The 57,384-nt window shown below is 62.2% G+C and carries 51 protein-coding genes, 1 tRNA gene and 1 pseudogene (2 of these 53 only partly in view); 30 read left to right on the top strand and 23 right to left on the bottom strand.

What is annotated here, in order from left to right; all coding sequences use genetic code 11:
* On the top strand, positions 1-452 hold the 3' portion of the coding sequence (locus NP_RS04545) for a hypothetical protein (protein WP_049939483.1). 157 nt of this gene lie to the left of the window's left edge; 452 of the gene's 609 nt are visible here — the last part of the coding sequence; its start codon lies beyond the left edge, outside the window; its stop codon occupies positions 450-452.
* An 86-nt stretch (positions 453-538) separates the two neighbouring features.
* Positions 539-2,245 (top strand): Na+/H+ antiporter NhaC family protein, encoded by a 1,707-nt coding sequence (locus NP_RS04550; RefSeq protein WP_011322639.1) that lies wholly within the window; start codon positions 539-541, stop codon positions 2,243-2,245.
* A gap of 632 nt (positions 2,246-2,877) precedes the next feature.
* Here NP_RS04550 and NP_RS04555 read toward each other — a convergent pair.
* Positions 2,878-3,309: a Rieske (2Fe-2S) protein gene (locus tag NP_RS04555; RefSeq protein WP_011322640.1), complete on the bottom strand. Its 432-nt coding sequence runs from the start codon at positions 3,307-3,309 to the stop codon at positions 2,878-2,880.
* A 164-nt stretch (positions 3,310-3,473) separates the two neighbouring features.
* Between NP_RS04555 and NP_RS04560 the strand changes: the two genes are divergently transcribed.
* A complete protein-coding gene (locus tag NP_RS04560) occupies positions 3,474-3,986 on the top strand; it encodes a hypothetical protein (protein ID WP_011322641.1) in 513 nt (170 codons plus the stop codon).
* A 10-nt stretch (positions 3,987-3,996) separates the two neighbouring features.
* Here the strand turns inward: NP_RS04560 and NP_RS04565 are convergent, their stop codons facing one another.
* The 4 genes from NP_RS04565 to ggt all read right to left on the bottom strand — a co-directional run bounded on the left by NP_RS04565 (position 3,997) and on the right by ggt (position 7,632).
* Positions 3,997-4,323, bottom strand: coding sequence for an ArsR/SmtB family transcription factor (locus NP_RS04565; protein WP_011322642.1), 327 nt, complete (start codon positions 4,321-4,323; stop codon positions 3,997-3,999).
* Positions 4,313-5,209 carry a DUF4870 domain-containing protein gene (locus NP_RS04570; protein WP_011322643.1) on the bottom strand — a complete coding sequence of 299 codons (897 nt, stop codon included), beginning with the start codon at positions 5,207-5,209 and terminating at the stop codon, positions 4,313-4,315. The genes NP_RS04565 and NP_RS04570 overlap by 11 nt, the downstream gene beginning before the upstream one ends.
* A gap of 40 nt (positions 5,210-5,249) precedes the next feature.
* Positions 5,250-5,849, bottom strand: coding sequence for a helix-turn-helix domain-containing protein (locus NP_RS04575; protein WP_011322644.1), 600 nt, complete (start codon positions 5,847-5,849; stop codon positions 5,250-5,252).
* 130 nt (positions 5,850-5,979) lie between these two features.
* The gene (gene ggt / locus NP_RS04580; RefSeq protein WP_049939485.1) at positions 5,980-7,632 is read right to left on the bottom strand and encodes a gamma-glutamyltransferase; all 1,653 of its coding nucleotides are present in this window, start codon (positions 7,630-7,632) and stop codon (positions 5,980-5,982) included.
* A gap of 119 nt (positions 7,633-7,751) precedes the next feature.
* Between ggt and NP_RS04585 the strand changes: the two genes are divergently transcribed.
* Together NP_RS04585 and NP_RS04590 are read left to right on the top strand one after the other, a co-directional pair.
* Positions 7,752-8,657: a GAF domain-containing protein gene (locus NP_RS04585; RefSeq protein ID WP_011322646.1), complete on the top strand. Its 906-nt coding sequence runs from the start codon at positions 7,752-7,754 to the stop codon at positions 8,655-8,657.
* Positions 8,654-9,304, top strand: coding sequence for a hypothetical protein (locus NP_RS04590; protein ID WP_011322647.1), 651 nt, complete (start codon positions 8,654-8,656; stop codon positions 9,302-9,304). The genes NP_RS04585 and NP_RS04590 overlap by 4 nt, the downstream gene beginning before the upstream one ends.
* 7 nt (positions 9,305-9,311) lie before the next feature.
* On the opposite strand, the gene NP_RS04595 is transcribed toward NP_RS04590, so the two are convergent.
* Positions 9,312-10,328, bottom strand: coding sequence for a two-component system sensor histidine kinase NtrB (locus tag NP_RS04595; RefSeq protein WP_011322648.1), 1,017 nt, complete (start codon positions 10,326-10,328; stop codon positions 9,312-9,314).
* Between the two features lie 153 nt (positions 10,329-10,481).
* On the opposite strand from NP_RS04595, the gene NP_RS04600 reads away from it, so the two are divergent.
* A complete protein-coding gene (locus tag NP_RS04600) occupies positions 10,482-11,327 on the top strand; it encodes a hypothetical protein (RefSeq protein WP_049939486.1) in 846 nt (281 codons plus the stop codon).
* 207 nt (positions 11,328-11,534) lie between these two features.
* Here NP_RS04600 and NP_RS04605 read toward each other — a convergent pair whose 3' ends face one another.
* Positions 11,535-13,490, bottom strand: a complete 1,956-nt coding sequence (locus NP_RS04605; protein ID WP_011322650.1) for a bifunctional metallophosphatase/5'-nucleotidase — start codon at positions 13,488-13,490, stop codon at positions 11,535-11,537.
* Positions 13,491-13,735: 245 nt separating this feature from the next.
* Here NP_RS04605 and NP_RS04610 point away from each other — a divergent pair, with 245 nt between their 5' ends.
* The 3 genes from NP_RS04610 (at position 13,736) to NP_RS14075 (ending at position 18,026) form a co-directional block, all read left to right on the top strand.
* The gene (locus NP_RS04610) at positions 13,736-14,788 is read left to right on the top strand and encodes an RNA-guided endonuclease TnpB family protein (RefSeq protein ID WP_011322651.1); all 1,053 of its coding nucleotides are present in this window, start codon (positions 13,736-13,738) and stop codon (positions 14,786-14,788) included.
* A gap of 486 nt (positions 14,789-15,274) precedes the next feature.
* Positions 15,275-15,847 carry a preprotein translocase subunit SecD family protein gene (locus tag NP_RS04615; RefSeq protein WP_011322652.1) on the top strand — a complete coding sequence of 191 codons (573 nt, stop codon included), beginning with the start codon at positions 15,275-15,277 and terminating at the stop codon, positions 15,845-15,847.
* Positions 15,848-16,040: 193 nt separating this feature from the next.
* Positions 16,041-18,026 (top strand): methyl-accepting chemotaxis protein, encoded by a 1,986-nt coding sequence (locus tag NP_RS14075; RefSeq protein ID WP_011322653.1) that lies wholly within the window; start codon positions 16,041-16,043, stop codon positions 18,024-18,026.
* Positions 18,027-18,055: 29 nt separating this feature from the next.
* On the opposite strand, the gene NP_RS04625 is transcribed toward NP_RS14075, so the two are convergent.
* Positions 18,056-18,673 carry a metal-dependent hydrolase gene (locus tag NP_RS04625; RefSeq protein ID WP_011322654.1) on the bottom strand — a complete coding sequence of 206 codons (618 nt, stop codon included), beginning with the start codon at positions 18,671-18,673 and terminating at the stop codon, positions 18,056-18,058.
* A 226-nt stretch (positions 18,674-18,899) separates the two neighbouring features.
* On the opposite strand from NP_RS04625, the gene NP_RS04630 reads away from it, so the two are divergent.
* Entirely contained in the window at positions 18,900-20,339 is a 1,440-nt protein-coding gene (locus NP_RS04630) for a DUF6498-containing protein (protein WP_011322655.1), read from the top strand.
* Here the strand turns inward: NP_RS04630 and NP_RS04635 are convergent, their stop codons facing one another.
* Positions 20,340-20,531 carry a hypothetical protein gene (locus tag NP_RS04635; RefSeq protein ID WP_198408100.1) on the bottom strand — a complete coding sequence of 64 codons (192 nt, stop codon included), beginning with the start codon at positions 20,529-20,531 and terminating at the stop codon, positions 20,340-20,342.
* Positions 20,532-20,643: 112 nt separating this feature from the next.
* Positions 20,644-21,963 (bottom strand): metallophosphoesterase, encoded by a 1,320-nt coding sequence (locus NP_RS04640; RefSeq protein WP_011322657.1) that lies wholly within the window; start codon positions 21,961-21,963, stop codon positions 20,644-20,646.
* A gap of 95 nt (positions 21,964-22,058) precedes the next feature.
* On the opposite strand from NP_RS04640, the gene NP_RS04645 reads away from it, so the two are divergent.
* From NP_RS04645 to NP_RS04660, 4 genes are all read left to right on the top strand, one after another.
* Positions 22,059-23,183 carry an acyl-CoA dehydrogenase family protein gene (locus tag NP_RS04645; RefSeq protein ID WP_011322658.1) on the top strand — a complete coding sequence of 375 codons (1,125 nt, stop codon included), beginning with the start codon at positions 22,059-22,061 and terminating at the stop codon, positions 23,181-23,183.
* A gap of 63 nt (positions 23,184-23,246) precedes the next feature.
* Positions 23,247-24,194 (top strand): archaeosortase A, encoded by a 948-nt coding sequence (gene artA, locus NP_RS04650; RefSeq protein ID WP_011322659.1) that lies wholly within the window; start codon positions 23,247-23,249, stop codon positions 24,192-24,194.
* A 1-nt stretch (position 24,195) separates the two neighbouring features.
* Positions 24,196-25,200: a hypothetical protein gene (locus NP_RS04655; protein WP_011322660.1), complete on the top strand. Its 1,005-nt coding sequence runs from the start codon at positions 24,196-24,198 to the stop codon at positions 25,198-25,200.
* Positions 25,201-25,276: 76 nt separating this feature from the next.
* On the top strand, positions 25,277-26,038 hold the full coding sequence (locus NP_RS04660; protein ID WP_011322661.1) for a type IV pilin: 762 nt from the start codon (positions 25,277-25,279) through the stop codon (positions 26,036-26,038).
* A gap of 50 nt (positions 26,039-26,088) precedes the next feature.
* On the opposite strand, the gene NP_RS04665 is transcribed toward NP_RS04660, so the two are convergent.
* Both NP_RS04665 and NP_RS04670 read right to left on the bottom strand, forming a co-directional pair.
* Entirely contained in the window at positions 26,089-26,430 is a 342-nt protein-coding gene (locus NP_RS04665; protein WP_011322662.1) for a zinc-ribbon domain-containing protein, read from the bottom strand.
* Between the two features lie 11 nt (positions 26,431-26,441).
* Entirely contained in the window at positions 26,442-26,744 is a 303-nt protein-coding gene (locus tag NP_RS04670) for a hypothetical protein (protein ID WP_011322663.1), read from the bottom strand.
* Between the two features lie 296 nt (positions 26,745-27,040).
* Between NP_RS04670 and NP_RS04675 the strand changes: the two genes are divergently transcribed.
* Positions 27,041-29,659, top strand: a complete 2,619-nt coding sequence (locus NP_RS04675) for a PAS domain S-box protein (protein ID WP_158303753.1) — start codon at positions 27,041-27,043, stop codon at positions 29,657-29,659.
* Positions 29,660-29,694: 35 nt separating this feature from the next.
* Here the strand turns inward: NP_RS04675 and dph5 are convergent, their stop codons facing one another.
* Complete coding sequence (gene dph5 / locus NP_RS04680; RefSeq protein ID WP_011322665.1) at positions 29,695-30,495, bottom strand: diphthine synthase; 801 nt, start codon at positions 30,493-30,495, stop codon at positions 29,695-29,697.
* Between the two features lie 87 nt (positions 30,496-30,582).
* Between dph5 and NP_RS04685 the strand changes: the two genes are divergently transcribed.
* Complete coding sequence (locus NP_RS04685; RefSeq protein WP_011322666.1) at positions 30,583-31,620, top strand: class I SAM-dependent methyltransferase; 1,038 nt, start codon at positions 30,583-30,585, stop codon at positions 31,618-31,620.
* A 54-nt stretch (positions 31,621-31,674) separates the two neighbouring features.
* Positions 31,675-31,747: transfer RNA gene (locus NP_RS04690), tRNA-Thr, on the top strand.
* 45 nt (positions 31,748-31,792) lie between these two features.
* On the opposite strand, the gene NP_RS14080 is transcribed toward NP_RS04690, so the two are convergent.
* From NP_RS14080 to NP_RS04705, 3 genes are all read right to left on the bottom strand, one after another.
* Positions 31,793-32,326 (bottom strand): hypothetical protein, encoded by a 534-nt coding sequence (locus tag NP_RS14080; protein WP_011322667.1) that lies wholly within the window; start codon positions 32,324-32,326, stop codon positions 31,793-31,795.
* A gap of 348 nt (positions 32,327-32,674) precedes the next feature.
* A complete protein-coding gene (locus NP_RS04700; RefSeq protein WP_011322668.1) occupies positions 32,675-33,919 on the bottom strand; it encodes an RNA-guided endonuclease InsQ/TnpB family protein in 1,245 nt (414 codons plus the stop codon).
* Positions 33,920-34,226: 307 nt separating this feature from the next.
* Positions 34,227-35,048, bottom strand: coding sequence for a universal stress protein (locus NP_RS04705; protein ID WP_011322669.1), 822 nt, complete (start codon positions 35,046-35,048; stop codon positions 34,227-34,229).
* A 164-nt stretch (positions 35,049-35,212) separates the two neighbouring features.
* Here NP_RS04705 and NP_RS04710 point away from each other — a divergent pair, with 164 nt between their 5' ends.
* Positions 35,213-36,457, top strand: coding sequence for an AI-2E family transporter (locus NP_RS04710; RefSeq protein ID WP_011322670.1), 1,245 nt, complete (start codon positions 35,213-35,215; stop codon positions 36,455-36,457).
* 52 nt (positions 36,458-36,509) lie between these two features.
* Positions 36,510-36,701 carry a hypothetical protein gene (locus tag NP_RS04715; RefSeq protein WP_049939490.1) on the top strand — a complete coding sequence of 64 codons (192 nt, stop codon included), beginning with the start codon at positions 36,510-36,512 and terminating at the stop codon, positions 36,699-36,701.
* On the opposite strand, the gene NP_RS04720 is transcribed toward NP_RS04715, so the two are convergent.
* Both NP_RS04720 and NP_RS04725 read right to left on the bottom strand, forming a co-directional pair.
* A complete protein-coding gene (locus NP_RS04720) occupies positions 36,698-37,399 on the bottom strand; it encodes an HAD family hydrolase (protein ID WP_011322671.1) in 702 nt (233 codons plus the stop codon). The genes NP_RS04715 and NP_RS04720 overlap by 4 nt on opposite strands.
* On the bottom strand, positions 37,396-38,358 hold the full coding sequence (locus NP_RS04725; RefSeq protein WP_011322672.1) for an MBL fold metallo-hydrolase: 963 nt from the start codon (positions 38,356-38,358) through the stop codon (positions 37,396-37,398). The genes NP_RS04720 and NP_RS04725 overlap by 4 nt, the downstream gene beginning before the upstream one ends.
* A gap of 161 nt (positions 38,359-38,519) precedes the next feature.
* Between NP_RS04725 and NP_RS04730 the strand changes: the two genes are divergently transcribed.
* The 4 genes from NP_RS04730 (at position 38,520) to NP_RS04745 (ending at position 43,048) form a co-directional block, all read left to right on the top strand.
* Positions 38,520-39,296: an SDR family NAD(P)-dependent oxidoreductase gene (locus NP_RS04730; RefSeq protein WP_011322673.1), complete on the top strand. Its 777-nt coding sequence runs from the start codon at positions 38,520-38,522 to the stop codon at positions 39,294-39,296.
* A gap of 1 nt (position 39,297) precedes the next feature.
* Positions 39,298-40,296, top strand: a complete 999-nt coding sequence (locus tag NP_RS04735) for a TIGR04024 family LLM class F420-dependent oxidoreductase (protein ID WP_011322674.1) — start codon at positions 39,298-39,300, stop codon at positions 40,294-40,296.
* A 146-nt stretch (positions 40,297-40,442) separates the two neighbouring features.
* The gene (locus NP_RS04740) at positions 40,443-42,137 is read left to right on the top strand and encodes a thiamine pyrophosphate-binding protein (RefSeq protein ID WP_011322675.1); all 1,695 of its coding nucleotides are present in this window, start codon (positions 40,443-40,445) and stop codon (positions 42,135-42,137) included.
* Positions 42,138-42,190: 53 nt separating this feature from the next.
* Complete coding sequence (locus tag NP_RS04745) at positions 42,191-43,048, top strand: 3-hydroxyacyl-CoA dehydrogenase family protein (RefSeq protein ID WP_011322676.1); 858 nt, start codon at positions 42,191-42,193, stop codon at positions 43,046-43,048.
* 12 nt (positions 43,049-43,060) lie between these two features.
* Here NP_RS04745 and NP_RS04750 read toward each other — a convergent pair whose 3' ends face one another.
* Positions 43,061-44,197: a nitric oxide synthase oxygenase gene (locus tag NP_RS04750; protein WP_011322677.1), complete on the bottom strand. Its 1,137-nt coding sequence runs from the start codon at positions 44,195-44,197 to the stop codon at positions 43,061-43,063.
* 127 nt (positions 44,198-44,324) lie between these two features.
* On the opposite strand from NP_RS04750, the gene tbsP reads away from it, so the two are divergent.
* Entirely contained in the window at positions 44,325-45,137 is an 813-nt protein-coding gene (gene tbsP / locus NP_RS04755) for a transcriptional regulator TbsP (protein ID WP_011322678.1), read from the top strand.
* On the opposite strand, the gene NP_RS04760 is transcribed toward tbsP, so the two are convergent.
* Positions 45,134-48,175 (bottom strand): PAS domain-containing protein, encoded by a 3,042-nt coding sequence (locus tag NP_RS04760; RefSeq protein ID WP_158303754.1) that lies wholly within the window; start codon positions 48,173-48,175, stop codon positions 45,134-45,136. The two genes, tbsP and NP_RS04760, sit on opposite strands and share 4 nt — an antisense overlap.
* Before the next feature lie 67 nt (positions 48,176-48,242).
* On the bottom strand, positions 48,243-49,658 hold the full coding sequence (locus NP_RS04765) for a PAS domain S-box protein (protein WP_049939493.1): 1,416 nt from the start codon (positions 49,656-49,658) through the stop codon (positions 48,243-48,245).
* 415 nt (positions 49,659-50,073) lie between these two features.
* Between NP_RS04765 and aglG the strand changes: the two genes are divergently transcribed.
* Complete coding sequence (gene aglG, locus NP_RS04770; RefSeq protein WP_011322681.1) at positions 50,074-51,000, top strand: glucosyl-dolichyl phosphate glucuronosyltransferase; 927 nt, start codon at positions 50,074-50,076, stop codon at positions 50,998-51,000.
* Positions 51,001-51,109: 109 nt separating this feature from the next.
* Here the strand turns inward: aglG and NP_RS04775 are convergent, their stop codons facing one another.
* Positions 51,110-52,249 carry a metallophosphoesterase family protein gene (locus NP_RS04775; protein ID WP_011322682.1) on the bottom strand — a complete coding sequence of 380 codons (1,140 nt, stop codon included), beginning with the start codon at positions 52,247-52,249 and terminating at the stop codon, positions 51,110-51,112.
* 141 nt (positions 52,250-52,390) lie between these two features.
* Here NP_RS04775 and NP_RS04780 point away from each other — a divergent pair, with 141 nt between their 5' ends.
* The 4 genes and pseudogenes from NP_RS04780 to NP_RS15155 form a co-directional block, all read left to right on the top strand.
* A complete protein-coding gene (locus NP_RS04780) occupies positions 52,391-53,638 on the top strand; it encodes a CDP-glycerol glycerophosphotransferase family protein (RefSeq protein WP_011322683.1) in 1,248 nt (415 codons plus the stop codon).
* Positions 53,639-53,706: 68 nt separating this feature from the next.
* Positions 53,707-54,840, top strand: coding sequence for a glycosyltransferase family 4 protein (locus NP_RS04785; protein ID WP_011322684.1), 1,134 nt, complete (start codon positions 53,707-53,709; stop codon positions 54,838-54,840).
* Between the two features lie 82 nt (positions 54,841-54,922).
* Positions 54,923-55,411, top strand: a complete 489-nt coding sequence (locus NP_RS04790) for a hypothetical protein (RefSeq protein WP_011322685.1) — start codon at positions 54,923-54,925, stop codon at positions 55,409-55,411.
* A 21-nt stretch (positions 55,412-55,432) separates the two neighbouring features.
* Positions 55,433-55,903 (top strand): annotated as a pseudogene (locus NP_RS15155) (hypothetical protein); the annotation flags it as partial.
* A 208-nt stretch (positions 55,904-56,111) separates the two neighbouring features.
* Here the strand turns inward: NP_RS15155 and NP_RS04795 are convergent.
* Positions 56,112-57,176 carry a glycosyltransferase family 4 protein gene (locus NP_RS04795; RefSeq protein ID WP_011322687.1) on the bottom strand — a complete coding sequence of 355 codons (1,065 nt, stop codon included), beginning with the start codon at positions 57,174-57,176 and terminating at the stop codon, positions 56,112-56,114.
* A gap of 102 nt (positions 57,177-57,278) precedes the next feature.
* On the opposite strand from NP_RS04795, the gene NP_RS04800 reads away from it, so the two are divergent.
* Positions 57,279-57,384: the 5' end (the start) of a class I SAM-dependent methyltransferase gene (locus NP_RS04800; RefSeq protein WP_011322688.1), read on the top strand. The gene runs 515 nt beyond the window's last position; the window shows 106 of its 621 coding nt (coding positions 1-106); its start codon is at positions 57,279-57,281; its stop codon lies off the right edge, out of view.

Genomic DNA, 57,384 nt, shown 5'->3' on the forward strand with positions numbered 1-57,384 from the left:
ACGGGGAGATGGTTCTCGAAAACACGAAACACTTCCTCCATCCGGCGATAACCATCGCCCGACACGAATCCCGCGAGCACCTGTTCGTACAGCGGGTCGCAGAGCTCACTGAAGCCGACCTCGACCGCCTTGTAGCGACTGGCCATGCGCTCGCCGACGAGTGGATAGACGCCGACGGCGAACATTACAGCACGGAGTTTACGTTCGTCACGGTCGTTCCATCTCTCTCCGAGGACGTTCGCTCAGCGGTCCAGTCGCTCGACGAGCGGACGCTGCTGAAATACGGCTATCACGGCCACTACGAGGTGAATCTCATCGTCGTCGCGCCGGACGCCGGCGAGCTCGTGGCGAACGAGGGCGTCGATGTCGCCGAAGCCTTTGCGACGTGGGACGAAATCGAACGGACGGAACCGGGGCTGCTCCAGTTGGTCGCGCGCCGCCTCCAGCTGTGACCGTTCTGTGTCCCGCCTGGACCTCTGGCTCGGTTTCCCGCCGCCGAAGCCGCGGGCTTTAGTGACTGCTCCTCCGCGTTTGGCGTATGTCCGAGTTCGGCGCTCTCTCGCTTATCCCACCGCTTTTCGCAATCGCTCTGGCGCTTGTCACCCGAAAGGCCGTGCTGTCGCTGTTTTTGGGTATCTGGTCGGGCGGCATCATCTACGTCGGCGGGCCGAATCCTCGCGCCGACCCGACTGGATGGGTGCACGCGGTCGTCGCGGATGGGTTCGGTCTCTTTACCACGTTTGACTGGATTGTCATGGCGATTATCGCCGACGATGGGTTCCACGCACAGATTTTGCTCTTCTTGCTCCTGATTGGCTCCGGCGTGGCGATGGTCTGGACTCTCGGCGGTGCGTACGCCGTCCGGGACTGGGCGCTCCGGCGTCTCGATACGCCCCGGAAGGGTATGCTTGCCACGTGGGTGCTTGGACTGTTGCTGTTCTTCGACGACTACGCCAACACCGCCATCGTCGGGAGCACGATGAAAGATGTCTCTGACCAGTTGCAGGTCTCCCGCGAGAAGCTCTCGTACGTGGTTGACTCCACGGCAGCTCCGGTATCGACAGTCCTGTTGTCGTCGTGGGTGGCGTTCCAGATCGGGCTCATCGATGACGCCTACGGGAGACTGGGACTCACGGGCGAGGACGCCCCCTCGGCGTTCGAGGTGTTCCTCAGTTCGATTCCGTTCAACATGTACGCCATCCTCGCCATTGCAATGGTCGGCATCATCGTGGTGACGGGGCGTGACTACGGGGAGATGCTCACCGCCGAGCGTCGGGCGTGGCGGACCGGCAAAGTCTATCGCGACGGCGCTCGGCCCATGCAAGACGCCGAAGCGGGGCTGGGAGAGCCAGCGGCGGACACCCACCGCCTCAGTAGCTTCTTCGTACCCGTTGTTGTGCTTATCGTCGTGACACTCGGGGCGGCGCTGTACACCGGTTATCTCGCGGCCGGCGCTGACCTGACCGGGATGGTCATCGAAGGCGATTACACCGCAGCGCTCATCTACGGCTCGTTTGCGATGGTTGCTTCCGGCTTCCTGCTCGGCAAGTTCCACGGCATCCTCGATGTCGGCGCGTCGACAGACACTACCATCAACGGGTTCGGCATCATGCTTACCGCTGTCACCATCCTCGTGCTCGCGTGGGGCATCGGCACCGCCGTGGGCACCCTCGGGACTGGCGAGTACGTGAGCGGCTTCGCCGAGGCGGTGCTCAATCCGGCCGTGCTGCCGGCGGTCGTGTTCGCGATTGCGGCCGTCATCGCGTTCGCGACAGGGACCTCGTGGGGTGCAATGACGATTCTGACGCCCATTGTCATCCCCGTTGCGTGGGAGTTGACCGGCTCCCACGAGATGACCGCGGCGGTCGTCGGGATGGTCTTTTCCGGAACGGTGCTTGGCGACCACACGTCACCGATTTCGGATACCTCCGTGCTGTCCTCGACCTTTACCGGCGCTGACCTCATCGACCACGTCCGTACCCAGTTGTACTACGCTCTGACGGTTGGCGTCGTCGTCGTCGCGCTCATTCTCGTCTGGGGTCTCACCGGCATCTCGCCGCTGCTGCTGTTGCCCGTCGGCGTGTTGGCTCTCGTGGGACTGGTCTACGCGCTCTCCGAGTTTGACGCCCGCCGAAGAGGCGTTTCACCAGTCGCGGTGCGTGAAGCGAGCGAGGTGAACCAGCCCGTCAAGCCGCCTATCGGCGGCCAGACGGCGGACGATGAGAAGCAAACGGCCGACGACTAGATCGGGGCTACTCATACAGAGGGGGCGCGGAACCCCACGGCTTTAGCCGTGGGAGGAAGCGCGTCACTTGTGAATCTAACTACGCGCTACAGCACGACTGGGTTTCAAATCCCTCTTTTCAAGTAATACTCAGACAAATCAAATGCTAGTGCCAGCGAGCCACAAGTGTTCGCAGGTACGGGCGGTCGTCAGCCCGCTCCGAACTCGGGGCCGACGAAGCGAGCGTGCTACCCTGTCCACACTGGACACGGGTTCTCCGCACCCCACACAGGGTTCGAGTGGAGGTTACCGAGAATTAAATCGGCGTGCCCCATCGCCTCGCCCTCGCAAGAGCGCGAGAGTGCCTCTCCATAGGTCAGTACCCACGGTCGTTTGAAGCGGACGTGGAGTACCCGAGTGTGGAATAGAGTAATTCCACACGGGGAACCGACGGGTTGCAGTCAGCCTACGACGATACGGTCGCTCGGGCCGAAACCCCACTACGGGTGGAAGCCCACGACTTCACTCGTGGGTAGCTGACGCGGCTGTATTACCGTCTGGGACTGCCGCAGGGTAGTGGTACCACCTCAGCTTGAGCCAACGCTACCGAACGTACTCGGCAAAATGGTAGCCAGCGGCCCACGACGAATGGTTCAAAACCGGAGGTGTGAGGTCGACCCCGGCTCGTCGTCATCATCGTCGTCGCTCGGCCCGGCATGGATGTAGCTGACGTTGTCGTCGGTGAGATACACCTGTCCGTCCTCAGCGGCGACATCGACAGACGGCAGCGTTGAGCCGGCCGCCGGACCGTTGTCACAGCCGCCCGAGCAGCTGTCGAAGGCGGAGCCGTGCTTCGGACAGACGACGCTCCCGTCTCGCACAACCGCGCCGACATCCTCGCGGTATAGCCGCTGGTCTTCGTGCGTACAACGGTTTTCCCATGCCTCGACATCCGAGTCGGCGCTGTCGTCCTCGCAGGGAACGACGATGATTTCACGTTCCTCGCCTCCACCGACCCGGCCAGTAAAGAGCCACACACCCTCCTCGCGGACCGTCTCGATGTCCGTCAGTCGGTACCGTACCATCGCGCCGTCATACGCTCGCGGCCGGCTTTGGACTGTCGATGCCGGAGGCTGCCACTCCCAGCGCAACTGTCGTGGGGGACAGCGAACGCGTTCGGACAGCGCGGCGACCGCAGTTCGCCCGACGGCCGCGTACCTTCTTGTCGCTGCCGACCGTAGCCGGCGGTGTGCTTCGCACCGTCCGTGACGCCGGGCCGACCGTCCTCGTGCCGCTCGCGTGGCTTGTCGTCGCAGCCGCCCATCGCGGGCTGGTTAGCGACCACGCACTCCTCGTGGCCCACGTCGTGATGGCCGCGTTCATCGCCGGCTTTGCCGTCACCGGCTGGTCGGAGATGGACGACGGCGCACTCCGGGCGTGGCGCGCCGTATTGGTCGTCGGCCTCGGAGTGACGCTTTCCGGAATCGCCGGCTTCCTGCTCCCGTCGGAGCCGTTGCGTGCCGTTAGCATCGTCGGCTGGATGCTGCTTCCCGCCGCCGGACTGCTGTATACTGGTTACTTGTTCACCGCCGCACGGACGGTCTATTTCGGTGCCGGCTGGCTCTCGGTGGCTGGCGCGGTCGTCTACACCATCTCGCTCTGTGGCGACGGCCCGCTCGTTCTTGTCGGCATCGCGCTCGTGGGGGCTGGCCAGACTGTCGGCATCGTTGACGCTGCGATGCGGGACGACCGCGAGCAATGAGCGCCCCGAATCAGCCGATAACGACCCGGAACGACTCCGTCGTCGTTGCATACAGTTCCATTTCAGTGCCTTTCTCGGAGTAGGTCGTTCCAACAGGCGCGACGAGGCCGGCTTTCTGCAGTTGGTCGAGATGATACGAGACAGTCTGGATTGAGGTCTCGGTCTCCTCGGCAATCGCGGAGGCAGCAGCCGGTGCGGGCTGCAGCGACCGGACAATCTGTCGGGCTGTCGATGATGACAGCGCCTCGATGACCGCGCCGTCCTCCAGCGTCACCGACTCGACGGCTGGCTCATCCGGGCGGTCAAGCCGAGGCGATGCGAGTTCGTCAACGCCCATGGCTCACCCGTCGGACGAGATAGACGACTGCTGCGACCCAGAGAACGGCCATATATCCGTAAACGGCGTCGCCTGCGGGGCTAATCGACCCGGCGACGGCGGCAACCGGGTATGTCGCAATGCCGCTGGCAACCGGCGCGCCGAGATACAGCCGTGGGTCCGGCATCCAGCCATGCTCCGCCCCGCGAACCGCCTCGATATCCTTGTACAGCAATGCGAACGTGACAAACGACAGCACGAAGACGACGGCAAGTAACGCGAAAACGCCCCAGAACAGCGGGTCGGCGTCAGGGCCGTCAGCAAAGGCTTCCCACGCCAGCGTGGCGAAAAGCGGCGGCGTAGCGACCGCATACACCGAAAGCAGTGTCCACCACGGGATGTTGTCACCGCCGACCGCCTCCCGTCGGTCGAAAAACGACGGCGCGATTGGGTATGTCCATGCGTGTCCGAAGATGGCCTTGCCGCTGGCCACGAGGACGAACCCTATGTTGAGAAGGATGCCGATACCGATTCCGAAGGTCCCGACAAAGACAGCGAGCAACAGGACGAACACGACCGGGTCCGGCAGGAGGGCGTCGGCGGCGAACGTGACCCCGAGCATACCGAAGACGCCAACGATGGCAGCTAGGTAGAACAGTTGCCAGTTCGCCGCGTTCCGGGCGTTCTCGCGGGTGAAATCGTGGTCGGCGGCTGCATACACGACGAGCGGACCGATAAAAAACGTCAGGAGGCCAAGCAAGTGGACGAAGATGCCCGAGAGCGTTCGCTCGGCGAGGATATCCGGTCCGGGAGGCGTCTGCTCAGCCGGGTCGGTCGGAGGGGTCGGCTGCGAACCGCCTGCACTGTTCGGCTGCGGGTCGGTCGGGGAATCGTGGGTGTTCGACATTGGTAGGGTCGGTGGTGGTCAGTGTGGCTGTGACGCCGTTTCATTTCGAGACGAACTGCTCTGGCGTCGGGAGCAAGCTCCTCGCGCCGTCGGTTCTGACTTTTCGGGCGATGCGCTCGGCGAGCAGCAAGAAAAGACAGAGAACAAAGAGGTTCCCTGCGGCAGCCCAAAAGCCGTTGTCGCTCTGGACTGCGGGGTCGACCATTGCGACGGCGGCGACGACGCCGACGACAAACAGCACGAGGCTCAACTGGAACCCGGCGAGGACGAGCGTCCGGATACCAGCCGGGTTGCGAAGCCGGACGAAGTCGGCCAGCGAAAGCGTCTCAAGCGGTGTCGAGTGTGACAGCGCCTCCGCGCCTTCGGGGGAGAGCGGCCATTCCGATTCGGGATGGTTAATATAGTATAGGGTAATCGACTCAGGATAGGTTTCGGCGGCGACCACGTCGATTTCGTGGAGCTCGTCGAGCCGGTTGCGGACCGTCTCCTTGCTCACCTCCGGCTGGACGCGAGCACGGATTTGCTCCGCCGAAAAGAACGGCCGCTCGGCTTCGAGCATCGTCTCGACGACGTGCCGCTGTGTTAACTTCTTGTTGAGGTCGAACTCGGTTCGGTCTTCTATCCACGCTGGGAGGGCCATTGCTCGGTATCTCGCCGTTTGTCGACCGGGAGAATAAACCCCCACCCGGATTTTGCGGGCGCCAAACGGACTGTACCGTCTGTGAAACGGCCGAAATGCCGCCGGAGCTGTATTTGCGGCCGAATCTCTCTCAGTATCCTAATGCCGCCCCATCGCCCCGGGGGTCAGCACCGCCTTCGAGCCAGCCGGTCTCGCCGTCGATCCAAATCGCCTGTGCGTGGCCCATGCGCTCGCTCCAATCTGCGGCTTTCCTCGCCGGCTGTCCACGCCGTCGCAGCTCCCGGACGACACCGTCCGAGACCCGACCCTCAAGTGATAGTTCGTGGGACTCAGCTCCCCACGTCCGACCCAGCAGCCACCGCGGAGCCTCGATTGCCTGCTGGACATCGTAGCCGAAATCGACGAGCCGCGTCACGAGCGCGGCGTGGGTCTGTGGCTGTCCCTCACCGCCCATCGTCCCGTAGACGGCGCGGGCCTCGCCGTCTTCGCACAACAGCCCCGGAATCAGCGTATGGAACGGCCGCTTCCCGGGTTCGAGTCGGTTGGGATGGCCGTCTGCCAGCGAGAACGACGCGCCGCGGTTCTGCATGAGAACCCCCGTGTCGCCGCCAACGACGGCGCTACCGAAGTCGTGGTATATCGACTGTATCGCCGAGACGGCCAGCCCGTCTTCGTCGACGACGGAGAATGCGACGGTGTCACCGCTGGCGTCGACCTGTCGGCTATCGCCGTCGAAGTCGATTCCCGGCTCGACATCGGCTGCCGGCTGGGCGTGCCCAGCGTCGATGTACTGGCGGCGGTCGTCAGCGTACGCCGCCGATGCCAGCGTCTCCGTTGGAATGTCGACGAAATCGGGGTCGGTAAGCCACGCATCGCGGTCCGCGAAAGCGACCTTCACCGCCTCGGCAAGGTGGTGGTAGTAGTCGGCGGTCCCGTCTCCCCACGCGGCGACATCGAACCCGTCGAGCAGATTCAATAGCTCGATGGCCGCGAGCCCCTGCGTGTTCGGCGGGAACTCGTAGGCCGTGTAGCCACGGTAGGTTGTCGAGAGCGGCTCGACCCACTCGGCGGTGAACGCGGCGAAGTCGTCGGTCGAAAGCGGCGACCCGCGGTCGCCGATATCGGCGACGATGCGCTCTGCGATGTCGCCCTCGTAGAACGCCCGCGCGCCGGCCTCGGCGATGCGTTCGAGCGAGTCCGCGAGCGCTGGCTGGGCGAACAGCTCGCCCTCCCGTCGCGGCTGACCGTTGTCCAGAAAGACATCGCCAGACGAGGGATGGGCCGTCAACTCCGGTACGTCTTCGACGAGCCAGTCGGCCAGCGACCGCGAAACGGCGGTGCCCTCGCGGGCGTGTCGTATCGCGTCATCGAAGAGGGCTGCCCACGGGAGTCGGCCGTATTCCTCGTGGGCTCGCCGCCAGCCGTCAACGGCTCCGGGGACCGTCAGTGCTGCCAGCGGCCCACGCTCCGGAATATCGTCCAGCCCCCGTTCTCGGTAGTGCTCCCGCGTCGCGCCAGCGGCGGCCGGGCCGCTGGCATTGAGGCCCCGAACGTCGCCATCGGGCTGTTTGACGAGCCAGAAGCCGTCGCCGCCGACCCCGGCCATGTGTGGATAGACGACACACAGCGTCGCGTTGGCAGCGATGGCGGCGTCAACCGCGCTGCCGCCCGCACGAAGCACGTCCAACCCAGCCGAGCTCGCGGCGGCGTGTGGCGTCGTAACCATCCCGCGCGGCGCTCGCGTCGGCGGCCGTCCCGTTGTCGGTCCGTCAGGGCATGTCATAAGTTCACAACTCGGGGTAATTAATATAAAACGTGCCGTTCTACACCTGCCGAGCGGCTTGGGCTCGACCATCCGAAACACCCTCAATGATTATGCGGTTGGAAGGCGGCTAGTTGGCTATGGCTCAGACCGTTCTCTGCGTCGATACACCCGACCGTGTCTCGACCGTTACCGATGCCGTTGCTGCTGGCGACGACCTCAACGCGGTTTCGGCGACATCTGTTTCGGATGCCACGGAAGTACTCATCGACGACCCCGTTGTCTGTGTGGTTACTGCCTACGACCTCTCTGATGGGACGGGACTCGACATCGTCGGTGCAATCAGAGAACATGCACCACAGACTCCATGCGTGCTCTTTACCGACGCTTCTCCCGGAGAAATCGATACTGCGGCCTTCGAAGAGACGATTGTCGAGTATCTCAACCGTGACCTTCCGGATGCCGACGAGCGTCTTTCCTTCGTCGTTGACGATGTTATTTCCCACAGCGCACAGGTTGGGTTCCTCGCCCCCAAAAACGAGGGCGAACGACTTGAGACACTCGCAGCGTACGATGTCGACGCCTTACCCATCGAAGATAGCTTCGACCGTCTGACGGACCTCATCGCCGACCGCTTCGACGTCGCTGTCTCGTTCATCGGGCTCATCGAGCGCGAAGAGGAGAACTTCCTTGCGTGTACCGGTGCCGACTGGGATTCGCTGACCCGCGAGGATACAATCTGTACCCATAGCATGCTGCAGGAAGACGTGATGGTCGTCGAAGACATCGACGAGGACAAGCGCTTCAGCGAGAACGAGCAGCTCCACGACCTTGGAATCGTCTCCTATGCCGGCGCGAATATGACCGCCCCGGACGGTAGCGTCATCGGACAGGTCTGTGTGCTCGACCACGAGCCGCGGAGCTACGACGCCGGCGAACGCGAGACACTCCAGCAGTACGCCGAGACGGCAATGGAGATTCTGGAGCTTCGACGGCGGCTCCACGAACTCGACAGCGAGTCCGCAGCCACGGAGGTAGACCAATGAGCAGTCTTGAACAGGCGTTTTCGGTCTCGGGACTGCCGGTCGCCGAGCTTGACAACGGCACTTCGGTACTGATAACTGGCGACGACACCGAAGCGCTCCGGACGCTGTTTGCCCGCGTCGTCGCTCCCCGAAATGAGGAGGCCGGACTCGTCCTTGATACTGAGGGCGACGCCCGGTCGCTGCGTCGCTCGTTGGATAGCGTCGTCTCCGGAGCCGGCGACGCCAGCACCGTTCTCACGACCGATGTGTCGGTCAGCGGTGATGATGTCGGTATCGACGACCTCAGTGATGTGACCACTATCGGCATGTCACTGTCGAACCTCACCGCCGAAATTCAGCAGGAGACCGACCGGTTCCGCACCGGCGTTTTCCTCTGTACCGGTATCTGTACCGAGGTCGACGATATGCGGTCCGTCTACCGATTTCTCAACACCAATTTCCTGTCATCGCTCCGCCGTAACGACGCAATCGGCGTCTGCGTCGTAGATACCAGTGCCGACATCGGCACCGAAACGTCCAGTCTCGTCGCGGGCCTAGATACTTCCTTCAGCGCTCGAATCGATATCGAATCGGTCGACAGTCGGGAGGCGACCCTTTCGCTGTCGGGGTTTAATGACGCCGACGGCGAAGCGACTGTCTCCCTCTGACGGCGGCTCACCGGTCGGTGAATGAAACGCCGACAACGTCGAACCGAGCGCCGCCGTCGACGCTCTCCGAGAGGCGTACTTCCCAGCCGTGGCCGGACGCGATTTGCTGGACGATACCTAGCCCGAAGCCGGTCCCCTGCTCGCTGGTCGTGTAGCCGGTCTCGAAGACCTGCTCGCGGCGGTCGGCGGGAATGCCGACACCATCGTCGGCGACGTAGAACCCCTCGTCGGTCACGCCGACAGTAACTACGACATCTTGACCGCCGTGCTCGACGGCGTTCCGGAAGAGGTTCTCGAACAGCTGCTGCAGACGCGTCTGGTCGGCAAGCACCGTGACAGTCGATGACGGCGGGTGGAGCGTCGCCCTCGGCGTCGAGACGGTCTCCCATGCGTCTTCGGCGGCCGCACACAGCGCGACCGGCTCGGCCTCCCCGACTTGGTCGCCACCCTGTGCGAGTTCGAGTAGCTCGCGTATCAGCACGTCCATCCGGTCGAGGGCGTTGTCGACGAGCCGGAGTTCGTCGCGGTCGACATCCTCGCGTAGGAGGTCGATGTAGCCTTGCGCGACGTTCAGCGGGTTCCGGAGGTCGTGGGAGACGATGCTCGCGAAGTTTTCGAGCCGTTCGTTTTGTCGTCGGAGCTCTTTTTCTCTGGCTTTTCGCTCGGAAATGTCTTTGATGGTCCCGAAATGATACGCCGTGCCGTCTATCGTTCGTCGAGTCGTCACTGTTCCAACGGGGACGCCCTCGCCGCCGTAGCTGTGAACCGATTCGGCCGTCCGGGTTTCACCCTCCTCAAAGGAGTTCCAGTAGCTCTCGAAGCGGTCTGCCTCGATATCATCGACGACGTCCCAGAGTGGGGTGTCGATTAGCTCCGCAGTTGACGCGCCGAAAAGCGACGCGTACGCCTCGTTAACGTAGACGTACCGGCCATCGGCTCCGTAGATGCCGACGCCCACGCCGACGGACTCCACCATCGTAGCGAAAAATTCCGGGGCCACGTCGGCCGGAAGCTCCGAACTCATAGCGCCGGGTTCACTGTGCTACCGTATATCATTAACCCTTGTTCGGGATTCAGTGGCGGTGGCGAATCGAGGGGAGGGAGATATCCACCCCTGTTCCTAAAATTTGTGAAAAGATTGATGAACGGAGTGGCTGTAGCACGCCTGTCCCTCCACATGAACTTCAACATCGACGGCGGTAAGCTGTTGTATGTCCTCGGCGTACTGTTCGCGTTCGCTGCCCTCCTGTATTTTGTCAGCGATGTCGTGTTCGGCCTCTCGATTACGGTGACGGCACTGTTGCTTTTTGTCGCCTTCGTCGCCTTCCTCGTTGCCGGCCTCGCGATAGACCGCGACGCCCTCGATGTCGTTGCCTACGCGATTTCCGGGCTCTCGTATGCCGTCTTCCTCGGCTACGTCACGGCCCGGTACGGGCTCGGCGAGACGGGGATATTCCTGCTGCTTGCGGCCTCTGCCGGGCTGTTCGTCGGCCTCGGCTACGGTGTCCGCCAGCAATCGCTCGACATCGACCGGCGGACGGCCGCCTACGTCGCCGTTGTGCTCGTCGCCGTCGGCGTCGTCTTTATTGGCGCTGACCTCGCTACCGGCGATGTCGAGTACACGGTCGAGATGCAAGACGAGACAACCATCTCGGTGACCGACGAACATGTCGAGCGCGACCGGCCGCGCGTCACTGCCGACCTCTGGACGGTCACCGCTACGAACCCTTCGCCGTTTACTCGCCCTGTCGACCTTCCGTCGGCTCGTGGCTGTCTCAGCGGCGTCGCTGAATTCGGCGATGAGACCTTCCCTGTCCGGTATGAGCCTCGCTCCTTCGGTACTCCGGACCGGCTCGACGGCGGCGCGGAGCGTACCCACACGCTAACCGGGAGCGTGCCGGTGGTCGCTGACGACCCCGGCGAGCGGACGTACGCGGTCGAACGGGCCGAAAGCTGTGACGTATCCCACGACGAGCCGACAATCGTCGTCGTCTTTGAGGACGACACCGCTGTCGCCGTCTGACGAACCGTACTGAGAAGAGCCCGACAGGACAGGCTGCCCGCCGGCCCTGTGGGCTGGAATCCATGACCTGATGCGGGGGTCGCTTGCAGTACTCCCCCGCTGTCTGCCGGTACCCCCCCGCCGGAGTAATGTGCTCTGGTGTGCCTCTAGCAGCAGGCGTGGCCCCCCGACCGATTGCACACGTCGTTCACGAGGGGGGCTCGCTCGCTACTCGTCGGAGCGTCCCTGCCGCCACCGGTGGACACCATACCCGGCCGCACCGACCGCCGCTGCTCCCGCAAGCGGCTTCAGAGCGAGCGGCCGGCCCGATGTCTCAAGCAGGCGACCGTCCCGGTCGTGATACTGCTGTGCGAGTCGGGGCGTGCCGTCTGCATCCTGTGGCTGGTTTTCGGCGTAGCGGGCGACCGTTTCCCAGACTTTCAGCTCTCGACCGTCTGCCCGCTCGACGATGGCGTCCGCAAGAGCTATCGGGTCGCCGGTTTCGTTTTTCGGCGTCACTTCCAGCCGCGAGACGATCTCGCCGACGACTGGAATCTGCGACCCGAGGTAGTAGTCGGTCGCGACCCGGTAGAGACGGTCGCCACCGTCGAGCGGCTCGTACTGTGCATCGTCCTGTATGCCGTCGCCGACGTACCGCTCGGCTCCCAAGAGTGCGCGGTAGGCTGGCAGCGGCGTGTCGACGACCGGGACTGTCCCCCACGTTGCGCGGTCGGGGTCGTATTCGAACCGCCCGCCGGAAACCTGCATGAAGTATGCCGGTCCCATGACCCCCGACAGCAGGATGCTGACCTCCATCGCCCGACGTATCTCGTCTTCAGTCACCCAAAAGGAGACGACAGGATAGCCGGGCCGGCCGTCGTTGCCGACGCCGATGCCGCTCGTCGTCACAAGGTCGTAGAACAGTACCTCACCGTCGGCCCATTCGACCGCTCCGGGTGCGAGTTGTTCGCGGATCAGCCCGTCCGGGTAGAAGGCGAAGTCGACGCGTTCGCCGAGGTGGCGTCCCGTCTCCAGTCGAATGGCGTCCGTGATGAAGTTTCCGAGCGCCGTCTCCGTTCGGGGCGGCCCCCTCGACAGCGAGACATCGGAACGCATCAGAAACTCGTCGAACCGAGAGAACTCACCGTGGGTGGTTGCTTCGACGTGGCTGTGGAGTCGGCTTTCGTATTCGGCGACCATCTCCCGTACATCCGGTGCCTCCGGCACGGTGGCATCGAGTGGGCGCAGGAACGCCGTCCCGTCGCGGTCGTTCAGGAGTTCGATGGAGTCGCTGGCGCGGTCGTAGGCCAGTTCCAGCTGCCCGAGATACTCGAGATGTGCCCCCGCCTGTGCAATGATGGTGCCGTCCTCGTTGAGCGGCTGGGTGAGGGCAGTATGGGAGTGACCGCCGACGATGAGGTCGATACCGTCGATTGCCTGTGCAAGCTCGCGGTCCTCCTCGACGCCGGCGTGAGTGAGCGCGACGACGATATCCGCGCCACCCGCTTGGAGCTCAGTGACCGTTTCACGCGCCGTCTCGTGCTGGTCAGCGAAGGCTATCGGGTCCGTCTTCAGTATCACGTCGATAGCGCTCTCACCGAGCAGCCCGAAGACGCCGACAGTCGTCCCGTCCCGTAGCTCCATCGTGGTCGTCGGCAAGAGACCGATATCGTCCAGTCCGTGTCCCGACGGCGGGGTGATATTCGTCCCGAGAACGGGCATCCGTTCGTGTGCATCGGGGTAGCCGCCGGCGGCGTAGTATTCGGCGAGGGCCCCTGGCCCGTAGTCGAACTCGTGGTTGCCGACGACGGCCGCATCGTAGCCGACATACTGCATCAGTTCCAGTTCGGCGGCCACACCTTCGAGCGGGAGCCAGCCGAACGGGGGGCCGGATATCAGGTCGCCGGCCGAAAGGAGGACCACGTCGTCACCGGCGGCCTGTTTTTCGTTCCGGACCTGCCTCACCGCTCCAGCGAGGCGGGCGAACCCGCCCCTTGCAGTGCCCCCCCGCTCCGGGTGGTCGTTGACGACCGGAAACGGAATCAGATGGGAGTGTTCGTCGTTCGTATGCAGGACGGTAAATCGGGTACGGCCGCCGTCCTCGTCGCTGTTGTCGGCGGCGAGACTACCAAGCGGACTTGTCCCGAGCAACGTTAGCATCGTCCGGCGGCGGATTCCTGTCATGGTGTCTCTGGTAGCGGAATAGACAGCGCCGGGCGTGCGCTGTCGTGGCCCCCGTACCGGCTGGCGGAGCGGCAGGCTGGTTGATATCGTCTATCATTACAGTGTTGCGAGGCGAAAGCCCACGGCTTCAGCCGTGGGATGAAGCCGACAACAGGGAAACGTTCCACGCTCGGGCGCTCGGCTGGATATTCCAGCGTGCTGAACCATCAACTTTTACAAATCTGCAACAGTACGTTACACGTGTAATGGTCGAGGTGAGTGTGGAAACCACGTTCCGCAATCCCAGCCGCTCGCGCCGCCAAGAGTGGCAACGAGCCACCCACATCCTCCGCGAGTGCAAACAATGGCTCGTGGACGGCTGGGAGGACGACTCGCTCGCCTCGTCCGTGACGACTGGCGACATCGACAACCCACTCTACTCAGCACTCCAAAACCAAGCCATCCGAAACGCGAAAAGCGACTACGCCGACGAATCTATCGAGTACACGGGCGAACAGCCCATCGAGGTCAACAACCAGAACTGGGAAATCCACACGACTGAGAACGATTCTGTCGTCATCGGATTCCCGTGTATCAGTGATTGGTGGTACACGCCAATCCACGTCCACGAAAGTATTGAAGAACCCGTCCAAGCTCTGCTCGATGGTGACGCTGAGAAGACAAAACTCAGCGTGTGGCGAGAAGGCGGCGACTGGCATTGCTCGTTCACAGTCGAATACGACGAGCAACAGGATGGCGAGGAAACACCCATTGGTGTTGACGTTGGTCACAACTACATTCTCGCGGCCACGCCAGACAATGCGAGTGCTGAGTCGTTCCTTGTGAGTGGCAAGGAACACAAGTTTGTGCGGCGGTACTACCGTTCCCTGCGTGACTCTCTACAGGAAACTGGGGCGCATCGCGCCCGAACTCGCGTGGGTAACAAGGAGTATCGTCGCATCCAAGACATGAACCACACCCTCTCCAAACGACTCGTCGAATATGCCAGTCAGTTCGAGAATCCCGTTATCAAACTCGAAGACCTCGAAAACATCCGTGACGGTAGCGAGTGGAATGGCGTCCACTCGTGGCCGTTCTACGAACTCCAACAGTTCATCACGTACAAAGCCGAGAAAGAAGGCGTTTGCGTCGAGAAAGTAGACCCCGAGAATACGAGTCAGGAGTGCAGTCAGTGCGATGAACTCGTGGGTCGTGACGGGAGCAAGTTCGAGTGCCCGCACTGTGGGTATGTGCGGCACGCGGATTTGAACGCAGCTGAAAACATCAGTCAACGGGAGGGTGACCCATGCACGGCGTAACACTTCGGGTGACGCGAACCGTGCGGCCCAGCAGGATGAACAACCTGCCGACCACATCGTGGTCGCCTGCCACGTGCAGGTGGGAAGGCTCGTTTGACCGAGCTATACGCGCTGGAAAGCACGCCCTTGGTCATAACTGGGCGGCGACCGTTGACGCTGGCCACGCGAAAGCGTATTTGAGCCGCCGAGGAAACGCGCAACCCTAATATCCCCATCGGGGAATCCCACGGCTTCAGCCGTGGGAGGAGGTCAAATTCTAACTAATCGTTATAATTCTATCGCCCGGAGTGACTCCCCCGAGCGCTGGACTGTCCCTCCCGCCCGCTGCTACGGGTTTTCGATGTCGTCGGCGTCGGTCACCTGCCGGAAAAAGAACACGGCATCAGTCGGGCGGGCAGTCATCTCCAGCGGGTCAGGCGGTCCGAACAAGTGCCTTTGGGCCGACGCGAGCACAGTCGTTATGTCGTTTCGGACGCCAGCACCCGTATGGTCTCCCGCAGACAACTTCTCGCAGCCGGCGGCCTTGCAAGCGCTGGGCTCGCCGGCTGTCTCGACAGCCTGTCGGACGGCTCCAGCCCCGAACCAGAGCCGGCCGAAACGCCCCCGACACCCGAGTACGATTCTCCAGCACCAGTCTCCGTCGCCGATGCCGCTCCAGTTGATGCCGATTCGCCGCTTGTTACCGTCGCTGCTGAAGGTTCTCCAACCGGCACCCCCGACGGAGAGACCGAACGCCTGCTTGCGACGTACGGCGATGTCGCGGAACTTGGGGTCCCAGCCATCGACGAGACACAGCAGACACACTACGTCAGCGTCCTTTTTGAGGCGGCAGCGGCGGATGCCTTCGTCGACCAATTGGCTGCCATCGGAGCGCTTGAATCCCCTGGCGACTACGACCTCGGTATCGTCTTTCCCGACGGCGAGACAGCCGAATACGACCTTGCGCCGTCGCTCGCCCAAGCGATGGCGGCCGGCGACTGGGACGGCCGCTTTCGGCTGCAAGGTGACGACGAGGCGGCCATGGAGGCCGTCGTCGACGCCTTCGACCGCGAGCAGTAGCGTGTCTTTCTGACGGACGATCGGCGGGTATCGAACTCGAGGGCCAACGCATCCGGCAGTTAGCCACCAAGTTGCCCCTCCATACCTGCGTTCTTTAAACGAACGTTAAACGAAGTTCACATTTTATCACCAGATATAAGTTCGGCCGTTGCGGAGGTTTCTGCCATATTATCGCTCCCGCGAACGACCACCAATGACATACCTCGACAGACTACGGGCGATGCTGGCACGGTTGCGACCCGGCGGCGGGTCCTCCGACAGCGCTGGCGACGCCGAGACGACGGGCGGCGCTCGGACGACGAAACGACCCGACGGCGGACGAGCGATGCAGGCGGGCGATGCACCGGCGCTTGAAGACATCGGCCTTCGAAGCGAGATTGACGAGACACAGCTGTTGTCGGCGATTGGTCTCGATGACGACGAAATCGACTGGCGAAAGGAGTTCGTCGGCTTCGATGAGACTGACGCCGAGCGGCTGTCGTCGCTGACGCCCGTCTTCGAGGAGATGGCTGACGACGCCGCCGACCACTTCTATGACCACCTCGGCCAGTACGAACAGACGCGGTCGATACTGGACCGGTCGGACCGTTCTGTCGACGAACTTGAGTGGACGCAGAAACGGTACCTGCTGAGCCTCGGTGACCATCCCTACATCCCCGGTGGCGCTCCCGGCTACGGACGAGAGTACTTCCGGCAGCGGGCGATTATCGGCAAGCTACACGAGCGGCTGGACATGCCACCGAAGCATTACATCGGCATGTACGGCCAGTACCACGATATGGTGGTCGAAGAGCTGTTCGACCGCCTCGAAGACGAGGTCGACGGCGACGCTGCCACGGCTGTCGCCGACACCCGCGACCAGCTTAGGTCGTTCCTGAAGGTCACGAATCTCGATTTGCAGGTCGCGATGGACGCCTACCTCCAGTCCGGCGAGCAGATATGGATTAACGCCCTCGAAGAACTCCTTCAGCCGGTTATCGTTCTCGACAACGAGGGCGAGGTACTGTTGTTCAACGACGCGATGGAGGAGCTGACGGGTGTCACGAAGGACGATGCACACTCGATGGAGCTGTGGGAGATCTATCGGACCGACGAGACCCACGACACGAAACAGACGATGCTCGATGTCGTCTTGGAGACCGAAGACCCGATTCGGGAGAACGAAATCGAGCTACTCACCCACCACGACGAGCGGCGCCACGTCGTCCTGTCGAGCGTGCCGCTGTATGACGACCACGGCGCGCTCGTCGGCGGTGCGACAATCATCCAGGACATCACCGACCTCCGGGAACAGGAAGCCGAGCTTGAACGCCGACGTGAGACCGCGACACAGATAGAGGCCGCCATCGCTGAACTCCGCGATGCGACCGCAGCCGTCGCCGAGGGCAGCGACGAAATCGCGGCGCTGGCTGACCGGCAGCGCGACGACGTGCAAGGTGTCGCCGACGAGGTGTCGAACATCAGCGCCTCTATCGAGGAGGTCGCCGCCAGCGCTGACCAGGTGCATACGGCGAGCAACGAGACGGTTTCGCTGGCGACTGACGGACAGGAGGCGGCCGGGGAGGCACGCGAGCTGATGGAACAGCTTGATGCGGACCGCGCGGAGATGCTTGATGACATCGACGACCTTCGGGACGCCGCCGAGGAAATCGGCGACATCGTCGACATCATCGACGACATCGCCGAACAGACGAACATTCTCGCACTGAACGCGTCCATCGAGGCTGCCCGCGCCGATGAAGCCGGCGATGGCTTTGCCGTCGTCGCCGACGAGGTCAAGTCGCTGGCTGAAGAGTCACAGCAGCAGGCCGCCGAAATCGAGTCACTCGTTGCGGCCGTTCAGGAGAACACCGAAGAGACAGCGGCGAACTTAGAACGGACCGGCGAGCGCGTCGGCGACGGTGTCGACCACGTCGAATCGGTCCTTGAGAAACTCGACGCCATCGTTGCCGCCGCCCGCGAGACTGCCGACGGTATCGAGGAGGTCGCAGAAGCGACCGACGGTCAGGCCGCAAGCACCGAAGAGGTCGCGGCGATGGTCGACCAGACCGCAGCGCAGGCCCGTGATGTCGCGACCGAAATCGAAGACATCGCCGAAGCCGCCCAATCACAGCTGGAACAGGCACAGACCATCGAAGAAGGGATTACGGAGCTAACACAGACAGACGACGAGACGTAGTGCTGGCGTAGAAAACGCCTTGACAGTAATTACTGTCCTCGACCTTCGCTCCGATACCGCGCCGGCACGTACGGATGGACGGTCGACGGGAGCGCCCGGACGACGATTGGGGCAAGTGCCGCAAGGTGTCGGCGGGTAAGCGTGTAGACCGCGCCGACAAGGGCGGTCCCGAGAACGACGAGCCACAGCGGACCATCGAGAACGGCCAGCAGCGGCACCGCAAACACGCCCATCAGGAGCAGGTCGGCCGGGGAGCCGTCGTAGCCTACCGTCCGGCGAGGAGCGATCCACTCACCGCGGAGGTGGTCATAAACCGCCCGCTCGGAGGTGCCTTCCCACGGGCGGAGTTCGAGGCCGCCGCCGAAGACATCGGCGACACAGTGGAGCGCTGCACCGAGGAAAAACAGTGCCATGGCGATGGTCACCGTCGACGGGGCCGCAAGGGTTACGGGGACCGCGACGGCCGCCAGCACGGAGTAGTACACCGGGTAATGGAGGGTCTTCCGGTGGCCGAAATACATGTCCAGGTCGGGGGCGAGTCCGCCGAGGAACCCGGCGACGAGGCCGACGGGGGCGAACTCCGGTGCCACGACTAGCAGGGGGAGCGCAAGCGCCATCCCGCTCAGGACGTGGGTCGGAAGCATCATCGTGTTCTATCAGTCGCGACAGAAGCGTATGAACGTGTCGGCGCGGTCGAACGCGGTCGATTTACCCGATTTCTCGGGGGAGAGCTTTCGATACGGCAATCGGACCGATTCTTCTCGAAGAACCCTCTCGGGCAAACGACGCACCGCTGCGGGTGAGACACACACTGAATCCACTGTCGAGCATCCGTACTGACTAATATCCTCCGCGGCCGACCACGAACAACGAATGCCCTCCCCTGGCCCGCCACGTGGGACGACGCGCCCCCTCACCTTCGCCCCGATGTTCTTGGCGAACCTGCTGCCGCTCGTGGGAGTCGTTTGGCTCGACTGGAGCGCGGAAACACTGGTCATAATATACGTCGTCGAAGTCTTGGTCGTCTTCCCGCTTGCCGGTCTGAAAGCGCTCTTTGCTCAACAGCCCCCGAAAGAAGACCGCGAAAGCGGCGTCATCAGTGTCACAGAGAGCGACCTCGTCGACAAACACGGCAGCGTGACCATTCACGAGCGGCTCCCGCCGGTGTATCCGCGGAATCTCCCGTTTGCATCCAACGTCATCGCGTTCACCGTCTGGGTCGCCATCTTCGTCGGCGTCGCCATCTCGGGGCTTGGCCCGCTTGCTGATGCCGTTCATATCCCGACAGTCCTCGTCGCCGTGGGCGGACTGCTCATCGGCCATGTTGTCGAGCTGTGGCGGGAGTACTTCGGCCAGCGCCGCTATGAAGACGTTTCGCCGTATGCAGTCGTTGAAACCCCCGCCAGACAGGCGTTTTTGCTGATGTTCCTCCTGATTGTGCTGCCGCAGACCCAACCGACCGCTGGCACGTTCGTGCTGGGCGCGTTCGTCTTTGTCAAGCTGCTCGTCGATTGGTCCGGGTTCCGCGCCGAACGCGGCGGTGGCGGCCGGCTTACCGGCTGGCTTTCCGGCCCCGAGCCGGACGCCGAAGCGTCTGCGGCAGCGCCGGAGCCGCCGTCGGTGCCCGATGCGGACCCATCGGAGGTCGTTGCGACGAGCCGCCGGTCGGCAGCCCTCGCTGCCGCAAGCGCGGCGCTCACGAAGCGGGCCCCGTTCCACGTTCCCTACCTGTTCGTCCTGTGGGTGCTCGTCAGTGCGTTCGGCCTTGGCGGCGACGCGTCGCCGCTTGCTGCCCTCGCGGTCACGGGCATCATCATCGGACTCTTCGGCGTCATCGTCGCCGGCGACGTTCTCGAAGAGATACTCCGCCACGACGCGATGGAGTATCGCCGCTGTGGCGACCACCTCGTTGCCTACGATACCCGGCTTGAGACGCCGCAGTGGGCAGCCCCCGTCGACACGCTCCGCGGTGTTGACCTCGTCTGCGACCGCTTTGCCGACCGGTATTACGGAACGCGAACGGTCACCGTCACGACCGGCTGGGGCGACAGCGAAACCGAGCGCCTTGTCGGTCCGGTTGACGACCCCGAAACGCTCGTTGCGGCGTTCGAACTCCCGATTAGCGACACCGACCTCACGCCGTTCGACAGGCGGGTCGGCGCAGCGGTGGTGGCCGGAGCAGTGCTCGTGGTTGTTGCCGCTGCTGCAATGGCTTTTCTGCCGTCCGTGCCGCCCGGTGGGCTGTTCTACCTGTTTTTCCTTTTTCCGGTCGTCGCGCTCACGCTGCGCGGAGTGTGGCGGCTGGGGTACTAGCTAGTTCGATACTGCGGCTACTGCGTCTGCTGCGGTCGTCCCGACCTGCTCGTAGAAGTGTCCACGGAGGCTGTTGGCGTGCTGTGACATCTGTGTCACGACCACGATTCGGTCCGGTTCGACGGTGAACACGATGTCGAGGTCCGTCCCGAAGAACGTCCCACGCATGATGAACTTCGTTTCATCGTACAACCCCTCGTTATTTAACGGACATGATATGTAAATAGCTACGGTGTAGGTAGCCGGTCCCTATCCTAAGTTAGATGGGTACAAAAATAATTGTTTTGGCAGCCTAACCACGGCGTCAGTCCGAACGCCGCTTGTCGCCCGCGATGCGGACTCCGTCGGGCAACTCCGGTTCCGGCTTCCGGCCGAGCGTCAGCGCCCGCTCGGTGAACGTCAACTCGTCCGAAGCGGCCAGTGGTTTCTCTATCTCCTCGTAGTCGACCACGAGGTCGCCGCCGTCGGCCTCCATCCGGACCGCACACAGCTGATACGACGGGTAGAACACGGGTGGAAGTACGCCGATGACGCCGTCGCGCCGGTGGAGCCGCTTCAACCACGTGCCCGTGTTGACGAGTGCGCCGCCGTCGACGTGCTGTACCATCGGTCGGTGCGTGTGCCCGTAGCAGAACACCGACGCGTCCGGATTGGCATCGAAGACCTCCTCGGCGGCCTCTTGATACGGTGTTTCGGCGTCGACGGTGAGGTCCGTCTCGAAGACGCCGAATCGGTCTACCGTCTTCGTGATGTCGCGCCTGATGAGATACAGCGGAATCCCGACAAGTACCAGCAGCCCCGCGATAACGACGTTACCGACGAGCAGAAACCACGCGGTCGTTCCCGCGGGACCGAGTTCCGTGAGGAACGCCTCTGTCTGTTCGACCGGCAGTGAAATAACACCGGCGAGGTCCATTCCTGCCGCGATGGCGACAAGCGCAGCGATATTGAATATCAGCAGGAACGGCAGCAACGCATACCGCAACAGCGGGTTCATTTCGCGATAGAAGTACTTCGAGAACACCCATGATGGCACCCGCTCGGTCGGTGTGACTGCCTGGACGTCTTTGAGCCAGTTGTAGCGGCCACGGTCCGAGAGGTGACCGGCCCGACTCACGACCTGTGTGTTGTAGTGGTAGCCCAGCGGCTTGTCGTACGGGTTGCCCCAGTCTTCGATGTGGTTGTTCGCATCCCGCTGGTGGCCGTGTTCGAAATGTACCACGTGGTCGCCGACACGGCGTTCGATGGACTGGCCCTGTATGAGGTCGACGTTGTACTCGGCGAACCGCTCGACGTAGGCGTCGTAGGCGGCGAGTTCGTGGTCGTGGTTCCCCGGCAGCAGCGTAATCTGTACCTGCTCGCCGGTCGCTCGAAGCTGTTCGAAGAGCTTCGGGTACGTCGCCACAAGGTGGTCGAACTTCTCGACGCCGTCGAGCCCGGTGAACTCCCAGAGACCGAATGCGTCGCCGTTGATGACGAGTTCGATGTCATCGTCAGTCGCTCTGAGCCGTTCGAGAAACGCGAGCAATTCATCGAGGAACGGAACCTCCTCTAGCTGTTCGTCACCGCCGATATGTAGGTCACTGATGACGTAGTAGACCCGGTCATCGGCAGTCTCCTCCATAGGTACTCCACCCGCCCAACTAGTAAAACTCTTTTTCTCGATGGAATCACCGTGTGGTGGCAGTATTTACGGTCCCGTGAGCCGAACGGCCGGTAATGGAGCTGACAGACGAACAGCGGATGATTCAGGAGACGGTTCGGGAGTTCGTCGACGAGGACGTATCCGAGAACGTTGAGTCGGCCGACAAAGCCCAGGCGTTTCCTGAAGATATCTGGGATGCCCTCGCCGAACTCGACTTGACGGGGCTCACCGTCCCTGAGCGGTACGGTGGCTTCGACGCCGACGAAGTCACCTACAGCATCGTCAACGAGGAGCTCGCTCGCGGCCATCTCGCAGTCGCGACGGCGCTTTCCGTTCACGGCCTCGCAACATCGTGTATCCGGCAGTTCGGCTCCGCGGAACAGCAGGACCGCTGGCTTTCGGAGATGGTCGACGGCCGACCGGTCGGTGCCTTCGCGCTGTCGGAGCCGGACGCCGGGTCGAACCCCGCCGAAATGTCTACTGAAGCGGTCAAAGACGGCGACGAGTACGTTATCAACGGTAAAAAACAGTGGATTACGAACGGGGAACGCTCCGGTGTCGTCATTCTCTTTGCGAAGACTGACCGCGACGACCCCAATACGGTCACACAGTTTCTTGTCCCGAAGGATGTTGAGGGGCTAGAGGTCGGCAAGAAGGAAGACAAACTCGGCCTACGCGCCAGCGACACGACGACGCTTCTCTTTGACGATGTCCGAATCCCCGCGGAGAACCGCCTTACGGAGGTCGGCGACGGGCTCCAAGCCGCCTTCTCTATCCTGACTGGTGGCCGCATCGCCATCGCTGCACAGGCTGTCGGGCTCGCACAGGCCGCGCTTGACGATGCCGTCGAGTACGCCAACGACCGCGAGCAGTTCGGCAAGCCGCTCATCGAACACCAGGCCATCGCTCACAAACTGGCCGATATGCAGACGGACATACAAGCCGCTCGTCTTCTAACCCGCGACGCCGCCCGGAAGAACGAAACTGGGGTCGACCCGAAGGCCGCGAGCATGGCGAAATACTTCGCCAGCGAGACTGCCGTCGATGTCGCCAACGAAGCCGTTCAGGTCCACGGTGGCTACGGCTACACCAAGGACTTCGATGTCGAACGCTACTACCGGGACGCCAAAATCACGACCATCTACGAGGGGACCTCGGAGATTCAAAAGAAGGTCATCGCTCGCCACCTCAAACAATAGGAGAAGCTGGCCGGTCTCCCCACGACGGCAAGACCTATGGCTGTCCTCGCGTAATCGACGATAATGTCGCTGCTGGAGGCCATCGCGGAGCTGCACGTCATCCCCTACACGGACGTGCTCGCGTGGGTGGTGATGGCCGCCTTCATCGCCGGCGTCGCCGCCGACTACCGCGATAACCTGCTCGCCGCCCGCCGACTGACGGCGGGTGCGTGGTGGCTGTTTGCGGTGTTTTGGTTCGTTCTCATCCAGCATTTCGCCTTCGTCCATCGGAGCGTCGTCCAGACGGTGTTGATCCTCATCGCCGTGCCGGCCTGTTTGTACGTGGGCTGGCTCGTCTTTGCGGGCCGGGACTCGCTGTTGACGCTTTCGCGTGCGGTGGCGTTTATGACCGTCATCTACCTGCCCTTTGAGACCTCGGAGCTTGCTCGCGGGCTCCTCATCGAGGCGGTCGCCTTCCAGACGGCAACGGTCATCGACGCGCTGTCGCTCGCCGACGGCATGGAATACATGCAGGACCCCGATGAGGGGTCGACGCTGATGAACACCTTCTGGTTCCCCGAAACCGGCCGCGCCTCTCGGGTCGTCTTCGAGTGTACCGGCATCGGCGCGATGTCGATATTTGGCGGCCTCATCGCCGCCGTCAACGCGCCCCTGCGCCGGAAGGCGGTTGGCATCGCCCTCTCGATTTCGATAATCTGGGTGCTCAACATCGGCCGCAACGTCTTCATCGCCTTGGCGAACGGCTACCAGTGGTTCGCCTACTCGTGGCTCGAAGGTCCGATAATGGCGCTTTTCGGGCTGACCGACCCGGCCCGCGTGTCGTTTTTCGTCGCCGACCGGGTGCTCGCACAGCTGCTTGCGGTCGTCGCGTTGGCAGGGCTGGCGTGGTTCATCGCCCGCTGGGTACCGGAACTGCTGGATATCGCCGAAGAACTGCTCTCGATTGTCGGCATCGATGTCGAGCTTCACCACCCGTCGGTCGACCGAACTGATACCGACCCCGCCGACTGAGATGGCTGATAACGAACCCACACAGCACGGCGACTCCGAAACACCGACGATAACTCGCCGCCGACTGCTGGCAGCGGGCGGTGGTGGCGCGTTGGCGGCCGCTGGCGGCGGCGTGGTCTACAACACCCAACTCGGATACGGCCGGTTTACTGGGACGAACCTCCGCAAGCAGGACCTCGACCCGGTTGTCACCGAGCGGCTCGACCCTACCTTCGATGAGACACTGGGTGAGGGACATATCCGGACAGACGACGCAGCGCTGGTCGCTGATGGCGACCGGCTCCCGTTTGACGCCGACCGCGACGCCGTCGCCAGCGTCGACAGACACATTGCCGCTAACGACCGTCTGCTCGCACTTTGGGAGGACCTCGCGGCGCTGGACCGCGGTGAGTTTACAATCGAGTCCAGTACCCCATCGGCATTCTTCGACCGTATCGCTGGGGCGACAGCCCGGCCGGAAACCGTGACGGCAATCCGCGGCCGCTGGGACCAAACTGTCGATGTGGACCTCGTCGAGCGGTTCGCTGCGACCGACCCTGCCGACCCACGGGCGCTCGTCGATGGATTGGCCGACGCCTTCGAGCGACACACCGATTACGACATCCCGCGGTACCTTGCCGGGGCTATCGAGGACAACGTGCTGTTCGGTGCTGTCGACCTTCGTTCCCGGTTCGAAGCTGCTGTCGATTTCGAGTCGTTGCTCGCCGACGACCCCCGTATTTTCTGCTGGGAACTCACCTACCGCGCCATCGAGGCGCTACACGCTGTCGAGGCAGCCGAACAGACCCTCCCGGTCGCAGCCTGCTACGTCAGCGACCGCCGACACAAGCACGTCTACACCGGTGTCGTGAGCGCTGTGCGAGATGAGGGAACGCTCGTATTGCCGATGACGTTTCTCGACTACACAGCCGTATTGCTTGACGACACGCCGGGCTTTTCGCGGCTGTTCGGTGACGGGCTGGCGGCCTACGACCGCGACCACCGAGCTGACGAGATATACTGGTAGCTGTAGCCGCTGTCGGTGTATCGCTCAGCTCGACACCGCGACAGGTATTTATATCTGCTGCTAATAGTCTCAACAAATGGTCCCCGAGCGCCGCGGTGCTGTTCCGGTCACCGGCGTTGCCTTCCTCGTCGCCATCACGCTCATCCTTGCGACGACAGCGTCGGTGTTCGTTTTTGGTATCGGCGACGATGGTATCGCCGACGAGGCGGTCCCGTCGGCCGCCTTCGATACCGCAACCGAGTCGACGACGCTAACGCTGACCCACGAAAGCGGCGACACCATCGACGGCGACCGGCTCGAAGTTCAGGGCGGCGTCAATACAGACGTTCCCGAGACAGTCGCCGCGGGGAGCCGAATCGAGACGACGCCAATCGAAGACGAGGTCAGGCTCGTCTGGCACGGTGATGATATCAGCGCCACGCTGACGACCGTCGAAACCGACTCCGTCGACCTCTCGGAGTTGTCGGCGTTTGTCATCGAGTCATTCGCTGTCGATGACAGCGACTGCCCCAGCGGTACTGCAAACATCGATGCGACCATCCGAAACACCGGTGAAGTAACTCACGAACAGGACATCAAGCTGTATCTGGTCTACGATGATGGGGAAGACGAGCTGTTTGAGACGCGAACGCTGGAGCTTGCCCCCGGTGAGACGGAGGAGATATCCGAGACACGTAGCTGCAATGAGTTTGAGGACAATCCCGACGCGGTCCGCCTCGAAACCGAAGACGACGAGGCGGTCGAGGACCTCGCCGGTTTCGGCGTTCTCGTCGCGCTCATTGCAATCGGGCTGGCGCTTGTACGTTTTAGCCGGCTGGGCCGTTCGAAGAACGCGTGAACCTCAGCGTGTCAGGATACGTGTCTGAATTCTTATAAAAACGCCGGCTGCTACTGCATCGTCTGTGCCCCGACGTACATCCCGACAATCAACGCGACAGCACCGAACAGGATGATGCCTCCGCCCAGCTTCTTATCGTGGTGTCTCCAGAGCTGTACGCCACAGAATATAGAGACGACACCGAAGAGCGGCGGCAGGAAGCCGAAAGCGATGACGCCGCTGATGCCGCCGATTCCGAGATACCCCTTTTCCCCGATGTCGAACCGGCTTTCCGGTTCACCGGAGACCCGCGACGACGTATCCCCTGTGGCGCTGCTGGAAAACTGCGCTCCACACGAGGGACAGAAGTCATCCTCGGAGCTGACTTCGGTCCCACAGTTGCCACATTCCACGCACTGCCACCTCAGTTGTCCACCTTCTTTGCGACTTTTTCCGTCCGCTGCTGCTGAGTTGACGAGCCGTGGGCCGCCACCCGCTGCTGTCCAGTTGCAACCGCATCAGCAATGACTTTGTATCCGAGCCCGGCGGTTCCAGCCGCGATGATACTGAATCCGATAAGTGCCAGCACGATGCCGGCAACCGGCGACTCGAGCATCAACCCGACACCGACGAGCGCGAAGAACACTCCCGAGAGGACAATGAGTATCCCAGTCGCAATGTGCTTGAACCCGTACACTATCGCGTCAGTAGTGTTAACAGCCTCCATACGACGGCTGCGAACGGGTGGATAAAAACGCTTTTGCTTTGTACAGGTTACTGAACTATTGTCCTAATTCGTCGGACATACGACAACATCGATGCTTGTTACCATGACTGCGTTTTGTCTCACAGAGATGTCCCTTCTTCCTGATTGGGCGAGTCCACAAGAACGTCGGCCACTGCGGACGAATTGAACCCCTGCATACTGAACGCGTATATTAAACTTCAGCCGATACATACCATCTGCATCAGAGACACGCAGTCCACCGAAGCCTTGCCGACCGTAGTTGGATGGACGCCATAATGATACAGCAGGGATACATCGCCGTCTTTGCCCTCACGGGCGTCGTCTGTCTGCTCGCAGCGACGACTGTCCGGAGCTTCACGAATCCGGATGTCCGCCGAGGGCTTGTGGGACTGCTCGCACTCAACGGCTTCTGGTCGCTGGCGACAGCGGTCCAGTTGGCCACGACAGCCCACCCGGTCGCCCGAGCAATGCACATTCTGGCGCTCGTGCTCGGAATCGCGACGGTGTTCGCGTGGCTCGCGTTCGCGTCCGCCTACTCCGGCCGCGAGTACCACCGACAGCGCACGCTACAGGCCGCCGGGGCGTTCGTGTATCTCGCCATCGTAGCTGTGAAGGTCAGTAATCCGCTTCACGGGCTGTATTTCGCCACCTCGGTCGTCGCTGACCCGTTTGCTCACATCGCAATCAGCTATCACGCGTTCCACTGGTTCGTGACGGGCTTTGCCTACACGGCCGCGGGCGTCGGATTCCTCTGGCTGTTCGAGTCGTTTAACCGCAACAGCGCGGGCGGAACAGCCGAATGGAGCGCACGGCCGGCAGCACTATACGTGCTCGTGGCCGCCACTGCGCTTCCCATCGTCCCGTACGGGCTGTCCTCGTACTCTGACCTACTGATTCGGACGAACTACGAGCCGCTCGGCGTCGCCGTGTTCGCTCTCGGCGTCTCGCTGTACGCCCGAGCGGAGTTTCGCCGACACAGCTCGCCCAGCCACTCGGCGCTTGTCGATGGGCTCTCCGACGGCGGGCTACTTGTCGACGAGTCGGAGACGGTTATCAACGCCAACGAGCGTGCAGCGGAGATTCTCGGCCGTTCGTACGTCCCTCGCGTCCCGCTCGCGGAGCTCGATACGGAACTGGCGTCGCTGGAGACGGGGGAGACAACGCGGATTACTCGGTCGGTCGGCGGCGACGAGCGGGTGTTCGAAACACACCGCCTCACTGCCGAAGACTCGCCCATCGCCGCAGAGATGGTCACCCTGAAAGACGTGACGAGGGTTTCCCGCCTCGAGCAACTGATGGGCATCCACCGGGACATCAACGAGGCGTTGATAGACGCTGCCGAGCCGTGGCAGTTCGTCCGCGAACTCCCCGACCAGTTCGCCGCCATCGACGCCTACGAGTTCGTCTGGCTCTACCCGGTTGCCGACGACAGCAGCGATGGCTCGCTAGATTCATCAAGCTGGACGGCTCCCGACGACTCGCTTGACGACGGATTCGGAGCCGTCGCCGGCGACGCGGCGGCCTACCCCCGATGGGCGGACGCCGAGGCCAGTTCGACGGAGCCAGTTCTCACCGCGGCTGCTCGCCGGCAGGCGACCCGGGTCGGCGTCTCGAAAACGGACGCCGAGTGGGCACGCCGCCTCTCGGAGCGCGGTGTCACCGACTGCCTTGCCGTTCCGGTTGCTGTGACCGACGAGCAGCCGGTCGTTCTCGGCGTCTACACGACCGACTCCAATGGCTTCGACGCCGCCGAGACGCAACTCATCGAGGAAATATGCCGGCTGGTTCCCGAGGCGGTGCGGCGTATCACAGCCCATCGTGATGCGCTCCGATATAAGGAGGCGATCACGCACACGGCCACAGCCGTGTTCATCACCGACACCGACGGCACCATCGAGTACGTCAACCCGGCGTTCGAGCGCCTCACCGGCTACTCTAAACGGGAAGCCATCGGTTCAACCCCGTCGATGCTGCAGTCCGGGGACATGGACGACGACTACTACGACCAGCTGTGGGATACCATCAACGCTGGTGAGGTGTTCAAAGAGCGGATTACGAACAAGACGAAACACGGCGACCGCTACATCGCCGAACAGACAATTTCGCCCATCTTGGATGACGATGGCTCCCCGAGTGCTTTCGTGGCAATCCAGTTTGAGGTGACAAACCGGATGCTTCGTGAACAGCGGCTGTCGGTGCTGCATCGGGTGCTTCGTCATAACCTCCGGACGAATCTGAACGTCATCGACGGCCACGCGACGCTGGTCGAAGACCAACTTGACGCCGCCGCAGACGCCGATACAACACTGGAAGCAGCGAACGACTCCCTCGAGACGATTCGGGCACACACGACGAAGCTCGCCGACCAGTCAGCGACGGCACAACGAATCGAGCAGGCGCTGTCGAACGACCGGAGCGGCCGGACCTGTCTGCCGGTCGCCGAATTGGCCACGACCGCTCGCGAAACCGCCGAGCGACTCGGTGGAACCTGCGAGGTGGCGGTTCGAATGGACCGCTGTCGGCAAATCGATGCCGAACTGCGGCAGGTCGTCGAAGAGCTTGTCGAAAACGCCGTCGTCCACAACGACGCACCGCCGGCCGAAGCCACTGTCCGGCTTACGCTGGAGCAGGACGGGAACGAGTTGGTCCTCGTCATCGAAGATGACGGCCCCGGCATCCCGGACACCGAACTCGTCTTTACCGAAGAGGGCACAGAAGAGCCACTCCACCACAGCAGCGGCCTTGACGTGTGGCTGGTGAAGTGGCTCGTCGTCTCTATCGGCGGCTCGGTTACCGTCTCGACTGATGACGACGGAACGTCGGTTCGTGTAGCCGTCCCCATCCGCAGCCCTGACGCCGCCGAGCCGGAAGCGGCACAGACCGGCCTCGATTAATCGGCGGTGGCAGGCCCCAGCCGGCAGAGAAACGCTCAGACCGGGTCCGGAAGCGCCGACTCGGGCGCGCCGGCAAGCGCTACGAGTGCGTCGTGTTCGACGACGTGGAGGTCACCGGGAACGATGAGCAGATGCAGCGGGTCGCCGAAAGACCGGTCTGCGAGCGCCGACAGCCGGTCGGCCGCAAGCACCGGGTCGGGGCTGCCAGCACGGGCGATAGCAACGCCGACGGTGTCGAGGTCCTCGGCCAGTAGCTCGGCGGCGTAGTCGGCTGTCATGTACTCCTCGTGGTCGGGGTCCGGGCCACGAGGGCCAGTGCCGACCTTGATATCGAGATAGACGAGCGTGTGCAGCCCACGCTTGCGGTTGTCGGCGATGGTATCGAGGACGCTTCCGGGGACGCCCTCGCCGCCGTGGGCGTAGGGAAACGGCAGCGTCGTCGCCTTACCGAACCGGTAGTTCTGGAGGCCGGAAAGTGACGCTGCGGCCGCGCCGGCGGTCGTTCCGTGGATGATTTGCGTCTCGATGCCGCGGTTGTCGGCCCGCAACCGCAGGTCGACGTGTGTCGTCGATATCATCGTGTCACCGGCGGTCAGAAAGACCGCACCACCGGCTTCGGCGGCGTCGAGTATCGGGCCCGGTTCCTGTTCGACGCCGGCACGGTCCCGGACTTCGATGTCGATGTCGTGGTGATTCTGCAGTTCCTCGACGGTTGCTCCGGCGAGTTTGCTGGTGTAGAACTCCGCGAAGACGCGGTCGGCCGACCGGAGCGCCTCCCGGCCAGCCACGGTTATCGACCGCTCGTCGTAGAGCCCGAGTCCGACGAAGGTGAGCATACGGAGCCTCGCCCGCGGCGGGAGAAAAGCCCCCCGCTTCGCCGCCGGAGCGTCAGACTTACCCCCGGCGGCGGCCGACGGTCGGTAATGTCCGTTCGCTGCGTCCGGGTTCCCCGCGAGGACGGTGAGACGGCCCGCGGGCGCATCGCCGACGCCGACGCGCTGGCCGACGACTACGAAATCGAACTCGATGACGGCCACCTCTATCTCCCGATCGTCGAGTCGGCCGACGAGGCAGCGCTTGAGGCGGCGCTTTCTGACCTCGATGCCGACATCGTCGACCGCCGACCCGCGGCCCGCGAGACACAGACACTTCCGGCCGATATTCTCGGCTTCGAACCCTCTTACGAACGGCTCGGCGACATCGCCATCATTGATGAGGACGACCCCGAACGCGCCCGGCGGGTCGCTAACGCCATCGCTGACTCCGAGCTACCTATCGAGACCGTCGTCAACCGTGCCTCACCCGTCGAAGGTGAACTCCGCGTCCGCGAGTGGGATGTCCTCGTCGGCGACACCACCGAGACGGTCCACCGCGAGTACGGGTGTGCCTTCGAGGTTGACATCGCCGAGGTGTATTTTTCGCCACGGCTCGCCACCGAGCGCCACCGCATCGTCAGCGATGTCGAGGCCGACGAGTCGGTTTTCGACATGTTCGCCGGCGTCGGGCCGTTTGTCATCCCGGCAGCCAAACGCGGGGCCGACTGCGTCGGCGTCGACCTCAACGCGGCCGCAATCGAGTACCTGCGGCGCAACGCCGAACGCAACAGCGTTGCCGACCGCATCACGGCCATCCACGGCGATGTCCGTGAGGTAGTCTCGGAGCCACCGGACGAGCGTTCCGAGGCCGCCGACAGCTACGACGACTGGGCCGACCGCATCGTCATGAACCTGCCACACAGCGCCGACGAGTTCCTCGACACGGCCGTCCGGCTGGCCGGCAACGACTGTCTGCTCCATTATTACGACATCCAGCACGACTCGGACCCCTTTGGCCCCGGCGAGCGAGCTATCCGAGAGGCCGCCGCCCCCGAGTATGATGTCGACATCGAAACCCGGCGTGAGGTCAGGTCGTACGCACCGCACGAACTCAACGTCTGCTTGGACGTGCGGCTGACCCGCTAGCGCCGTCGGAGTCCGCAACCCTTATGCCGATTATCCTCCCACTATCGAATGCGCGCCGGTGTAGCTCAGCTGGCAGAGCGAATCCTTCGTAAGGATTAGGCCGAGGGTTCAAATCCCTCCACCGGCTCTTATTACCAAGTTCAAATCCTACAGCGCTCGCTGAAGCATCTATTTAGCTGCTCTCTCCGCTGGTCCCCGTACTACCCACACCTGGCGGCTTCGTCGGCCCGTCTTCCTCGAATGGAGCTGGACTTGGGAAGTCCTCCAGCGCCTCCATCGGCTCGAAGAGCGCACACCAATCCTGTGACCGGGCGATGCCTTCGACGATTGCACAGGCTCCCGGCACCTGCTCGTCGGTCCGATGTCCAGGGATGAAGTATGTACAGTTTCCGCACAACTGATACCCCTGCGGGTGGCACTGGTAGGCTGCTTCTTCTCGACCGCTTAGTTCGTCCGGGTCGCGCTCGATACCGTCGATGCTCTCGGCCGTTCGGTACTCTTCGGGGACCGGGACGTCGTTTTCGTCGACACACCAGTCGGGGTCACGCCCGGTATCCGGTTCTTCCGCCGGCTCCTCGTCGCCAAGCCCCAGACAGCCGGCGACCGAGACTGCTGCCGCGGCACCGGCAGCGCGGAGAACCCCCCGCCTGTCAGCTATCCGTTCTGTGCTGTCGTCGACTGCCTTGGGAGACTCTCTGTCGGGCATCGTATTCGTTGCTACTCATCGAAGTGTGGTAACCCTTGTAGTGCAGCTATCGAAAAGTGTAGTGCAGTTGTCGAAACGTTACACTATACTACTCGGGCAGCCGCAGCCATCTCGCCCCGTTGGCTCTTTCATTCGACGCTCAGGCCAGCCCTGGCTTCCTCGTGTAAACTACCCCACCCTACTTCGCTCGGTCTGACGACCTCGCTCGTTGAGGGTGGGGCTTTGACGTGGACTCCCGTTCTAGCCACCGAGCGGTGGCACGGAGAGGCCCGGCTCCCCGTCGAAGGGGCTTCGGTGCTCTGCGGGCGTTGGCCCGCATCGCTAGCGAGACCGTCGGTCTCGCCCAGCTTACACGTTCACGGTCATCGTCCCGCCATTCAGCGCAATGTTTACAGATGCGCCTCCGTCGCCGCCAGTCTGGTTGCGACGGAGTAGCCGCCGACAACACCGCACCGCCACGTTCTTGCTGGCGTTGTAGTCGGCGTGATTCTCGTACCCACACTTCTGGCACTCGAAATACTCTTGCGTGGGGCGGTTGTCCTCGTGGATGAACCCACAGCTGCTGCATCGCTGGGATGTGTAGTAGGCTGGCACTGTCTTCACCTGTGGACTCCGCTCCAACTCCTCAACGTCGATCCCGTAGGCTTTCGCCTTGTACTCGACGTACTCATACAGGCGGTTAAACCGCCAGCGGTGATGCCACGTCGCTCCCTGTGCCCGTTTGCGGATGTCAGTTAAATCCTCGAAGGCGATTATCGAACAGTCGTGTTCGACCGCTTCCTCGATGATCTCGTTGGCGACGATGTGGAGATACTGTTTGTAGTAGGCTGTTTCTTTCTTGCTCACACGCTGGAGCGTGCGGTGGGCCTCCTGTGAGCCTGCTTGCTGGAGATCGCCGCGGCGTTGCTGGAACTCACGGTGCCAGTGGTCGAGCTCGTCGCCCGTCCAAAACGTCCCGGTTGATGCGACAGCGAGGTTTTCGACGCCGAGGTCGATCCCGAGGACTGTGTTGTGCTCGGGGACAGCGGCGTCAGGTTGGGTGCTGTCGGTGGCTTCCTTGTTCCGTTTGAAGCCGATGTGCAGCCAGAACTCGTCGTCGAAGGGCTTGTAGTGGAGTGTGCTGGTGCGGAACTCCCACTCGTCGCCGTTGAGGTACTCTTCGAACGGTGTGTTTGTCTCGTCTACCGGGAGAACATAGTCAGCCTCGATACGCCCGTCCACGGTCGACAAGGAAACATGGTCGTCGTGGAAGGTCGCAGCACGTTTGTCGTAGCGAGCGGTGTCAGCGGTAAACTCGGGTTGGCTAGTGTCTTCGTTCTTTTCGAGTCGTTCGACGCCAGCTTTGACGGCTTCGACGGCTTGGAAGATGGCTTGCTGGACGAGATTCGCCGTCAAGTCGTGCTCTGCTTTGAGGTCGTGGTAGAGTTCGTCCTTGACGGCGTACTTGGCTGTTTTTTTGTAGCCGTTGTCGTCCCAGCAGTGGTCGCTGGTTGCGTTCGCACAGTGTTTGTACTGGTCGATAGTTTCGAGAAGTGCGTCGCTGTCGCTGTCGGCCACGAGAAGTTTGACCGGGAGCGCCCGACGCGCTTCCATACGTGTTTCAATGTTTCCATTTAGTTAAATTATTTTATCAGGTGTTGGGGAGTTGGCCGAGTGCAGAGAGCAGTGTTAGTGGGGGGACGTGACGCGCTCCTCCCCTCCCTACTGCGCTGTCTGCGGGCGACCCACGAGTCGCCCGCACGGCGAGCGAGACCTCTGGTCTCGCCCTGCTTGAGAGACAGGCGTCTCTCTGCGCTGCTCGTCGAGGAAGGGGGCTCCGCGCTATCTTATGCTGACATCGGCCGGCCGTGGATGCCGCTCGGCACGAAATACGCGTGGCCGTTCCAGCGTCGCGGCACCGTCAGTCCACCTGCCGCTCGTGGACGACTGTCACCGTCACCGGAGCGTTCCGGACGACCGCTTCAGCAACGCTTCCGAGGGTCAGCCGGTCGATACCCGTCCGGCCGTGGCTCCCGACGACGACGTGGTCGGCCGTCGCCGCTGCATCGACGAGGGCGTCCGCCGGGTCACCGTCTCGGACGACGGTTTCGATATCGGCCGCTTCGGTATCGACAGCCCCGATAGTCGTCTCCAGCAGCCGCTCGGCGGCGGCGTTGTCGTCGGGGCCGTCACCGTCCGATTCGACGACGGTGAGCACGCGGACGCGGTCGGGGTCGTGTGCGGTGACGGCTTCGCGGAGCGCTGCCGTCGAGAGTGGCGAGCCGTCGACGCCGACTAGTATCTGCTGCTCGACCCCGGCGGCGTCTGCGCCTCGAACGACGGTGACGGGAACGGGGGCGTTCCGGACGACGTTCTCCGCGACGCTCCCGAGCAGGATGTCGCTCGCGCCGGCCTGTCCGTGTTCGCCCATGACGATTCTGTCGGCGTTCACGTCGGCGGCGTAGTCGGGAATCGCCTCCGAGGGCGGCCCGTAGATAACCTCCGTCGTGAGCTGTCGGCCGTCGGCGCGGGCAGCGGCATCGTCGAGGACCGCCTCCGCGTCCGCAACCGCCCGGTCGTACTCCGCTCGGCGGTCCTCCGGGAGCTGGTCGGCTGCCGCGGCCGAGTCAACGACGCCGACGACACAAACGGCGGTCACCGCCGCGTCCGGAAACGCCGCCAGCGCGTACTCAAGGGCGGCCTCGGCCGGCGCGTTCCCGTCGAGCGGCACGAGCACATGCATACCCGTGCTTCGACGCCCCGGGTATTAGTAGTCCGGTCCGGTCTGGTTCAGTTCGGTCGCCGCCTATCCCTGCTACCGCGGCCGGCGTGGGTGTCCAATGCCCTTGCTTGCTTCCGTGCCGGCACCACAACAGTGATACGACTGTCCCCGAAGTAGGCGAACGTATGGACGACGGGGACGACCTCTCGGAGTGGTTCTCCGACCGGCTCACGCTGACTGTCGTCACGGCGGTCAGCGTCGTTCTCGGCTTGCTGGTCGTCATCCCGTATCTCGAGTACGTACTGCTTGGGGCCGTGCTGGCTTATGTCCTCCTGCCGGTGCAGCGACGGCTCGAAGCCCACGTCGGCCGGCTCGTCGCGGCGGTTTCTATCTCCGTCGCGACCGTGCTGGCGTTTCTGCTCCCGCTGCTTACGGTGCTTGCCATCGCGCTCCGTGAGGCAGTCGCTGTTGCGACGGCCCTCCAACGTGGGGTCGTCGATGTCCCTGGAATCGAGCTATGGGTAGAAGAGACAACCGGCTTCGAGGTTGACCTCGTCAACCTCTACAGCACCTACGAGGGGCAAATCGCCTCGGCGATTCAGAGCATCGTGACGCGGGCGATGCGGGTCGTCGGCGGTATCCCGTCGCTGCTCATCGGATTGACAGTGACCGTTTTTGTCCTTTTTGCGCTGCTGAGAGACAGAGGGAAGCTTCTGGCGTGGCTGTACCGCGTCCTCCCGGTTGATGACGGCGTCCAGCAGGAACTCTTTCGGGAGCTCGACCGGCTCATGTGGGCCTCCGTGGTCGGCAACGTCGCCGTCGCTGCGATACAGGCCGTCCTGCTCGGTGTGGCCTTGGTCCTGTTGGATGTCCCTGTCGTCGTCTTTCTCACCGTTACGACCTTCGTGCTTTCGCTGTTGCCGCTTGTCGGCGCGTTCGGCGTCTGGGTCCCCGTCTCGGTCTACCTCGCCGTCGCCGACCGGCCGACGGCTGCGGCACTCTTGGTCGTGTACGGGTCTCTGGTGAGCCTCTCGGACAACTACTTCCGGCCGGCGCTTATCGGTCGCTCCGGCGCGCTCAATCCCGCCATCATCGTCGTCGGTATCTTCGGCGGTATCGTCGCTTTCGGCGCGGTGGGGCTTTTCATTGGCCCGGTCGTTCTCGGCGGCGCGAAGGTAACCCTCGATGTGTTCGCCCGCGAGCGGGCCGCCGCAACTGGTCGCACGGCTCCGGAGTGGGACGGCGACGATGCTGTCGCTGGGTCCCCGACGGATGGCGATGCTGCCAACAGTGGTAACGACGGCGAACAGGGAGAGGGCGCTGCTGACGACGCTGACGCCGGTGGTGAGGGAGACGCGGATGGTGAAGCCGCTGCCAGTACTGCCACCGACGCTGGCGACGAAGCCGACGACAACGACGACCGCGCCTGACCGCTGTCGGCCGACCGGAGTCTCTTTGTGGCCGTCATCAATACTGTCGCACATGACCGGCAGCCGCCTCCGGACGCTGCTTGCGGTCGTCCTCGTCCTGCTTGGAACCTCGCAGGCGCTCGTAGCCCTCACCGACGACAGCCCCGGCTACTCGATGTTTTACGGGCTGTTCGGTGTCGGTATCGCTACCGTCGGCGTCGTTGCGTTGTGGTTGCGTTGGCGGTCTGAGACAGCCAGTACCTAGCTTTCGACGCCGAGAAGCTCCAGTATCTCGCGTAAATCCTCTATTTCGTGGTCGGCTTGGTCGCCCCACGCCTCCTCGCCGTAGCCGACCGTCCGAATGCCGAGCGCTGCCGCCCCGGTCACGTCGTGGCTGTGTCGGTCACCAACCATTACCGCGCGTTCGGGGGCGACATCGAGCGCGGAGAGTGCGTCCTGGAACATCCGCTCGTCGGGCTTCGTGTAACCGACGGCCTCCGAGGTGGTGATATGGTCGAATCGGTCGCGAATCCCGAAGGCCTCAAGCATCCTGTGGGCCTCGGGCGTATCGATGTCGGAAACGATGGCCTGTCGGTAGCCGGCCTCAGCGAGCGCTTCGACGGTCTCGACCGCCCCGGGTTCGGGCCTGAGCGCTGGCTTCGTCGCGGCTTCGAAGGTTTCCAGCCAGTCTGCCGGCGGGTCACCATCGAAAAGCGCCGCAGTCGCTTTCTCGTAGCCGTCTCTCGCGAGTCGGTACTGGTTGCCCTCCCGGCCGCGGAAGTGGTCGCCGAGAACCGATTGCCACGTCTCCAGCGCCGCATCGGGGTCGCGGCCGGCATCGGCGGCGAGTTCGGCGACGAAGGCCGCATACCCCTCACGGACCGAGCGGAGTTCAACGAGGACACCGCCGATATCCCAGAGTACAGCCTCCGTGTCCGTGGCATGTGCCGCGTCGTCAGTCATGCGTCGTAGTATCTGACGCCGTCGTTTAGCGTTGAGTCGATTTCGCCGGCCGCTTCGAGATGGGCCAGCGCGCTCATCGCCTCGGGAATGAGGTACTCGATTTCGCGGTCGCCGGCCAGCGACATCGCAACCGCCGGTGCGGTCGCGTGACCGTCGGCGACGAGGTCGGCGACCTGGGAGAGTCGCGAATCGAGGCTCGCACGAGCATGAGCGACAGCGCCCGCGAGGTCACCGTGGACCGGTCCGTGGCCCGGGTACACGCGCTCGACATCGATGTCGTCGAGGCGGTCGAGAGCGGTATAGAAAGCGGGGAACGCCTCCCGATAGCCGTCATCGAGGCCGTCATGCATAACGACGGGGCGGAACGGCTTGATGCCCATATCACCCGCCAGCAGCGCGTCCTCGCCGTCGATGTCGACAGGATAACAGAGGTGGTCGGCCTGATGGCCGGGGACGTGGACCGGTGTCGTCTCAAGGCCGCCAACGTTTGCTTCCTCGCCGGCGTCGAGCCAGACGTCGACCGCTTCGGGGGCCAACAGCGTACTATCGCGTTCGAGGGACTCGACAGCCATCTCAACGGCCGTCGAGCGCTGTTCGTCCGGGAACCCGGCTTCCCGGCAGTTCGCTTCGACGCGTTCTCTGAGCCCCGCAACGCCACGGTTGAAGCGTTCGCGAACGCCGGCGGGCGCATAGACGGTCGGGTCGCCGGCCTGCAGCAGCGTCGGCGTCAAACCGACGTGGTCGACGTGGGGATGGGTTATCAGCAGGTGGTCGATATCAGCGGGGGTGTAGTCGTGTTCGGCAAGCGCTTGCCGGAAGGCCGCTTCGTGTTCCGGAAGCGCGGCGTCGACGAGAACCGGTTCGGGCCCATCGACGAGATAACAGGCGACGTGTCCCGGTCGCCAGTCGACGTCGAAGGCGAGCCGGTGGATGGGACCCTGCGTACTCCGTGCGTCCATTCACTTGTCGGACGGTTCGCCCGTGTATAAATCTTTGTTTTGACAATATCCCATTTCCATTTCCAATGTTTACCGTGTTCGTTTGATACTTACCTTTATTAACGAAGGGGGCGAAGCGGGCGGCACAGCATGACAGACCGGACACGCGCAGGTGAGACTCGATGTTAGAGCAGTTCAGTGTCGAGGGCCAAACGGCCGTTATCACCGGCTCCAGCCAAGGCATCGGCGCTGTAACCGCAAAGCGGTTCGCCGACGAGGGCGCAAACGTCGTCGTCACCTCACGCACACAGGAACAGATTGACGAAGTCGCCGACGAAATCAACGACAGCGACCGACCGGGCGAGGCCATCGCCGTCGAATGCGATGTCCGGGAGCGCGAGGCCGTCGAAGCGCTCGTCGAGGCAACCGTCGATGAGTTCGGCCGCATCGATTCGATGATAAACAACGCCGGGGCCTCGTTCATGGCAGGCTTCGACGACATCTCCGAGAACGGCTGGAAGACCATCGTCGACATCAACCTCCACGGGACCTTTCACTGCTCGCAGGTCGCCGGCCAGCAGATGCAGTCCCAAGACGGCGGCGGCACCATCGTCAACTTCGCCTCCGTCGCCGGCACGATGGGGTCGCAGTATATGAGCCACTACGGAGCCGCCAAGGCGGCCGTCGTCAACCTGACAACATCGCTTTCGGCCGCCTACGCCGACGAGAACATCCGCGTCAACTGCATCGCGCCGGGGCTTGTCGGCACGCCGGGGGTCGCCTCCCAGATGGGTCTCGACCCCTCCGATGTCGACCGCGAGGATGTCGCCAAGGAAATGGGCCTGCCGGAGGAGATCGCGGACATCGTTCAGTTCCTCGCCAGCGATGCCGCCTCCTACATCGTCGGCGAAACAATAACGGCACAGGGAGTCCCACCACTAGAGGATTCAAACCTCTAACATGCCCCGAGATGTCTTCCTACCGGTCGCAGCACAGCCCAGCGTCGACGCGCTCGTCGAGCAAGCCCAGCTTGGCGAACAGCTCGGGTACGATACGGCGTGGCTTCCCGAGACGTGGGGGCGCGACGCTGTGACGACGCTTACGTGCATCGCACAGGGAACCGACGACATCGATATCGGGACCTCGATTATGCCCGTCTACTCGCGGTCGCCGGCGCTCATCGGTCAAAGCGCCGCGACGCTACAGGAGGTCTCCGACGGCCGGTTCCGGCTCGGGCTTGGCCCCTCCGGGCCGGTCGTCATCGAAAACTGGCACGGCGTCGACTTCGGGAACCCGCTTCGGCGAACCCGGGAGACCGTCGACGTTGTCAAGCAGGTGCTGGCCGGCGAGGAGGTCACCTACGACGGCGAGTACTTCGATTTGGAGGGCTTCCGGCTCCGCTGTGACCCGCCGGAGCCGACACCGCCTGTCGATGCTGCCGGGATGGGGCCGAAAGCCGTCGAACTTGCCGGCCGCTTCGCCGACGGCTGGCACGCCCTGCTGTTTACCCGCGATGGCATCCGCGACCGGCTGGAGGACTTCGACCGCGGCTCCGAGATGGGCGACCGGGACCGCGACGACCAGCGGGTGACGCTTTCGCTTACCTGCTGTGTCCTCGACGACGCCGAGGAGGCGAAATCGCTCGTCAAACAACACACCGCCTTCTACATCGGCGGTATGGGGACCTTCTACCGGGACAGCCTCGCCAGACAGGGCCACGAGGAGACGGCCCACGAAATATACGACCACTGGCAGGACGGCGACCAGGCGGCGGCGATGGACGCCCTCGACGATGACCTGCTCGAAGAAATCGCGGTCTGGGGCACGCCGGACACAGCACCCGACCACTTCGAGCGGTTCGCCGACATCGACGGCGTCGAGTCGGCATCGGTGTCGTTCCCCCGCGGCGCCGACCTCGACCAGATAGAGTCGACGATGCGGGCGCTCGCCCCCGAGTAGCCGCCGCGTCCTGTCGGCTTGCACGCTCTTCGGGCCGCGCCAGTGTCTGAGTAGCTACTGCAGTCTGTGGCTTTCCACCCGTACTCCGGCTGACTGCCACCCCGCTTGGGGCAACTATTTTGCTCTCCCGGACGGCACGGGAACACATGGCAGAATCCGACACCGGCGCGGAGCTTTTCGTCGACGCGCTCGAATCCTACGGCGTCGAGCACATCTTCGGTAACCCAGGGACAACCGAACTCCCCGTTCTCGATGCTATCTCCGAAAGCGACATCGAGTACATTCTCGGACTGCAGGAAGACATCGCTACCGGGATGGCGGCTGGCTACGCCTCAACTCGCCGCTACCACGCCGAAGACGACGCCGACATCTGTCCGGTCGGTGTCGTCAACCTCCACGTTACGCCCGGGCTGGCACACGGTCTCGGGAACGTCTTCGGTGCGATGTACAGCGGTGCGCCGGTCGTCGTCACTGCCGGCAACCACGAACTCGACTTCCGGCACGAAGAGCCCATTCTGACCGGCGACCTCGAAGCGATGGTCGAGCAGTTCTGCAAGTTCTCCGCGGAGGTAACGCACGTCGACTCGCTACCGATGCTGCTCCGTCGGGCAGTCAGGACGGCGCTGACGCCGCCGACCGGCCCCGTCTTTCTCGCGTTGCCCGCCGACGTGATGATGGCCGAGACCGACGCCGACCCGGAGCCGCTGGGGCCGATTCCGGACGCCGGTGGCGGCGACCCGAATCAGATTGCTACTGCGGCCGACTACTTTGTCGAGGCCGACCAGCCCGTGTTGGTCCTCGGCGACCACGTCGCCCGCGCCGGCCGCGATGCCGTCGAAGCGGCCGTCGAACTCGCGGAGGCGACGGGCGCGCGCGTCCACGGCGAAATCCTCGCTAGCGAAATCAACTTCCCGACCGACCACGACCAGTGGGTGTCGTTTATCGGTCCCGACGAGTCCATCGCCTCGATGCTGATGGACACCGATACGCTCGGCTTGGTCGGCTGCTCGACGAACACGACGCTGTTGCGTCATGAGTCGCCCCTTATCGACGCCGATACGACGACCGTACAGGTCTCCAGCGACCCCGACGAGGTCGGCAAAAACCATCCCGCCGATGCCGCCGTCATCGGCGACCCTGGCCGTATTATGCGCGCCATCGCCGAACGGGTCGACAAGCGTCTTGACGACGACGAGCAGGCCGCCCGCATCGACCACGTCGAAACGATGAAGGCGAGTCTCGAACCGACGATGCAGAGCCTCGGTGAGGACGAAACGCCCCCCGGCGACACGCGGTCGTCGAAGGCGGAACTCGTCGATACGATGGCCGCCGTCGAGGAGGACGTCTTCATCGTCGACGAGGGCGTCACCTCCAAGTTCGCATTGCTGACACGGTTCCCGCTGGACGTACAGGGGTATCTCTCGAACAAGGGCGGCGGCCTCGGCTACGGGCTGCCGGCCGCCGTCGGGGCGGCGCTGGCGGAATCGCTTCGAGATGACCCCCAAGAAGTCGTCGGCTACATCGGCGACGGCTCCTATCTCTACTACCCGAACAGCATCTATTCGGCGACCCGATACGACCTCGACCTGACCGTTGTGGTTCCAGACAACCGCAACTACCGCATTCTCAAGGACAACACGGTCGCGATGATGGGCGGCGACGAATCCGACTACGACTTCGTGGGGATGGATTTCGACCCGCACGTTGACATTCCGAAAAACGCTGAAAGCCACGGAGCACGCGGCCATCTCGCTGAAACGCCCGAGGAATTCGAGGACATCTACGCCGAGGCGCTGGACAGTTCGGGGACTGACGTTATCGACGTTCTCGTCCACGACTGACCGCACGGTGACCTGCGGTACGCTTAGGTTTCTGCCGGCCGCAGGCCCACGATATGCTCACCACTGATTCGCTTGACCGCGTCGGCGTCGTCGGTGCAGGAACGATGGGCAGCGGTATCGCACAGGTCGCGGCGGCGGCGGGCTACGATGTCGTGATGCGCGATATCGAACAGGAGTACGTCGACAGCGGCTTCGAGACGATAGCAGACAGCCTCGACCGGAAGGTAAAGAGCGGCGACTACACGGAGAAAGAAGCCGAGGCGATACGCGACCGTATCGAAGGAACCACCGCGCTTGGCGATCTGGCTGATTGTGGCCTCGTCATTGAGGCGGCCGTCGAAGACATCGATGTCAAAAAAGATGTTTTCGCCGACCTCGACGGGCTCGTTGACGACGCTGTCCTCGCGACCAACACGAGCACGCTGTCGATTACCACCATCGCCAGCGCGACGACCAGCCCCGAGCGGGTCGTCGGTCTCCACTTCATGAATCCGGTGCCGGTGATGAAGGGCGTCGAAATCGTCGTTGGCGAGAAGACGAGGCCCGGCATCGTCGACTTCGCCCACGAGTTTGCCGCAGAACTCGGCAAGGAGACGTGGGAGTCAGACGATAAGCCGGGCTTTGTCACCAACCGAATTTTGATGCCGTGGCTCAACGAGGGGATTCGAGCCTTTGACGAAGGCGTCGCCTCCAAGGAAGACATCGATGCGGGCATGAAACTCGGCACGAACGTTCCGATGGGACCGCTTGAGCTCGCAGACCACATCGGCCTCGATGTCTGTCTGCACGCCTCCGAGACGCTCTATGAGGAACTTGGCGACCGGTACAAGCCGGCCTACCTGCTCAAGCGGAAAGTCGAAGCCGGTGACCTCGGCAAAAAGACCGGGGAAGGGTTCTACGACTACGATTGAACCGGCAATTTGTCAGCGGCCGAGCGATTCCCGCCGCTCGCTGAGCGGTTCGGGTGCGGCCTGATAGAAGAAATTCGGCTTCTCGATGCGGTCATCGTAGTCGTTGGAGAAGACGTGTGTCGTCGCCGAACTCATCGGCGGCAGCAGCCACGAACGGTCGCCCGTTACCTCTCGGTCGGCCTCGGCCTCGTTCTGTTCGAACTGCTCGAACTGGTCGGTCACGGTGTGGTGGTCGACGATTGTGACGCCCGCTTCCTCGTAGGAATGGAGCACAGCACGGTTCAGCTCGACGAGCGCCTCGTCTTTCCACAGCGAGCGGTTGTCGTCAGTATCGAGGCCGAGCCGCTCGGCGACGGTGGGCAACATGTCGTAGCGGTCCTCGTCGGCGAGGTTCCGTGCGCCGATTTCCGTCGACACGTACCAACCGCTGAACGGCGCGGCGGTGTAGTGGATGCCGCCGAGTTCGAGTCGCATGTTCGACACGACCGGGACGTCGTACCACCGTAGCCCGAGGTCCTCGAACCACTCGTAGTCGGGGTGTCGAAGCGGCACCTCGCCGACAGCCGAGTCCGGGACCTCGAAGATGGCCGGCTCGTCGTCGCCCATCTGGATGACGTGCGGGAGGATGTCGAAGTCCGTGCCATCGCCCTCCCAGCCTCTCGACTGGCAGTAGTCTGTCAGCTCGATTTCGTCGGGGTCACCGACGATGCCATCGTCAGTCCGGTAGCCCGCATACCGCAGCAGTTCGTAGTTCCAGATGCGGACCTGTCGGTCACCATCGACCATCGGCTTGAAGACCGTAATCAGCGGCTTGATATCGCCGCCATTGCGGGCCTTCTCGAGGTGGCGACAGCATGCTTCGTGGACCGCTTCGGCGGTTTCACAGTCACGCTCGTCGGCGACGTTGAGCTGCTGCCAAAAGAGCCGACCGATACAACGATTGCTGTTCCGCCAGGCCATCTTCGCGCCGTGTTCGAGCTCCTCGGGCGTATGCTCGTAGTGGTTTCGGCGCTCGATTTCAGCCTCGATTTCGGCGAGCCGGTCGTCGATTTCCGACTCCCGCCCGAGTTCGGTGTAACACTGCTCGATGAACGATTTCGCTTCCGCGAAGCGTTCTTCGCGGCTGTACTCCTGCGGCGGCTCGTGCATACACGAGATAGTTACGCCGACGGTATAGATTCCGCGGAGTTCCCCCGCAATCGCCGGCTTCTGCGGCGCTTTGGTCTGGGACACTTCGTAACCATTAAACAATATTCAACTCAACAAAGAATCAATAATGGAAACAGCACAGCTTGAGTCGGGGGTCGTCGGTGTCGTCGAAACCGCTTTCACTGATGGGACAGACAGTCTCGTCGTCGTTGACCCATCGGAGGAGACGCTTGCCGCGCTCGTGTCGGCATCGTTCGACCGAACACTACCGACGCTGCTCGTACTGGCCGAAGAACGCACGCTCAAGGACGCAATGGGGGATTTTGTCGTCGCTTCGAAGGCCGCTGCACTCGTCGAGGAGGGGGACCTATCGCTACGTGTGCTTTCGGAGCCGGCCGACAACTCCGTGTTCGCCGCCGAGGACCAAATTGTCGCGCCGGTCCCGACGGGTGACGGAGTCGCAGCGCTCAGCACCGACGATGGGGTCGTCGTCGACGACGTCTATGAGAGCTACCACGACCGGTTTGAGACGGCGCTCGATTACGACCTTCGGACACCGTCGATAACTCGTGTCCGGGAAACGCTGGAGGAGGCACTCGACGAACAGACCAGAGCGGACTTCGACGCGGTGCTTGAGGCCGTTCCCGAGGTTCGGAGCCGAGGCGACAGCCTCGATGAGGTTTCGATTCTCCTCTTGCTCACCGCCAAGAACGGCAATCTGCTGTACGATATCTCCAAGTGGGGCGAGGATGTCGGCGTCGCCTCGAAGGCGACCTTCTCGCGGACGAAGACCGACCTCGAGGACGCCGGTCTGCTCGATACGGAGAAGGTCCCGATCGATGTCGGCCGTCCACGGCTGCGGCTCAAACTCGGCGACAACCGGCTTCAAGGCCGGGACGCCGTCGACCTCGTCGAGACCGCGGCTGACATCCTCAACTAGTCCTCTCTTGCGTTCGACGGGAGCCTGAGCACGACCCGGGTGCCGCCGAGGTCGCTCGTTCCGAAGTCGAGTTCGCCGCCGTATGCCTCGATGACCCATCTAGCGACCCACAGGCCGATCCCGGTCGTGTGTTCCAACTGCGTAATCTCGCGCTCGCCGGTGATTATTTTCCGTGCCGTTTCGGGGATACCGGGGCCGTCGTCGTCGATCCACAGCTCCGTAACCGCCGTATCGTCGGTCTCTCCGACGGTCACCCGAACGCTCGGCTCGTCGCCGTTGTGTACGATGGCGTTCTCGATGACGTGTTCGAGAACGGTCTCGAACCGGGAGTCGACCACGGCTGTCTCCGCTGGTGGAACCGACCGGTCGATGGTCGCCGACGGATACCGCGCCTTGAGTTGTTCGCTGACGCGTTCGACGAACGGGGCGAGTGCAGCTTCCTCCAGCCCCGGGCCCACGTTCCGGCCGACGACGTTTCGGAGCTCGTTTGCGTCCGCCGCAAGCGACACGAGCTCGTCGGCCGTCTCGAAGATGCGCTCCGCGTAGTCGACGTGTTCCGGGTCGTCGAGCTCGGCGGCCAACAGCTCCGCAAAGCCGCGAACGACGTTGAGGTCGTTTCTGAGGTTGTGTCTGAGGATGCGGTTCGTGACACGGAGATACCGCTCGCGCTCGTTTTGTTCGGTGATGTCGGTGTAGATACCGAACACGTGGTCGGTCTCGCCGGTCTGGTAGACGAAGCCACGGAAGAGGAACTGCCGGGGGCCGGAGACGGTTCGGCGTCGTATCTCTCGGGTCGCAACACCGTCGCTTTTGAGCATCTCCCGAAGCTCGTCGGCGGTTTCGGCGCGGCTTTCCGGGACGATAACGTCGCCGGCCTTCTGTCCCACTACCGAGGACGATTCGTATCCAAAGACGGACTCGAACGCCGAGTTGACGCCTTCAATGCGGACCTCTTCATCGTCGATGGTAGCCTCGACGACAGGGTCGGGTATCCGCTCGAAGAGTTCTGCAAACCGGTCTCGCTCGGTCGATAGCTCTGCCTTCGTCGCGGCTAGCTCCCGAATGTCGTCGACTGAGGCGACGACTCCGCCGTTCTCAAGCGGTGCGACCGTCACTTCCGCAAGCCGAGGGTCGCCCCCTGCGGTGTGTGCGGTCGCCTCGATTGTTCGTTGTCCGTCTGTCGCCGCCTCTCCGGTTGGCTTGGCGTCAGGGAACACCGACGTAACCGACTCACCGACCAAGTCCTCACGGTCATAGCCGAGCCACTCGGCCAGCGGCGCCGTGAGGTACGTAATCCTCCCGTCGGCGTCGGCGAGGTATATCATGTCCTCGGTACTTTCCAACACCGTCTCGTATGTTTTCAGCGTCGACAGCCGCGCTGCCCGGTCGAGAGCGGCCGCTGCGGTTGTCGCCAACAGCTCTACGACGGATTCATCCGAGCCGTCGAACGCCCCGGGCGTCTCGGAGCCAACGCTGAGAACGCCGTGGTCGCCCATCGGAACTGCGATGGCAGACCGGACCGACCCATAATCGTAGGCGTCGATGCGCTCGATGTCGTCGTAGGTCTTCGGCTCCCCGCTCTCAAACACCGACCCGATGAGCCCTTCACCGACCTCGTACGTCGGCGGTTCGCCGACCAGCTCGAAGACGGCCGTTGACGCTGCCGCCGATTGGAGTGTCCCTGTCCCATCATCATAGAGGTGGACGCCGCTGATGTCGATATCGAGGATGTCTTCGGTGGCGTCGACGACCGTTTCGGCGATAGCTTCCTGTGACTCGGTGCGAAAGAGCGCTCGGCTCGTCTCCAAGAGCCCTCGAAGAACCTGTTCGCGGCGCTTCTGTTTCGTGATATCCCGGAAGAACACGGAGAGGCCGTCCTCGGAGGGGTATGCGTTGACCTCCGTCCACAGGTCCAGCGGCTCGTAGTAATCCTCGAAAGTGACCGGTTCCTGTGTCTCCATCGCCCGACGGTATTCGTGCTCGTATTGTTGGCCGAGCGCCTCGGAAAACTCCTCCCAGACGTTCTTGCCGACAAGCTCGTCGGCCTCGCGGTCGAGCAGCGTCTCCGCCTGTCCATTGAGATACGTGAAGCTCCAGTTCTCGTCGAGCGCAAAGACGGCGTCGCTGATACGGTCGAAGGTCCGCTCTAACCGCGTTGTCGTCTCCTGTAGCTCGTTCCAGTAGGTCCGACGCTCGAACTCCTGGCTCACCCACTCGACGGCCACTTCGACAAACGTCTGTTCGGCGTCAGAAAATTCCGTGCTACGTGGCTCCCCGTCGGCGAAACAGAGCGTTCCCTCGATATCGCCATCGACAACGACCGGCCCGCCGAGGTACGTTCCGAAATCAATGTCGTCTCGGATGAGTGTGTCTTCCCACGGTGTCCCCTCGACACCGACGGCGAAGCCTGAGACGTCCCCGCTGTCGACGACCCGGCGACAGTAGGTCGTCTCCAACGGCACCGACTCCGAGAGCAGATGGTCGGTTCCGGCGGCTTCGAGCAGCGCCTCCAGTCCACGGCTCTGTGTGAACGAAAACCGGTCCCCGTCGATTTCGGAGAGGTAGCCAATACCGAGCCCCAGCCGTTCACAGCCGAGTTCAAGCACATCGCCGACCTTCTCCTCGAAACTCCGAGACCGGTCGGCAATGATTCCCGCGAGTCGTTCGAGTGCCACCGCCTGCTCGCGGAGTTCGATGTTGGCTGGCCGCGCGTCGCCTTCGGATACCGCCCTGACACGGTCAGCGACCGTCTCGCCGTCCGTTTCGAGCCGCTCTTGGGAGACATACTCGTCTGCGCCCGCGCGGCCGACATCGATAGCGAGGTCGCCGTCAGTTGCCTCGCTGACAACGAGTATCGGCACCGTCGCGTCCGCGTTTCGGACTCGCTCGACGGCCTCGGCGGCCCACTCTGTCGGACCGCTGCCGACCGAACAGACGACACACCGCACGGCTTCGCCCCCAGTAAGGACCGAGACGGCCTCGCTCGGCGTCTCAGCGACCCGCGTGCCTGCCGGGAGTGGCACATCGGTGGTTCCCACGCATAGCACCGGAGAATCCATCGGTATACATTTTCGCTGGGACCCCCGATAAAGTTGCTGGCGAGTCTTAGGATTCTATCGTCGGGAGTTCAACGACGAAGACCGACCCCCGAGGGTCGTTGTCTTCGACCCGAATACTCCCGTCATAGCGGTTGACGAGCGTCTCGACGAGGTACAGCCCCAACCCGGTCCCGTCGCTGTCGAGGCCGCGCTCGTTGCGCTCGAAGATGGCCTCTTTCCGGTTGTCCGGAATGCCCGGTCCGTCGTCGGCAACCCGAACAACCGCCTGTTCGCCAGCGACGGTTACTGACACCGTTACTGTCGGTGGCTCGGTGTCGTTGTGCTCGATGGCATTCGTCAGGAGATTTCGGACGACCGACGCCAGCATGTCGTCAGCCAGAACGGTCACCGACGGTACCGGACCGTCAGTAGTTACGACGGCACGCTCGTAGTTCGACCGGACCTCCGCAAGCTGGTCTTCGATAACTCGGCCGAGATCAACTGGAGCGCGGTCAGCATCGCTCCGTAGCACGACCGCCGCGACATCACGGGCTGTTCGGGTTAGTTCGACAGCGCTGGTGGCGTTTTCGACGACTGTCTCGAGGTGTTCCTGCCCCGCCTCGTCGACGTGGTCTTCGAGGATTTCTGCATAGGCGGTCACAAGCTGGAGGTCGTTGCGGATGTCGTGCCGCACGACCTGATTCAGCAGTTCGAGGTTGTCACGCTGCGTTTCCAGCCGCTCCTCCGAAGCCAGCCGAGCCGTGATGTCGCGTGCGTATCCGAGCACCGCTTTCTCGCCTGTCCCGGCGACGGTGTAGGGAATCTTCGTCAACTGTACGGTCATGTCCGCGCCGTCATCCCGTGGAAGTTCGACGGCCGCCCGCTCCAGTCGGTCCCCCGACTCCAGCACTGACTCGTCGCTGTCGTGCAGCCGGTCGACAAGCGCCGGACGGCCAAGCGCTGCCGGCGTCTCCCCGACCATCGCCTGTGGCGTCGTTCCGAACAGCGTCGCCATCGCTTCGTTGACGAGGACGTACTCGCCGTCGCCGTCGATTGCGAACACCGGGTCCGGAACGAGGTCGATGACCTGCCGAAGTTGCGCTCTGGCCTGCTCTGTCGCTGCCTCCTCGCGCTTCCGCTGGCTGATGTCGCGGTGCAGCACCAGCGACGCCGGCTCCCCCTCGTAATCGATGCGTGTCGCCGAAAGCTCGACCGGAAGCCGCTCTCCGCCGGCTGTCTCAAGCTCGACTTCGTACTGGCTCGGTGCGGGCTCGCCAGCGACCCGCGCGTGGTGGTGGGCCTCGACGGTCTGTTTGTACTCCGGGGCGACGATGTCTGCCTTCGACGTGCCGAGAATCTCCGCCTCGTCGTAGCCCGTCATTTCGCAAAGCCGTTCGTTGACGAATACGACCGTCCCGTCCTGCACGACCCGAATGCCGTCGTTGCTCTCCTCGACGACCTGCCGATATAACCTCTCGTTCACGGGCGATGATGGGGCGGCCCCGGGTTAAAAGTTAATAATAATTCATTAAGGTTTCGTGTAACTTCGACGTCGGTTACCGTTTGGTGGCGGCGATGTCGCTGCGAATGTAGTCCGAAAAAGCGTATACGCACTTACGTAGCGCATTATTGGTTTCAGCAATTTTGAGGCGGAGTCCCCGTCGCATCTGCGACGCGTGGCTCTCGTCATACCGAGGTGTCTCCGAAGACAAATTCACGCCGTATTCTAAGCCGTTCCACTTCAGCGGCAAATCCTAAACACCTGTTCAAGAAGCTCTCAAAAAATCGTCCGAATCGTTCCCTGATCACTAACACCGTGCTTTCACATGAGCGAACATGACAACATCTAACGATGGCTATCGAATAGCTTATTCGACCCGCTTGAATATGGCATTCTGATGGATGTATCGGTAGTCGTCTGTGTCTATTCGATGGATCGCTTCGAGTCGTTCGTCGAGGCGGTCGAAAGCGTCCTCGCACAGACGTACGATCCGATCGAGGCGATACTGGTCGTCGACGGCAACCAGGCGGTGTACGAACGCGTCGCAGACCGGTTCGGCGATCGGGACGACGTGGTGGTCCACTGCAACGAGGAAAACAGGGGTGTGTCAGTGAGTCGGACCCATGGAGCAGAGTTGGCGAGCGGGGACGTTGTCGCGTTCATCGACGACGATGCGGTGGCCGAACCAGACTGGATCGAACACCTCGTTGAGGCCTATGAGAAGCACGACGCGGTCGCGGTCGGTGGACGCATGACCGGAGAGTGGCTCGCCGGCCGACCGTCGTTCCTGCCCGACGAGTTCGACTGGCTGGTCGGCGTCACCCATCGCGGATTCGCCGACGGGAGAACCGAGGTTCGAAACACGTTCGAGTCGAACATCTCGTTTCGGCGGGAGGTGTTTTTGGATCTCGGCGGGTTCGATCCCGAACTGGGGCCGACCGGGGAGGAGTACCGGCACTCCGAAGGTGCCGAGATCGGGGCTCGGCTCGAAGCAGAATACGATCGCGGCGTCATGTACATTCCGGAGGCCATCGTGCGCCACAAGGTGTTCGAACACCGGACGCGGCTGTCGTGGCTTTGTCGTCGGGCGTTCGAACAGGGCGTCTCGAAGCGGGCGATGAAACGCCGGACCGATGGCTCCTCGGCCGAAGAGTTCGGGTTCCTCCGATCGCTGTTCCTCGAGCATCTCCCCCGCCGGCTCCGAGAGCTGATCGACGAGCCGTCCGTGGCGGGAGTCGCCCAGATCGTGATGCTATTCGTCTTCACTGGTCTGGTTGGAGTCGGGTACCTCTTCGAGAGCGCTTGGGGGATCGTCAGTCGATAGGCGGCTACTAGGTGTGGCACAGAAATTTTACAGAGACACTACAGGGCTTAGAACCGTATTCTAAATGAAGTGCAACCCTGCAGATGTCGCTTTGCTCGGTTCAAAATGACTACTCCGTCGTTTCGATGACATCCACGACACGGAACCCGCGCTGTACGTGTGGCCGTTCGTCTCCTATCAATGGACAGTAGCAAACAGTGCGGTCGTTGTTGCTATTGAGTTGTTGTACCTCGTTCTTACCGTGTCGGTGCGCAAAAAACGTCGCGGTAACTGGATCCCGAGCCAACTGTGCGCGGACCGCATCCGGATCACCAGAACCGCCCTCGGCAGAGGTTTGTGGGATATGCATCAGGACGAAGACGCCAGCCTTGTCAGCGAACGCGTCGATCTGTGATCGAAGGAAATCCACGTCGGCTCCAGGACGCCCGCCTGGATCGCCGGGTTCAGCCGTGTCGCAAATAATAAACACATACTCGCCCAGTTCGACGGTGTAATCTTTGGGGATGTCATAGACTGCTTCCCACTCTTCGCCAGGGAGGAGATCATGGTTGCCCATAACGGGATACCACTCAATCGGATCCGGAAGCTCCGAAAAGAACTCTTCAATAACTGTGAAATGATCTTCTGGGTCGTTATGAATGATATCGCCGTTGTGGAACAACAGATCGATTTCGCGTTCGTCATGGACCGCTTCTATCTCGTCTTTGGCCCGCTCAATGGCCTCAACCCAGCCCTGTGGGCCGTAGTCTCCCTGGTAATTGTGTCCCCAGTGGCTATCTGATACGACGACAAACCGATATTTGACGTCCGCCATCGAAACAGACTGTCGATCGTAAATCGAGTTGAACGCGGTTCCGTTGATAATTGAGCCGTCGATTCCACGTTGCCGGGTCTCGATGAGATCTGGGTTTTCCTGTAATAGTGTCGGCTCTTGCTGTAGGTACCAGTTGAGGCCGTATATGCCGCCGAGACCAACCGTCGATACGGCACCGGCACGCAACAGACCACGCCGAGTGATGCGGTTTCGAACGTCAGTTGAACTAACCCTCCGACCAGCGGATGAGTTTTTGATACGGAGCGACAGACGCGACAATGGGCCCCGATCTGGGGTTTTTTCCGGACAGAACGTTCTGACCCGTTTTTTATCAATTCGACTCAGTTGCTCCCACTCGTGTTCTTCAACGAGATGGACAGCAAAGGACTCTTTCGAATCAAAATATTCTGAACAATATGGACATTCAATTGGCATATATAAAGCAGTTCGCCTTCGGACATAAAATTCACGTTAGCTTCCGAATCGAGGTCGACAGCTATTAGCCGGCGGCCCCACCAGTCGTGGACACGAACTGTCGATGCAAGGAACCGAGCCGATTTCGATGGTCCGTTATTTATGATACTGTTTTCAGCGCTCACGATCGCGATCGTCTCGGTCGCGAGCACGATCGCCTCGGTTCGGAACGCCTTCGCACCGATCCGGAAGGTCCTCGCGCTGCTCGCCACACCGATCGTCTTCCTAGTGTCGTATCTTGTCCCGCGGGACGACTCGCTGTGGCTGTTCATGGCCGGCCAGGGAGATCGGTTCGCGGACAACTCGAAGTATCTGTTTCTCTACTGTGACTGCCAGCCAGACGTCCGGAACGTCTGGATCGGCACCGACGAGCGGATCGTCGCGGAGTTGCGCGAGCACGGCTACGAGGCGTATACGAGACACAGTCTCGCCGGGCGGTGGCGGCTGCTACGGGCGGGCTACTGGTTCGAGACCCACGGCCCAATCGCGCCGGCGTACGCGGGTCGGGCGCGGCTAATACACCTGACCCACGGCAACTACCTCAAAGTGATGCTGGAGGACCACACCAGGGACTGGCCCTGGATCGTCCAGGTGCTCGTCGAGTTCTTCTTCGAGCGTCGCCGCCGGTACGTCGTCACGGGCAGCGGGCCGCCCCTGAAGAATATGCAGAGCATGCGCGGTGCGCCCGCAGATCGAGCCCTCATGACGGGGCTGCCCCGGAACGACGCGCTGTTCGACGCGTTCCAAGACGAGGAATTGGGGCTGGAGGAGTCCGCACTAGCGGCGGTCCGCGATCGGGCCGCCGAGGGGCCGGTGCTGCTGTACGCCCCGACGTATCGCGAGGGGTACGGCGAGCGGAACGGCGTCCCACTGTCGGAGCTCGATCTCGGACTGGAGCGGCTCGATTCGGTGCTCCGGTCCCACGACGCGACGCTGTATATCTCCCATCACCCGGCGACGACGTTCGATCGGGATCTCGAAGGGCTCGATCGAGTGACTGTCCTCGAATCGGGCGGGGATCTCTATCCGTTCCTGCGGGAGTGTGACGTGCTCGTGACCGACTACTCGGGCATCTTTTACGACTTCCTGCTGCTCGATCGGCCGATGGTCTTCTTCGCCCCGGACCTGGAGGTGTATCTCGAGGATCGAGATCTGTATTTCGACTACGAGGACCACGTGCCGGGGACGATCGCGACGACGCCCGAGGCCTTTGTCGAGTCCGTGCGGGCGATCCTGGAGGGGGCCGACGAGCACGGTGACGATCGGGCCGCTGTGCGGGAGGCGTTCTACGACGATCCGGACGGCGAGGCCTGCGAGCGTGTCTATCATACTGTCAGGGACGAGGCGTGAGAAGACAGGCGACTCGTGGTGAACTCGATAGCGGTACGTATTTCCACCGGACCGACCAACCGGAGATCATGTCGGAGCCCGACGACGTCTGTGTCGTCACCCACCCGATCGGGTCCGCCTCCGAGAGTCACGCGGAGACGTTGCTCGACATCCTCGGGGCGATCACGGACGTTTCGCTGGTCGCCATCTCTGTCGCTGAGGAGTCCCCGCTCCGCGAGGAGTACGACACGATCGAGGTCTCGAGGGTCGGCACCGGCGGGCCGATCCCGATCGCCGCCCTGCGGTTTCTGGCGAATCAGGTCCGGATGGCGATGATCCTCCGAAGGCGGCCGGAAGAGGTCGTGCTCTTCTTCGGGGTGACCGCCTATCTGCTCCCGATCGTGGCCGCGAAACTCGCCGGAAAGACGGTCGTACTCCAGCCGCGGGGGAACGTCCCGCTGACCCTCCGCCTTCACTGGGAGCGACGGCTGCCGGACGTGCTGGCCCGCGGGCTGGCTGGCGTGGTGTGGTCCATGGAGCGGCTGGGATATCACGCCGCGGATGCGATCATTACCTACACGCCCTCGATGGCCGAGGAGCTGGGGCTCGATCGGTTCGAGGAGAAGCTGTACCCGAACGGGGCGCGGTACGTGGATACGGATGAATTTTACCCGCGAGTCCCGTTCGAAGAGCGCGATCGCGTGGTCGGGTTTCTGGGCCGGCTCGACGAGGAGAAGAACGTTCGAACGCTGGCGGCGGTGGCGAAGGAGTTGCCCGAGGACGTGACGTTTCGGTTTATCGGTGATGGCGATCTGCGGGAGGAACTGGAGGAAGAGCTTGCCGCGGAGATCGAGGCGGGAAAGGTGGAGTTTACCGGGTGGGTCGATCACGACGAGGTGCCCCGGCAGTTGAGCGAATTGCGGTTGCTCGTGTTGCCTTCGGAGCCGACCGAGGGGCTGCCGACGGTGATTCTGGAAGCAATGGCTTGTGGGACACCCGTGCTTGCGACACCTGTTTCGGGAGTGCCGGACGTGGTTCGGCAGGGCGAAACCAGTTTTCTGATGGACGAGGTTGCAGGCGAGGCAATTGCACGGGACATCGAGGGAATTCTCGACCGCGATGACCTGACGGAGCTGAGTCAGTATGCTCGGGAACACATCAAAGCCGAGTACAGCTTCGACGCTGCCGTCCGGCGGTGGCGGAGGGTACTCGAAGCATTATAAATGATAGCAGATAGAGCACGAGCGATGACAAAAGTCATAGCCATGGATCGGGAACTGTTGACAACCGAACTGTCGAGACACGATGACAACCAATCAAAATAAACAGGAGCGGGCGACGTATATCCAGTCGGTTGTAAAGGAGGAGTTCGACAGAGACGTTACCGTTCGTCCAGTCACGCGCTCCCTCTATGAGGTGACTGTCGGCGACGATTCGATACGGTATGCGAAATGGTGGGACCGGAAATTCGACGAACTCATGCGATTGACCGAACTCGATACTGACATCGGGATGCCCAAGAGTCGGGTGTTCGAGGGCGACGTATACATTCAACTCATGGAGCCTGCACCCGGGCGACCGCTCTCTCATCAGCTTGTCCTTCGCTGTGTCCCCGGTCTCTGGTGGCATTCGCGGGACCAGGTCGAAGCGGCAGTGACACAGGTTGGAAGATACATTGGTCGCCTCCATCAAGAGACATCGAACGAATCGACAGAAATCGATATATCTAACCTTCATATTGATAAATACGACGCAGTGTCTGATGGATCTATTCACCCGCGGTTGGAACAATAACTTGACAGCGAACTAGTCGAAGAAATATGGTCAAGGGTTGAACGGTACGACGACTCACAACAAATCTCATCCCTCATTCATGGCGATTTAATGTTATATCATGCTTATACTGACTTCAGCAGCGTCTCGCTTATTGATTTTGACGGGGTTGCAACCGGACATCCCCTTGAAGACGTTGCGATATTTAAATCAGCGTTGGAACTGATTATACAGCGACTACCATATACAGGTTGGACACAATATCAAAAACTCTGTGATGCGTTCGATGAGGGTTATCTCAAGACGGCCCCGTCCGAGACCAATTCCAGAAAGCTTGAAGAATTTCTCCATACGATACATCATCTCACCATTCTTCTATATTATTTTGAAAGGCTTCCAAAGAAATTGGAGAGTCAGTGCGAGTATGCCAAATCGTCACGTTTGAAGCTCTCTGCACTATCAATTATCGATACGTGGCTTCTAAAACGCTCTCTCAAACGTCTGCTTTTGTAGCTGAAATTCCCCATACAACCACTCACGTGTGTCGTGGTAAAACTCCATACTCAACGGCGAATGATATTATTCGATGTTTTCATTTGACCGCCGTTCACTCAAGATGGGTCCCCATCATGAACCGTGACAACGAATTTGCAAAAGGCAATCTTCCGCGTTCATAACACGCAATTAGAAGCTATTCGGATGTTGCGGCAACCCTATCTGTTTATGTAACACGCTCGTAGTGGGTTTTGAGTTCAGAACAGAGTGCCTCCCAAGAGTGGTAATCGGCGACGAATCTTCGCGCATTTTCGCCTAGATTGGCCCTATGCTGGTCGTCGGCAAGAAGTCGTTCGATCTTCGCGGACAACGCCTGCGAATCACGCATAGGGACGAGATACCCATTATATCCAGTGTCGATCAGCGACGGAAGACCACCACTGTCCGTCGCAACGACCGGTAGACCCCACGACATTGCCTCGAGCACAACGTTCGGCATTCCTTCACCCTCAGTCGACGCGAGGGCAAACACACCTGCTGACCTGTAGTATCGACCGACATCGTCGGGGTCGACTTCGCCCTCAAACGTGACATCAGCACCGGCCTCGGCGGCGCGTCGTTCGAGCCGGTCGCGCTCGGATCCGTCACCGACGATAGTGAGCGACGCGTTGATCTCCGCGACAGCGTCGATGAGATACTCGATACCTTTCTTCGGTGCGAGTCGACCGACGTAGAGGACTCCTTCTCCTGATGCTGTTTCGTCAGGAATGGATACAGCGTTACCAAGTATGTCGATATTGCACTCAATATCATCGAAGTCGGCGACTACATCGTCTCGGATCTTTCCGGACTGCGCGAGAACAAGTGTGTCATCGAGAACTCGACGCATCATCCAACGTTTCCACCAGACGTCGTTCATGAAATAGTAGTCCCCACCGCGGACCCATGCAAAGTACGGAAGGCCGGTAAGGCGGTTGAGAACGTATCCAAGGAAGCCGACTGGGTAAAGCATCATACACTGGAGGACGTCGAACTCGTTACGACGACGGATGAGAGCCAACATCGCAAACACGAGAAAAGTGAGATCACTCACGAACGGATTCACCCGCCAGTTTTGGATACGTACCACCTCGTATGGGACATCACTGTCATCATGGTCACCGAAGCGTTTCGTGAAAACTGTCACGTCGTGACCTTGATGGTGTAGCTCGGTTGCCATACGTTTCGTCTGGGTCTCCATGCCTCCGATGACGTCTGGCGGGAATGTTTTGAGAATGATGGCGACACGCATTTTTCGATAGTTACAGCGGTGTACGTGTAAGAGCTTCTATTATCCTATGAATGTTGGGAGGTAATAAGAAGCCATTTACAGCACGAAACGGAGAACATATGCATGGGGAAGTCAGAGAAAATACGTTATGATGCGGTGTTACAACGAATCCCCGAGACTACGGAGACGATTCTTGATATTGGATGTGCTAGACATAGTGAAGAGAAGA

It is taken from the genome of Natronomonas pharaonis DSM 2160 (assembly GCF_000026045.1).
GTDB lineage: Archaea > Halobacteriota > Halobacteria > Halobacteriales > Haloarculaceae > Natronomonas > Natronomonas pharaonis.

Bases quoted from the DNA above. Each gene is read 5' to 3' on its own strand.
- NP_RS14075 (WP_011322653.1), top strand. From the start codon at position 16,041: ATGACATACCTCGACAGACTACGGGCGATGCTGGCACGGTTGCGACCC.
- NP_RS04725 (WP_011322672.1), bottom strand. From the start codon at position 38,358: ATGGACGCACGGAGTACGCAGGGTCCCATCCACCGGCTCGCCTTCGAC.
- aglG (WP_011322681.1), top strand. From the start codon at position 50,074: ATGGATGTATCGGTAGTCGTCTGTGTCTATTCGATGGATCGCTTCGAG.
- NP_RS04660 (WP_011322661.1), top strand. From the start codon at position 25,277: ATGGTCCCCGAGCGCCGCGGTGCTGTTCCGGTCACCGGCGTTGCCTTC.
- NP_RS04745 (WP_011322676.1), top strand. From the start codon at position 42,191: ATGCTCACCACTGATTCGCTTGACCGCGTCGGCGTCGTCGGTGCAGGA.
- NP_RS04720 (WP_011322671.1), bottom strand. From the start codon at position 37,399: ATGACTGACGACGCGGCACATGCCACGGACACGGAGGCTGTACTCTGG.
- NP_RS04570 (WP_011322643.1), bottom strand. From the start codon at position 5,209: ATGTCGAACACCCACGATTCCCCGACCGACCCGCAGCCGAACAGTGCA.
- artA (WP_011322659.1), top strand. From the start codon at position 23,247: ATGTCGCTGCTGGAGGCCATCGCGGAGCTGCACGTCATCCCCTACACG.
- NP_RS04575 (WP_011322644.1), bottom strand. From the start codon at position 5,849: ATGGCCCTCCCAGCGTGGATAGAAGACCGAACCGAGTTCGACCTCAAC.
- NP_RS04710 (WP_011322670.1), top strand. From the start codon at position 35,213: ATGGACGACGGGGACGACCTCTCGGAGTGGTTCTCCGACCGGCTCACG.
- NP_RS04555 (WP_011322640.1), bottom strand. From the start codon at position 3,309: ATGGTACGGTACCGACTGACGGACATCGAGACGGTCCGCGAGGAGGGT.
- NP_RS04705 (WP_011322669.1), bottom strand. From the start codon at position 35,048: ATGCATGTGCTCGTGCCGCTCGACGGGAACGCGCCGGCCGAGGCCGCC.
- NP_RS14080 (WP_011322667.1), bottom strand. From the start codon at position 32,326: ATGCCCGACAGAGAGTCTCCCAAGGCAGTCGACGACAGCACAGAACGG.
- NP_RS04605 (WP_011322650.1), bottom strand. From the start codon at position 13,490: ATGACAGGAATCCGCCGCCGGACGATGCTAACGTTGCTCGGGACAAGT.
- NP_RS04775 (WP_011322682.1), bottom strand. From the start codon at position 52,249: ATGCCAATTGAATGTCCATATTGTTCAGAATATTTTGATTCGAAAGAG.
- NP_RS04795 (WP_011322687.1), bottom strand. From the start codon at position 57,176: ATGCGTGTCGCCATCATTCTCAAAACATTCCCGCCAGACGTCATCGGA.
- NP_RS04655 (WP_011322660.1), top strand. From the start codon at position 24,196: ATGGCTGATAACGAACCCACACAGCACGGCGACTCCGAAACACCGACG.
- NP_RS04600 (WP_049939486.1), top strand. From the start codon at position 10,482: ATGAACTTCAACATCGACGGCGGTAAGCTGTTGTATGTCCTCGGCGTA.
- NP_RS04585 (WP_011322646.1), top strand. From the start codon at position 7,752: ATGGCTCAGACCGTTCTCTGCGTCGATACACCCGACCGTGTCTCGACC.
- NP_RS04630 (WP_011322655.1), top strand. From the start codon at position 18,900: ATGCCCTCCCCTGGCCCGCCACGTGGGACGACGCGCCCCCTCACCTTC.
- NP_RS04750 (WP_011322677.1), bottom strand. From the start codon at position 44,197: ATGCACGAGCCGCCGCAGGAGTACAGCCGCGAAGAACGCTTCGCGGAA.
- NP_RS04590 (WP_011322647.1), top strand. From the start codon at position 8,654: ATGAGCAGTCTTGAACAGGCGTTTTCGGTCTCGGGACTGCCGGTCGCC.
- NP_RS04595 (WP_011322648.1), bottom strand. From the start codon at position 10,328: ATGAGTTCGGAGCTTCCGGCCGACGTGGCCCCGGAATTTTTCGCTACG.
- NP_RS04675 (WP_158303753.1), top strand. From the start codon at position 27,041: ATGATACAGCAGGGATACATCGCCGTCTTTGCCCTCACGGGCGTCGTC.
- NP_RS04740 (WP_011322675.1), top strand. From the start codon at position 40,443: ATGGCAGAATCCGACACCGGCGCGGAGCTTTTCGTCGACGCGCTCGAA.
- NP_RS04735 (WP_011322674.1), top strand. From the start codon at position 39,298: ATGCCCCGAGATGTCTTCCTACCGGTCGCAGCACAGCCCAGCGTCGAC.
- NP_RS04785 (WP_011322684.1), top strand. From the start codon at position 53,707: ATGTCGGAGCCCGACGACGTCTGTGTCGTCACCCACCCGATCGGGTCC.
- NP_RS04640 (WP_011322657.1), bottom strand. From the start codon at position 21,963: ATGGAGGAGACTGCCGATGACCGGGTCTACTACGTCATCAGTGACCTA.
- NP_RS04685 (WP_011322666.1), top strand. From the start codon at position 30,583: ATGTCCGTTCGCTGCGTCCGGGTTCCCCGCGAGGACGGTGAGACGGCC.
- NP_RS04615 (WP_011322652.1), top strand. From the start codon at position 15,275: ATGGTCTCCCGCAGACAACTTCTCGCAGCCGGCGGCCTTGCAAGCGCT.
- NP_RS04610 (WP_011322651.1), top strand. From the start codon at position 13,736: ATGGTCGAGGTGAGTGTGGAAACCACGTTCCGCAATCCCAGCCGCTCG.
- NP_RS04670 (WP_011322663.1), bottom strand. From the start codon at position 26,744: ATGGAGGCTGTTAACACTACTGACGCGATAGTGTACGGGTTCAAGCAC.
- NP_RS04565 (WP_011322642.1), bottom strand. From the start codon at position 4,323: ATGGGCGTTGACGAACTCGCATCGCCTCGGCTTGACCGCCCGGATGAG.
- dph5 (WP_011322665.1), bottom strand. From the start codon at position 30,495: ATGCTCACCTTCGTCGGACTCGGGCTCTACGACGAGCGGTCGATAACC.
- NP_RS04730 (WP_011322673.1), top strand. From the start codon at position 38,520: ATGTTAGAGCAGTTCAGTGTCGAGGGCCAAACGGCCGTTATCACCGGC.
- NP_RS04550 (WP_011322639.1), top strand. From the start codon at position 539: ATGTCCGAGTTCGGCGCTCTCTCGCTTATCCCACCGCTTTTCGCAATC.
- NP_RS04780 (WP_011322683.1), top strand. From the start codon at position 52,391: ATGATACTGTTTTCAGCGCTCACGATCGCGATCGTCTCGGTCGCGAGC.
- NP_RS04625 (WP_011322654.1), bottom strand. From the start codon at position 18,673: ATGATGCTTCCGACCCACGTCCTGAGCGGGATGGCGCTTGCGCTCCCC.
- ggt (WP_049939485.1), bottom strand. From the start codon at position 7,632: ATGACATGCCCTGACGGACCGACAACGGGACGGCCGCCGACGCGAGCG.
- tbsP (WP_011322678.1), top strand. From the start codon at position 44,325: ATGGAAACAGCACAGCTTGAGTCGGGGGTCGTCGGTGTCGTCGAAACC.
- NP_RS04645 (WP_011322658.1), top strand. From the start codon at position 22,059: ATGGAGCTGACAGACGAACAGCGGATGATTCAGGAGACGGTTCGGGAG.
- NP_RS04700 (WP_011322668.1), bottom strand. From the start codon at position 33,919: ATGGAAGCGCGTCGGGCGCTCCCGGTCAAACTTCTCGTGGCCGACAGC.
- NP_RS04715 (WP_049939490.1), top strand. From the start codon at position 36,510: ATGACCGGCAGCCGCCTCCGGACGCTGCTTGCGGTCGTCCTCGTCCTG.
- NP_RS04790 (WP_011322685.1), top strand. From the start codon at position 54,923: ATGACAACCAATCAAAATAAACAGGAGCGGGCGACGTATATCCAGTCG.